Annotated in this window: 46 protein-coding genes and 1 pseudogene; 17 read left to right on the forward strand and 30 right to left on the reverse strand. The window is 66.4% G+C overall.

Translation table 11 applies throughout. From position 1 onward, the window contains the following. The first annotated feature begins 39 nt into the window (after positions 1-39). Genes HTA01S_RS10085 through HTA01S_RS10100 form a run of 4 tightly spaced genes read left to right on the forward strand, consistent with a single transcriptional unit; the run spans position 40 to position 2,805 of the window. Positions 40-1,026 carry a LysR family transcriptional regulator gene (locus tag HTA01S_RS10085; RefSeq protein ID WP_068170783.1) on the forward strand — a complete coding sequence of 329 codons (987 nt, stop codon included), beginning with the start codon at positions 40-42 and terminating at the stop codon, positions 1,024-1,026. Between the two features lie 11 nt (positions 1,027-1,037). After that, positions 1,038-1,430, forward strand: a complete 393-nt coding sequence (locus HTA01S_RS10090; RefSeq protein WP_068170254.1) for a universal stress protein — start codon at positions 1,038-1,040, stop codon at positions 1,428-1,430. 54 nt (positions 1,431-1,484) lie between these two features. Continuing rightward, a complete protein-coding gene (locus tag HTA01S_RS10095) occupies positions 1,485-2,369 on the forward strand; it encodes a metallophosphoesterase (protein ID WP_068170263.1) in 885 nt (294 codons plus the stop codon). A 13-nt stretch (positions 2,370-2,382) separates the two neighbouring features. Continuing rightward, the gene (locus HTA01S_RS10100) at positions 2,383-2,805 is read left to right on the forward strand and encodes a universal stress protein (RefSeq protein WP_068170266.1); all 423 of its coding nucleotides are present in this window, start codon (positions 2,383-2,385) and stop codon (positions 2,803-2,805) included. Positions 2,806-3,015: 210 nt separating this feature from the next. Here HTA01S_RS10100 and HTA01S_RS10105 read toward each other — a convergent pair whose 3' ends face one another. Both HTA01S_RS10105 and HTA01S_RS10110 read right to left on the reverse strand, forming a co-directional pair. After that, the gene (locus HTA01S_RS10105) at positions 3,016-3,654 is read right to left on the reverse strand and encodes a TetR/AcrR family transcriptional regulator (protein ID WP_068170268.1); all 639 of its coding nucleotides are present in this window, start codon (positions 3,652-3,654) and stop codon (positions 3,016-3,018) included. Positions 3,655-3,766: 112 nt separating this feature from the next. Beyond that, positions 3,767-4,687, reverse strand: coding sequence for a LysR family transcriptional regulator ArgP (locus HTA01S_RS10110; RefSeq protein WP_068170275.1), 921 nt, complete (start codon positions 4,685-4,687; stop codon positions 3,767-3,769). 137 nt (positions 4,688-4,824) lie between these two features. On the opposite strand from HTA01S_RS10110, the gene HTA01S_RS10115 reads away from it, so the two are divergent. Then, complete coding sequence (locus HTA01S_RS10115) at positions 4,825-6,174, forward strand: D-amino acid dehydrogenase (protein WP_068170278.1); 1,350 nt, start codon at positions 4,825-4,827, stop codon at positions 6,172-6,174. 84 nt (positions 6,175-6,258) lie between these two features. Here HTA01S_RS10115 and HTA01S_RS10120 read toward each other — a convergent pair whose 3' ends face one another. From HTA01S_RS10120 to HTA01S_RS10135, 4 genes are all read right to left on the reverse strand, one after another. Beyond that, positions 6,259-7,191: a M14 family zinc carboxypeptidase gene (locus HTA01S_RS10120; RefSeq protein WP_157572047.1), complete on the reverse strand. Its 933-nt coding sequence runs from the start codon at positions 7,189-7,191 to the stop codon at positions 6,259-6,261. 86 nt (positions 7,192-7,277) lie between these two features. Further along, on the reverse strand, positions 7,278-8,549 hold the full coding sequence (locus HTA01S_RS10125; protein WP_068170281.1) for an acyl-CoA dehydrogenase family protein: 1,272 nt from the start codon (positions 8,547-8,549) through the stop codon (positions 7,278-7,280). Between the two features lie 30 nt (positions 8,550-8,579). Further along, positions 8,580-9,398, reverse strand: a complete 819-nt coding sequence (locus tag HTA01S_RS10130; protein WP_068170790.1) for an alpha/beta fold hydrolase — start codon at positions 9,396-9,398, stop codon at positions 8,580-8,582. An 82-nt stretch (positions 9,399-9,480) separates the two neighbouring features. Further along, a complete protein-coding gene (locus HTA01S_RS10135; RefSeq protein ID WP_068170284.1) occupies positions 9,481-10,530 on the reverse strand; it encodes a M29 family metallopeptidase in 1,050 nt (349 codons plus the stop codon). Positions 10,531-10,726: 196 nt separating this feature from the next. Between HTA01S_RS10135 and HTA01S_RS25945 the strand changes: the two are divergent. After that, positions 10,727-11,245 (forward strand): annotated as a pseudogene (locus HTA01S_RS25945) (flavin reductase family protein); the annotation flags it as partial. Positions 11,246-11,877: 632 nt separating this feature from the next. Next, a complete protein-coding gene (locus HTA01S_RS10145; protein ID WP_068170289.1) occupies positions 11,878-12,861 on the forward strand; it encodes a DMT family transporter in 984 nt (327 codons plus the stop codon). Positions 12,862-13,184: 323 nt separating this feature from the next. Here HTA01S_RS10145 and HTA01S_RS10150 read toward each other — a convergent pair whose 3' ends face one another. Further along, positions 13,185-15,008, reverse strand: coding sequence for a hypothetical protein (locus HTA01S_RS10150; protein WP_157572048.1), 1,824 nt, complete (start codon positions 15,006-15,008; stop codon positions 13,185-13,187). 708 nt (positions 15,009-15,716) lie between these two features. Beyond that, a complete protein-coding gene (locus tag HTA01S_RS10155; protein WP_068170296.1) occupies positions 15,717-16,136 on the reverse strand; it encodes a nuclear transport factor 2 family protein in 420 nt (139 codons plus the stop codon). Positions 16,137-16,228: 92 nt separating this feature from the next. On the opposite strand from HTA01S_RS10155, the gene HTA01S_RS10160 reads away from it, so the two are divergent. Beyond that, a complete protein-coding gene (locus HTA01S_RS10160) occupies positions 16,229-17,158 on the forward strand; it encodes a LysR family transcriptional regulator (RefSeq protein ID WP_084236001.1) in 930 nt (309 codons plus the stop codon). A 255-nt stretch (positions 17,159-17,413) separates the two neighbouring features. Here HTA01S_RS10160 and HTA01S_RS10165 read toward each other — a convergent pair whose 3' ends face one another. From HTA01S_RS10165 to HTA01S_RS10225, 14 genes are all read right to left on the reverse strand, one after another. Continuing rightward, entirely contained in the window at positions 17,414-17,932 is a 519-nt protein-coding gene (locus tag HTA01S_RS10165; protein ID WP_068170299.1) for a DUF1993 domain-containing protein, read from the reverse strand. A 149-nt stretch (positions 17,933-18,081) separates the two neighbouring features. After that, a complete protein-coding gene (locus tag HTA01S_RS25955) occupies positions 18,082-18,498 on the reverse strand; it encodes a discoidin domain-containing protein (RefSeq protein ID WP_245638052.1) in 417 nt (138 codons plus the stop codon). Further along, positions 18,499-20,661 (reverse strand): alginate lyase family protein, encoded by a 2,163-nt coding sequence (locus tag HTA01S_RS10170; protein ID WP_245638053.1) that lies wholly within the window; start codon positions 20,659-20,661, stop codon positions 18,499-18,501. A 307-nt stretch (positions 20,662-20,968) separates the two neighbouring features. After that, a complete protein-coding gene (locus tag HTA01S_RS10175) occupies positions 20,969-23,398 on the reverse strand; it encodes a hypothetical protein (RefSeq protein WP_157572049.1) in 2,430 nt (809 codons plus the stop codon). 132 nt (positions 23,399-23,530) lie between these two features. Next, positions 23,531-24,559, reverse strand: coding sequence for a rhamnose ABC transporter substrate-binding protein (locus HTA01S_RS10180; protein WP_068170304.1), 1,029 nt, complete (start codon positions 24,557-24,559; stop codon positions 23,531-23,533). 584 nt (positions 24,560-25,143) lie between these two features. Further along, positions 25,144-25,818, reverse strand: coding sequence for a Crp/Fnr family transcriptional regulator (locus HTA01S_RS10185; RefSeq protein ID WP_169804764.1), 675 nt, complete (start codon positions 25,816-25,818; stop codon positions 25,144-25,146). Positions 25,819-25,911: 93 nt separating this feature from the next. After that, positions 25,912-27,372 (reverse strand): FGGY-family carbohydrate kinase, encoded by a 1,461-nt coding sequence (locus HTA01S_RS10190; RefSeq protein WP_068170318.1) that lies wholly within the window; start codon positions 27,370-27,372, stop codon positions 25,912-25,914. 2 nt (positions 27,373-27,374) lie between these two features. After that, positions 27,375-27,695, reverse strand: coding sequence for an L-rhamnose mutarotase (rhaM, locus tag HTA01S_RS10195; protein WP_068170321.1), 321 nt, complete (start codon positions 27,693-27,695; stop codon positions 27,375-27,377). 1 nt (position 27,696) lies between these two features. Then, entirely contained in the window at positions 27,697-28,686 is a 990-nt protein-coding gene (locus HTA01S_RS10200; RefSeq protein ID WP_068170323.1) for an ABC transporter permease, read from the reverse strand. Then, positions 28,683-29,678 (reverse strand): ABC transporter permease, encoded by a 996-nt coding sequence (locus tag HTA01S_RS10205; protein ID WP_068170325.1) that lies wholly within the window; start codon positions 29,676-29,678, stop codon positions 28,683-28,685. The genes HTA01S_RS10200 and HTA01S_RS10205 overlap by 4 nt, the downstream gene beginning before the upstream one ends. Next, complete coding sequence (locus HTA01S_RS10210; RefSeq protein WP_068170327.1) at positions 29,675-31,246, reverse strand: sugar ABC transporter ATP-binding protein; 1,572 nt, start codon at positions 31,244-31,246, stop codon at positions 29,675-29,677. The genes HTA01S_RS10205 and HTA01S_RS10210 overlap by 4 nt, the downstream gene beginning before the upstream one ends. 236 nt (positions 31,247-31,482) lie before the next feature. Further along, positions 31,483-32,475 (reverse strand): rhamnose ABC transporter substrate-binding protein, encoded by a 993-nt coding sequence (rhaS, locus tag HTA01S_RS10215; protein WP_068170334.1) that lies wholly within the window; start codon positions 32,473-32,475, stop codon positions 31,483-31,485. Positions 32,476-32,620: 145 nt separating this feature from the next. Beyond that, on the reverse strand, positions 32,621-33,907 hold the full coding sequence (gene rhaI, locus HTA01S_RS10220; protein WP_084236003.1) for an L-rhamnose catabolism isomerase: 1,287 nt from the start codon (positions 33,905-33,907) through the stop codon (positions 32,621-32,623). A 103-nt stretch (positions 33,908-34,010) separates the two neighbouring features. After that, on the reverse strand, positions 34,011-36,116 hold the full coding sequence (locus HTA01S_RS10225) for a bifunctional rhamnulose-1-phosphate aldolase/short-chain dehydrogenase (protein WP_068170336.1): 2,106 nt from the start codon (positions 36,114-36,116) through the stop codon (positions 34,011-34,013). Between the two features lie 159 nt (positions 36,117-36,275). On the opposite strand from HTA01S_RS10225, the gene HTA01S_RS10230 reads away from it, so the two are divergent. Then, positions 36,276-37,214 carry a LysR substrate-binding domain-containing protein gene (locus HTA01S_RS10230; protein WP_068170338.1) on the forward strand — a complete coding sequence of 313 codons (939 nt, stop codon included), beginning with the start codon at positions 36,276-36,278 and terminating at the stop codon, positions 37,212-37,214. Positions 37,215-37,224: 10 nt separating this feature from the next. Here the strand turns inward: HTA01S_RS10230 and HTA01S_RS10235 are convergent, their stop codons facing one another. Together HTA01S_RS10235 and HTA01S_RS10240 are read right to left on the reverse strand one after the other, a co-directional pair. Beyond that, entirely contained in the window at positions 37,225-38,391 is a 1,167-nt protein-coding gene (locus HTA01S_RS10235) for a hypothetical protein (RefSeq protein WP_068170340.1), read from the reverse strand. Positions 38,392-38,726: 335 nt separating this feature from the next. Further along, positions 38,727-39,731 (reverse strand): tripartite tricarboxylate transporter substrate binding protein, encoded by a 1,005-nt coding sequence (locus HTA01S_RS10240; protein WP_084236004.1) that lies wholly within the window; start codon positions 39,729-39,731, stop codon positions 38,727-38,729. Between the two features lie 272 nt (positions 39,732-40,003). Here HTA01S_RS10240 and HTA01S_RS10245 point away from each other — a divergent pair, with 272 nt between their 5' ends. Further along, positions 40,004-41,725, forward strand: a complete 1,722-nt coding sequence (locus HTA01S_RS10245) for a tannase/feruloyl esterase family alpha/beta hydrolase (protein WP_068170343.1) — start codon at positions 40,004-40,006, stop codon at positions 41,723-41,725. 126 nt (positions 41,726-41,851) lie between these two features. Here the strand turns inward: HTA01S_RS10245 and HTA01S_RS10250 are convergent, their stop codons facing one another. Next, positions 41,852-43,945, reverse strand: coding sequence for an acetoacetate--CoA ligase (locus HTA01S_RS10250; protein ID WP_068170346.1), 2,094 nt, complete (start codon positions 43,943-43,945; stop codon positions 41,852-41,854). 138 nt (positions 43,946-44,083) lie between these two features. Between HTA01S_RS10250 and HTA01S_RS10255 the strand changes: the two genes are divergently transcribed. From HTA01S_RS10255 to HTA01S_RS10285, 7 genes are all read left to right on the forward strand, one after another. Then, entirely contained in the window at positions 44,084-44,848 is a 765-nt protein-coding gene (locus HTA01S_RS10255) for a TetR/AcrR family transcriptional regulator (RefSeq protein WP_068170351.1), read from the forward strand. Then, positions 44,845-45,918 (forward strand): C4-dicarboxylate TRAP transporter substrate-binding protein, encoded by a 1,074-nt coding sequence (locus HTA01S_RS10260; protein ID WP_068170354.1) that lies wholly within the window; start codon positions 44,845-44,847, stop codon positions 45,916-45,918. The genes HTA01S_RS10255 and HTA01S_RS10260 overlap by 4 nt, the downstream gene beginning before the upstream one ends. A 19-nt stretch (positions 45,919-45,937) precedes the next feature. Beyond that, entirely contained in the window at positions 45,938-46,537 is a 600-nt protein-coding gene (locus HTA01S_RS10265) for a TRAP transporter small permease subunit (protein WP_068170357.1), read from the forward strand. A 61-nt stretch (positions 46,538-46,598) separates the two neighbouring features. Beyond that, on the forward strand, positions 46,599-47,912 hold the full coding sequence (locus HTA01S_RS10270) for a TRAP transporter large permease (RefSeq protein ID WP_068170359.1): 1,314 nt from the start codon (positions 46,599-46,601) through the stop codon (positions 47,910-47,912). Positions 47,913-47,952: 40 nt separating this feature from the next. Then, positions 47,953-48,747 (forward strand): cyclase family protein, encoded by a 795-nt coding sequence (locus tag HTA01S_RS10275; RefSeq protein WP_068170362.1) that lies wholly within the window; start codon positions 47,953-47,955, stop codon positions 48,745-48,747. Between the two features lie 31 nt (positions 48,748-48,778). Next, entirely contained in the window at positions 48,779-50,104 is a 1,326-nt protein-coding gene (fahA, locus tag HTA01S_RS10280; protein ID WP_068170368.1) for a fumarylacetoacetase, read from the forward strand. A 108-nt stretch (positions 50,105-50,212) separates the two neighbouring features. Further along, complete coding sequence (locus HTA01S_RS10285; RefSeq protein ID WP_068170384.1) at positions 50,213-51,499, forward strand: solute carrier family 23 protein; 1,287 nt, start codon at positions 50,213-50,215, stop codon at positions 51,497-51,499. 68 nt (positions 51,500-51,567) lie between these two features. On the opposite strand, the gene HTA01S_RS10290 is transcribed toward HTA01S_RS10285, so the two are convergent. The 5 genes from HTA01S_RS10290 to HTA01S_RS10310 form a co-directional block, all read right to left on the reverse strand. Then, complete coding sequence (locus HTA01S_RS10290; RefSeq protein ID WP_068170395.1) at positions 51,568-52,074, reverse strand: hypothetical protein; 507 nt, start codon at positions 52,072-52,074, stop codon at positions 51,568-51,570. A gap of 29 nt (positions 52,075-52,103) precedes the next feature. Then, a complete protein-coding gene (locus HTA01S_RS10295) occupies positions 52,104-52,586 on the reverse strand; it encodes a toxin-activating lysine-acyltransferase (protein WP_245638055.1) in 483 nt (160 codons plus the stop codon). Then, entirely contained in the window at positions 52,583-53,923 is a 1,341-nt protein-coding gene (locus HTA01S_RS10300) for a TolC family outer membrane protein (RefSeq protein WP_068170398.1), read from the reverse strand. Before HTA01S_RS10300 ends, HTA01S_RS10295 begins: the two co-directional genes overlap by 4 nt. A 101-nt stretch (positions 53,924-54,024) precedes the next feature. Next, positions 54,025-55,380, reverse strand: coding sequence for an HlyD family type I secretion periplasmic adaptor subunit (locus tag HTA01S_RS10305; RefSeq protein WP_245638056.1), 1,356 nt, complete (start codon positions 55,378-55,380; stop codon positions 54,025-54,027). Next, positions 55,373-57,610 (reverse strand): type I secretion system permease/ATPase, encoded by a 2,238-nt coding sequence (locus tag HTA01S_RS10310; RefSeq protein ID WP_084236007.1) that lies wholly within the window; start codon positions 57,608-57,610, stop codon positions 55,373-55,375. The genes HTA01S_RS10305 and HTA01S_RS10310 overlap by 8 nt, the downstream gene beginning before the upstream one ends. Positions 57,611-57,671 lie beyond the last annotated feature (61 nt).

A 57,671-nucleotide genomic window follows, 5' to 3' on the forward strand; every position in this document is an offset into this window, starting at 1 on the left:
GCCAATTTATTTTTGTGATGCATTACATTCACAATCATGATGAATGAGCCGAACTTCCGCACCCTGGATCTGAACCTGCTGCGCGTCTTCGACGAGGTGATGACCGAGCGCAACCTCACCCGGGCCGCCCACAACCTGGCCATGACGCAGCCGGCCGTGAGCAATGCGCTCAAGCGGCTGCGCGAGACGCTGGGCGACGAACTGGTGCGGCGCTCGGGCTACGGCGTGGAGCCCACGCCGCTGGCCACGGCCCTGTGGCCCACGGTGCGCGACGCCCTGCAACAGCTGCGCGAGGTACTCGCCCCGGGCACCTTCGACCCGGCCACCGCACACAACGCCTTCGTGCTGGCGATGGCCGACGCCACCGCCGCCAAGCTCGTGCCCGGGCTGGTCGACATCCTGGAGAACGAGGCCCCGGGGGTGAACCTGCGCATACTGCCCCTGACCACGCGCGACCCGCGCGACCTGCTGGAGTCCGGCTCGGCCGACCTGGCCATCGGCCATTTCCCCGGGGTGCTGGCCGAACTCGGCGCGCTGCACCTGCAGGAAAGCAGCCCGCGTTTTCTGCACCAGCGCCTGTACGACGGCGAGTACGTGGTCGTGATGCGCCGGGGCCACCCGCTGTCCCAGGGGCCGCTGAGCCTGGACGACTACTGCCAGGCGCGCCACCTGCTGGTGAGCTTCTCCGGCCGGCCGTTCGGTTTTGTGGACGAAGCCCTGGCCGGGCTGTCGCGCCAGCGGCGCGTGGTGCTCACGGTCAACCAGTTTTTCACCGCGGGCCGGGTCGTGGCCACCACCGACCTGCTGACCGTGTTGCCGCGCCATTTCGTGGGCGCCACCGGCATGGAACACGAACTCGCCCTGCGCGAGCTGCCGCTGCCGGTGCCGGCGGTGCACGTGGACGCGCTCTGGCACCGCCAGGCCTCGCACAGCAGCGCCCACCGCTGGCTGCGGCAGACCGTGGAGCGGGCGTCGATCCTGGGTTTCCGTGCCGATAATCCGGACGCAGGCACGAACACAGCCTGAAAGGCGCACCGATGTCCATGAGATTCCTGCTGGCGGTGGACGGCAGCAAGTACACCCGACGCATGCTCACCTACATCGCGTCCAACGAACTGCTGTTCCGGCCCAGCTACGAGTACGTGCTGTTCCATGCCCAGCCTGGCAACGACCGTCCCCTGGATGTGGACGCCCTCGACACCGTGCTGGACGAACCCGCGCATTTCCTGCGAACCCAGGGCTTCAGGCCGAGGCGGGTGTTGCGGCAGGGGTCCGTGGCGCAGGAACTGGTGCAGGCCGCCAACGAGATGCAGGCCAACATGATCGTGATGGGTTCCCGCGGTCTGTCCGCCCTGGAAACCGTGATGCTGGGCTCGGTCACGGTCGAGGTGCTGGCCAGCGCCCACGTGCCGGTGCTGGTGGTGCGCTGAGATCGCCCACACCCGCCGGGCCACTGCCGCGCCCGCCTGTCCGACAATGGGCGCATGAACATCCAGTTGCTGAGCGACCTGCACCTCGAAGCCAATCCGGACTTCGTTGCCACCCCGGCGCCCGGCGCCGACCTGCTGGTGCTTGCGGGCGATGTGGGTTCGTACCAGACACGTCGGGACGGCAGCGTGATGGCCGAACCCGACTGGGGGCTGCAGCGCTTTTCCCCGCTGCCCCAGTACGCGGGCTGGCCGGTGCCGGTGCTGTTCCTGCCCGGTAACCACGAATACGACGCGCTCGACGTGGACGACGCGCACCGCGAACTGCGGCGCACCTGCGAGCGGCTGGGCATGGTCTGGCTGGAGCGCGAGACCCTGGTGCTGGACGGTGTGCGGTTCGTCGGCACCACGCTCTGGAGCGACTACGACGCGCTGGGCCAAGAGCAGCGCGACAAAGCGTTTCGCGCCGCCAACTTCTACCTCGGCAAGATGGCCGGCCAGCGCCACGGCCAGCTGTTCGACGCTGCCGCCATGCGCGAACTCGGGCTGGAGTGCCAGCGCTGGCTGCGTGAGGCCCTGGCCCAGCCGTTTCAGGGGCCCACCGTGGCGGTGACGCACTTTGCGCCCACGCTGCACAGCGTGGACCCGCGCTACGGCCTGAGCCCCGGCACGGCGGGTTTCTGCAACGCGCTCGACGAGCTCCTGCCGCTGGCCGACCTCTGGCTGCACGGCCACCTGCACCACGCGCTGGACCTGCAGGTGGGGCGCTGCCGCATCGTGGCCAATCCCCTGGGCTATGCGCACAAGAACGAGCAGGACGGCTTCCAGCCTGCGGGCCTGATCCAGGTACCCCTGGCCGCCGAGTCGTCCGGCGCCGCTCAATCGGAAAGTACCTACGCTGGCCCGCCAGCCAAGACCCTACACTCGATCCAACCCAACTGACAAGGAGACCCCGATGAAAGTCCTGCTCGCGGTGGATGGCAGCCTCTACACCAAGAAGATGCTGGCCTACCTGACCACCCACGACGAGGTGTTCAGCGCCAAGAACGAGTTCACCCTGCTCACCGTGCAAGCGGCGCTGCCACCACGCGCGCGCGCCGCCGTGGGGGCCGAGATCGCCAACAGCTACTACGCGGACGAGGCCACCAAGGTCACGGCCCCGGTGGTCAAGTTCCTGCAGCGGCACGGCATCGAACCCAAGGTGGTGCACAAGGTGGGCTCGGCGGGCGAGCTGATCGCCAAGACCGCCACCGCCGGCAAGTTCGACATGGTGGTGATGGGCTCACACGGTCACAGCGCCCTGGGCAACCTCGTCATGGGCTCGGTCACCACCCAGGTGCTGGCCCATTGCCAGGTGCCGGTTCTGTTGGTCAGATAAGGAGCCCCCGCGCCGCTTCGCGTCACTCCCCAGGGGGCGATGCGAGTGGCCCGGCGTAGCCGGTTCCACCGCATCCTGGGTCAGGGCAGGCGCGCCGGAGGAGCATAGGAACAGGCGAGGGGGAGTTCACCCAGGGCACCGCGGAACCGGCTTTGCCGGGCCGCCAGTGCCGCCCCCCTTGGGGGGGTGACGCCGCAGGCGGCGCGGGGGTTACCTCTTCCTCAGTCCGTCGAAACAGGTGCTCAGCACCATCTCGATGATCTGCTCGTTGCTGTACAGCCCCGCGCCTTTGAGGAAACCCAGCACCGGGTCGCAGGCGCGGGCATACAGGGTGTAGAGCACCGCGATCGGGGGCAGGGCCGGGTTCAGGCTGCCATCGGCCTGGGCCGCGCTGATCCAGGCGCCCAGCCGTTCGCTCACCTCCATCAGCCCATCCACGTAGCCCTTGTGGGTCGTCAGGGTCGCGCGCAGACTGGAGTTTTCGCTCGGCAGGGACGGCATTTCGCCCGCCAGCTGCACCTCCATGGTCCAGCGCGCCGCGTCGCGCAACAGTTCCAGCGGCGCACGCGAACCATCGAGTCCCTCCAGAAAGGCACGGGCCCGCTCCATCACGCGCGCCATGGCCGCCGCAGCCAGATCTTCCTTGCTCGGGAAGTGTTTGTAGAGGCTGGCCTTGGCGATGCCGACCTCGACCGCCACCTCGTCCACCGTCATGGCGTCGAACCCCTTTTCGGCCAGCAACCGGTTCACGGCCGAGACGATGGCGTCTTCGCGCGCGATGTGCATCTGCTCGCGAAAACTGCGTTTGGGCGGGGTGCCGGGTCGGGGGGTGGGGACGGCGCTGGCCATGGGAGATCCTCTGGGTGGAGCGGGAATTCCGCCCCTGGGTCGACGATGAGGTCGATTATCTGACCAGCAAGTACCTTTGCAGCCGATCGGGTCTATTTTGAGACCTGATGAATCAGATCTTGCCGGTCCGCAGGCTGTGGGTGGCCGCCTGGCGCAGGGCGCTGCTCAGAGCGTCCAGCACGTCCGAGCTCAGGTTCCAGCAGTGCCAGTACAGCGCCACGCCCAGCCGGTGGCGCGGGGCCAGGTTGACCAGCTCACCGCTGGCGATGAGCTCGCGCACCTGCAGTTCGGGCACCACGCTCACGCCCCAGCCCGCGCGCACCGCACGCACCTGGCCTTCGCTGGACGGCACGAAGAGCTGCTTGAGCATGACGCGCGGCAGGCCGAAGGACTGGGTCACGAATTCGTGCTGCAGGTGGTCCTTGCGGTTGAAGGCCACGAACGGCACCTTGTGGAAGTTGTGCGCGTTCAGCCCCTTGGGGCAGTGGCTCGCGGCGTAGTCGGCGCGGGCCACCGCCACGTAGTCCATGGCGCCCAGCGGCTCCATCTTGCAGCCACGCAGCGCCTGGCCCAGCGAGGTGACGCAGCCCAGCACCTGGCCCTCGCGCAGCCACTCGTGGGTGAACTCCTGGTCGTCGGTGATGATTTCGATCGGCAGGCCGCCCTGGGCCAGGGCGTCCAGCGCGGGCAGCGCCCAGGTGGCGATGCTGTCGGCGTTGATGGCGACCGAGATGCGCTCTTCCTCGCGCCCGTTGCCGGTGGAGCTCGGTGCGAGTTCCTTGAGGTCTTTTTCCAGGTCGGCGCGCAGCAGCCGCATCATCTTGGCGTGCTTGAGCATGAGCTGCCCGGCCGAGGTGGGCTTCAGGGGCCGGCTGCGCACGATCAGCACCGTGCCCACCTGCGCCTCGAGCGCGCGCAGCCGCTGCGAGACCGCCGACTGGGTGATGGACAGGCGCTGCGCGGCGCGCTCGAACCCCCCTTCTTCAATGATGGCGGCCAGGCATTCCAGGGCGTCGGGATCAAAAGTGCTCATGCGCGCAAAGGTGTTGGAGAGCGACCCGCTTTCATTAGCGAATCTGATGACAAAAATTTTAGGTTAATTACGCTTCACTTGCGTCGGGGTTTTTCCCATACTCGCGCCCAGTTGTCCCATTTTTTCTGGAGCGGATCATGCAAGTCGTTGTATTGGGTGCAGGCATCATTGGTGTGAGCACCGCGTGGCATCTGCTGCAGCGGGGCCACGAAGTCACTCTGGTGGATCGCCAGGCCGATGCCGCGCTGGAAACCAGCTTTGGCAACGCAGCGCAGATTTCGGTGAGCTATTGCGAGCCCTGGGCCAACCGCGAGGCGCCCCTGAAGGCGCTGAAGTGGCTGTTCGACCCCGAAGGCCCGCTCAAATTCCGTCCGCAGCTGGACCCGGCGCAGTGGCTCTGGGGCATGCAATTCCTGGGCCAGTGCAACGACGCCGCCTTTGAACGCAACGTGGCGCAACTGGTGGCGCTGGGCAGCTACAGCCACGCCGCGCTGAAGGACGTGGTGGCCAGCACCGGCCTGCAATACAACCGCCTGACCAAGGGCATCGCCCACTACTACACCAGCCAGAAGTCGTTTGACGAAGCCGGCAGCGCCGCCGAACTGATGCGCCGCCACGGCGTGAACCGCAAGGTGGTGAGCAAAGACGAGCTGCTGCGCATCGAACCGGCCCTGTGCGGCTTTGCCGACCACATCGTCGGTGGCACCTACACCGAGAGCGACGAGTCCGGCGACTGCCTGGCCTTCACCCAGAAGCTCGCCCAGCTGTGCCGCGACAAGGGCATGCAGTCCCTGATGGGCCACGACATCCTGCGCATCCAGTCCCGCGGCGGCGAGGTGGACGCGGTGAGCGTGCGCGATCGCGCCACCGGCCAGACGCGCGAGCTCAAGGCCGACGCCTTCGTGGTGGCCGCCGGCTCCTACTCCACCGCGCTGCTGCAGCAGGTGGGTGTGCGCGTGCCGATCTACCCCGGCAAGGGCTACAGCGCCACGCTGAAACTGCTCAAGCCGGAAGCGGCGTCCCAGGTCAGCCTGCTCGACGACCAGCTCAAGATCGCCATCTCGCGCCTGGGCGACCAGTTGCGAGTGGCCGGCACCATCGAACTCGGCGGCTTCGACCTCTCGCTGGACACGCCGCTGGCGCGCACCCGCGCGCAGATGCTGGTCAAGCGCATCGAGCAGGTGTTCCCCGGCGTGGCCGACACCCGCACACCCGAAGAAGGTGGCGACCCGCAGTTCTGGTGCGGCCTGCGCCCGGCCACGCCAACCAACATCCCGCTGATCGGCCGCACCAAGGTGGGCAAGCTCTGGGTCAACGCCGGCCACGGCACGCTGGGCTGGACACACGGCGCCGGCTCGGGCAAGGCCATGGCCGAGCTCATCAGCGGCGAAGTGCCGGCCATGAACTTCGGCTTCTACGGCGTGGCGCCGCGCAGCGCCCCGATCCCCGCCGCCAGCGCCCCCGCAGGCCTGCCCAGCCAGGCCTGAGAGATCCGTTCCGGCCGGTGGCGCGGCCCAGTCAAAAGAGCCCGCATCGCGGGCTTTTCCTTTTGGCAAAAGACGCCCGATCTCTCAGCCGGTCTTTTTCGCTTTCACCGGCACCACCTTGCCGGCCGGTTCTCCTGGCACGATGCGCTCGCTCATCCAGCGCAGCAGGTCGAGCCACATCTGGCGGACTTCCGCGTCCAGCGGGGTGCGGAACGCGCTGGGCAGCTCGATGGTGACGACCGGCATGCCTTTGTGCACACCGCCGTAGTTACCCAGGCTGCCGGGGAAGATGCCGACCTGGTCCAGGTACAGCCGCCCCAGCTGGGGCGGGGGCACGCCCGGGCCATCGAAATCGAGCACGCCGTAGGGCGCGTGGATGCTGACGATCAGGTCGGGCTGGAAGCGCTCCATCTCGTCGTGCAGGAAGCGCGACTCGGGCTCCGACAAGGGGCTCGGACCGGGCCAGCGGCGCGGGTCCTTGCGGGTGCGCTTTTCCCAGTAGACCTTGGCGTCGCGCACCCAGTTCGGCGTGGGGAAGTTGCGGTTCAGATCGACGCCGCGCGCGTTCATGCGGGTCGCGGGCCGGACCATCAGGCCGTCGGGGTTGAGCGCCGGGATGAAGCGCCAGTGGGCGTTGGACGGCGTCTCCAGCGCGCGCTGGATCCAGTGCAGCGCCACCGAGGCGGACGAGAGCTCGTCGCCATGCATGGCCCCGATCACCAGCACGCGGATGCGCGCATCGGGCGCGACCACGTCGCGTGCGTACAGGGTGCGGCCCTTGAAGGAGCGCCCCACCGTGGGCTTGAGCTGGGCGGCCGCGCACAGCGGCGCCTTGACGTTGGGCAGTCGGGCCACGAATTCGGCGCAGGGCTCGCTGCCGGCGATGTCGGCCGGTGGGTGCCCGGGGCCGCTGCGCACGGTCGAGGCCATGGCGGCGGCCGGCAGCCACAGCAGGCTCAAGGCCAGGCCCAGGCAGGGCAGGCCGCGCAACGATCGGGGCTGAAGGGAAAAACGCATCCGGGCATTCTAGGGAGCGCCCCCGCCTGGCCGGGTGGTGCGGGGCAATGGCCCCGGGTCCATCCGCCCTTTTCACCCATCCTTGTTCACTCGTCCTTTTCGCCGGCTTCGTACAGCGTCTCGCGGCCCATGCGGTCCAGGATGAGTTCGGCCGTCCAGGGCAGCATGAGCGCGCCGCAGCGGCTGTCGCGGTACAGGCGCTCCAGCGGCAGGTGCTTGAGCATGCTCTGGCCGCCGCAGGTGCGGATCGCCAGGCGCGCGATGTCGTTGGCGCCTTCCATCACGCTGTAGTGCGCGGCGTACAACCGCAGTTTTTCGTCCTTGCTCGGGTTGGGTTTCGCCTCGGCGATGGCGCGCGCGAAGATGCTCTTCATGTTCTCCAGCTGGATGCGCATCTGCGCCACCGCGATCTGTTTGGTGGGGAACTGGCGGCGCTTGATGGGTGGCTCGCCCGGCACCTCGCCACGCAGGTACATCACGGTGAAGTCGTAGGCGGCGTTGGCCACGCCCAGGTAGGTGGGCGAGAGCGTGAAGAACATGGCGGGCCAGGTCTGCGCGCCCTTGAAGTAGATGCCGCGCGGCATGAGCTGCTCGGCGTCGCTCACGAACACGTCCTTGAACGCCAGGTTGCGGCTGACCGTGCCGCGCATGCCCAGCGGGTCCCAGTCGCCGCTGATGCTGAAGCCTTCGGCCGTGGCGGGCACGCTGATGTAGAGCGTGTCGCGCGCGTCGGGGTGCTGGTCGCCCTTGTCTTCGGTACAGAGCACGCCGTAGTAGTCGGCCGCGCCCGAGAGGCTGGCCCAGATCTTCCGCCCGTTGATGAGCCAGCCGCCTTCGACCTTCTTCGCCGTGGTGCCAAAGGGCGCGCGGCCGGCTGCGGCGGCCGTGCCTTCGCTGAAGGGCTGGGCGTAGAGCGCGCCGTCGTTGACGATGCGGCCGAAGTGCAACTCACGCCGCGCCGCGTGTTCGCGGCGCTCGGCGTCCGTCATGGGGATGCCATCGGCCAGCACGCCGGTCCACATGGTGCTGCAGATGTGCATGTTCCAGGTGAGCGCGGTGGCGCCGCAGAAGCGGCCGATCTCGGCCGCGACCATCATGTAGGTGGTGTAGTCCGCGCCCAGGCCGCCGTGCGAGGTGGGCACGCAGAGCTTGAGGAAACCGGCCCCGCGCAGGTCGTCGTAGTTGGCGAACGGGAAGCTGGCTTCCTGGTCCCATTGCTGCGCGCGCGCGGCGAATTTGTCGCGGCCCAGCGCGTGGGCTTTGGCCAGCAGTTCGCGCTGCAGCGGCGTGAAGGCCATGTCGCCCACGGCGGGGGTGAAGTCCAGGCCGGTGTTCGGGTTGACGGGGCGGGTGCTCATGCGTTTGTCTCCTCTTCGGGTGTGTCGTGTTCAGTGCAGGTCGGGGCGCAGCTTCGGCGGTCGCTCGCGCAGGAAGTCGAGCAGGATTCGGTCGAACTCGTCTGGCGCTTCGAGGTTCATCAGGTGGCCGACGCCGGCCATCTCGACGTAGCGCGCGTTCGGAATCGCTTGCGCCATCTGCTTCATCACCGACGGCGCGGCCACGCGGTCGAACTCGCCGCCCACCAGCAGCGTGGGCACGCCGATCTGCGCCAGCGCGGCCTGGCGGTCGAAGGTGACCAGGCAGTCCAGCGCGCGGCGGTAGGTGGCGGCCGGCACACGCGCCATGCACTGCTCGGCCAGTCGCACGCCCTCGGGCAAGGAGCCCGGCCCCACCATCTGCGGCACCAGCTTCGCGGCCATGTCGGCCATGCTCTGGCCGGCGTCCAGCGGCGCGGTGCGCTGCGCGATGAACTGCCGGGCCCAGACCTCGGCGTTGCGGCCATCGTTGCGTTTGCCGAAGGCGGCCGAGGTGCCGCAGAGGATGAGCTTGTTCACCTTGTCGGGCCGCCGCGCAATCACCTCTTGCGCCACCATGCCGCCCATGCTGTGGCCCAACAGAACCACGCTCTCGCACTGCAACGCATCGATCAGGTTCACGCAGCTCTGCGCCAGCCCCTTGAAGGTGTAAGGCTCGATGGGCGCGCTGTAGCCGTAGCCCGGCATGTCCCAGGCCACGGCGCGGTAGCCGACCTCGCCCAGGGTCTCGACCTGGGGCGCAAAGGCCAGGTGCCCGCCGCCGATGCCGTGCAGCATCAGCACGGTGGTCTCGCCGTCGCCCAGGGTGGTGAAGGTCGGCAACATCATGATGCCCCCACGCTCCACCGCTGACGCGGGTCGCTACCCCCCGAGGGGGCTGGCCTTGCTTGGGGCGGCCCTGCGCGGCGGCCGTTCACGCGACCACCTTTCCGGCGTCGACGACGACCGTCTCGTCCAGCATCACCGTGCAGCCGCGCATGGGCCAGTCAAAGTGGCCTCGCGTGTAGCGCCCGGCGGTTTCGTTGGCGCCCGTGCTGTAGAGGAAGTTGCCGGCGAAGGCGCGCAGTTCGGTACCGTTGAAATCGCGTTTGTCGTAGAGCGCCATGCTGTCCCAGCGCGCGGCGTCGCAGAGGCCATAGCCCACATGACTCACCGCATAAGCCTCTTGTTCGTTCCACGCGGCGAAGTACGAACGCAGCAGCTCGGCATCGACCCCGCCGCCTTCGATGTGCGTCACGTAGTCGTGCTCGATGGTCAGCGTGATGGCGCGTTCGATGTAGCGCTTGAAGGTCAGGTTCACGTCGCCCTCGGCCAGCACCAGCGTGCCGTTCACGCTGCCCGCCGCCGGGAAGGCCAGCACCAGGCCTCCGGGCCAGTGGGTCAGCGTGCCCGGGCGGGTGGTGCTGCCCCAGTTGCCGCCGGCCACCGCGCCCTGCAGCGAGATGGACAGATCGGTGCCGGCGGGCGAGGTCACGCGCATCGCCTTGGCGCCGCGCAGGTGCTTCACATGCGCCTTCACGCGCGCCTCGGTCGCGTCGTCGGGCAGCAGGCGCGCCAGCGCCTCGGGGTGCTCGTTGCTCACGTAGACGATGCGCGGCTGCGTGGTGCCATTGCCCTGCAGGATGGCGGGCAGCTCGGGCGCGTGCATCAGGCCTTCGACCGTACAGTCCACCACCAGGGTGCAGGCTTGCAGCGCCGCGATCACCGGGCCCAGTTGCTGGATGGCCGGTGTGGCGCCGGTGGAGCGCGTCACCGGCTCGCCGCGGGTGAACACCGAGGGCAGGGTGAGCGTGAAGGCATCGGCGCCGATGCGCGCCGCCGCCAGCCGCGCCAGCTCCAGCAGCACCGGGCGGCTCTGGGTTTCGCCGAGAATGGCCACCGTGTCACCCGGTTGCAGCGCACAACGCCGCAACACGGCCTCGAAGGCGTCGATCCAGGCGGGTTCGGTCCGCTCCTGAAGCATAAAAAGTCTCCTGTCCCCCCGCGCCGCCTGCGGTGTCACCCCCCGGGGGGCGATGCCTGTGGCCCGGCAGAGCCGGTTCCACGGCATCCTTGACGAAGGCACGCGCGCTGAAAAAGTGGTTTGATCAACCCTGCTCTTTTGATGGTGAGCAGGGGGTAGCGCCCATTATTCATGAATTTTCATATAAATTCCACGTATGTCCCCTGCCCGCTCCGCCGGCCACCAGGCACGGCCTCCCGACTTCTCCCCGCGCGACTTCCGCTCGGCGCTGGGCATGTTCGCCACGGGCGTGACCATCGTGACCGCGCGCACCGCGTCCGGTGAACTCGCGGGGCTGACCGCCAGCTCGTTCAATTCGGTCTCGCTGGACCCGCCGCTGGTGCTCTGGAGCCTGGGGCGTGCGGCCGGCTCGATGGCGGTGTTTGCGAACGGCCGGCACTACGCCATCAACGTGCTCGCGGCCGACCAGCAGGCGCTGGCCGAGCGCTTCGCCGCGCGCGACGTGGACCGCTGGCAGGGCGTGGACTTCGTGGAAGGCGTCAGCGGCGCACCGGTGCTCACGGGCTGCGTCGCCACCTTCGAGTGCTTCAACCGCAGCCAGTACACCGAAGGCGACCACGTGATCTTCGTCGGCGAGGTCGAGCGCTGCACGCGCCGCGCCTCCGCCTCCCCCCTGCTCTACCACGGCGGGCGCTTCTACACCGAACACCCGCTGCAGGCCGACCCCAGCGCGCCCCAGCCCACCGACGGGCGCTTCGTCGGCAGCTACCTGGGCTACCTGCTCGGGCAGGCCAACCACGCCGTGTACCGCGACTTTGAAAACGCGATCACGGCCCAGGGCCTGACACACATCGCCTGGCGCGTGCTCGCCGTGCTGCACGACGCGGCGCTCTCACCCGGCGAGCCGGCCGGCGTCGCCATCGGCCAGCTGGCCCACGACGTGCTCGCCAAACAGCCCACCGTGACCAAGCTGGTGCAGCGCATGGCCGAAGAAGGCCTGGTCGCGCTGCACGCCGACGCCGCGGATCAGCGGCGCACGCTGGTGGTCGCCACCGACACCGGACGGCGCATCGCCGCCGCCCTGATCGCCCAGGCGCGCCAACAGGAAACCACCCTGCTCGCGCGCTGGTCGCCCGGCGAAGCCGAAGCGTTCAAGCGGTACCTTCAAAAGCTCGTGAACGAGCCCCCACACTCCGCCGCTGCGCGGGTCGTTGCCCCGGCACGGGGAAGGGACCCGGTGCCTCCCGGGTCCGGGGGCTGATCCGGCTTGGGGCGGCCCGGCGCCGGATCGCCAGTGATTCCCGGGCGCGACAGAGCGCGCCCCGACCCCGCGATACCCTCGACACAATGACCCCCGTCCAACGCAAAGACCACCTCGACACCCTCGCCATCACCCTGCTCGTGGCCTGTTGCGCCTTCTGGGGTTTTCAGCAGATCCTGATCAAGTTCGCCTCGCGCGAGATCCCTCCGCTGTGGCAGGCCTCGGTGCGCATGGCGGGCGCCACCGCCCTGCTCTGGCTCTGGTGCCAGCTGCGCGGCGTGAAGCTGTTCCAGCGCGACGGCTCGCTCAAGGGCGGGCTGCTGGTGGGCCTGCTGTTCGCGGGCGAGTTCTGCTTCATCTACCTCGGCCTCACGCACACCAGCGCCTCGCGCCTCACGGTGTTCCTCTACACCAGCCCGTTCTGGGTGGCCCTGCTGCTGCCGCGGTTTGTGCAGGCCGAAAAGCTGCGCCGCATCCAGTGGATCGGCTTGACGCTGGCATTCACCGCTGTGGCTGTGGCCTTCAGCGAAGCCTTCCTGCACGCTTCGGCGCCGGCACTGTCGGGCCCCCTCGCTCCGCCGCTGCGCGGGTCGCTGCCCCCCGGGGGGGCCAGCCCGGCTTGGGGCGGCCCGGCGCCGGGCCAATGGATCGGCGACGCCATGGGCCTGGCCGCCGGCATGCTCTGGGGCCTGACCACGCTGGCGATCCGCACCACCCGGGTGGCCACGGTGGCGGCTGAAAAATCACTGTTCTACCAACTGGGCGTGACGGCCGTGGTGGCCCCGCTGCTCTCGCTCGCGCTGGGCGAGACCTGGGGCTTCGGTTACTCGGCCATGGCCTGGGGCTCGGTCTTCCTGCAGACCGCCGTGGGCGCCTTCGCCAGCTACCTGACCTGGATGTGGATGCTGCGCCACTACCCGGCCACGCAGATGTCCACCTTCACCTTCCTCACACCCGTGTTCGCGTTGGTGTTCGGCGTGGTGCTGCTGGGCGAGCCGTTGACGCTGCAGCTGGTGCTCGCGCTGCTGGGTGTGGCGGCGGGGATTGTGCTGGTGAGCCGCAGGGGGTGACCGTCCAACCGGTGCTGCAGCACACAGCGGAGCCACGAGTCGCGGATCACCTGCTCATGCCCCGGCGTGGCCTGCGCCCCCGCGCCGTCGGCGGCCAGCTGCATCACGGTGGCGATGTGCTGGTGCGGGGTGGTGGGCATGGCGCGACGCCGGGTGAAAGGCTGGCGGGCGGGCCTTGCACCTTCGGTGGAGCACGGGGTGGTGTCAATGGAGGTTCTACCCGGGGAGGGACCGGTGTCGGCCATTTGTTGACGTTCACGGGGGTGCGCTTGTGGGCGTCCTGCGGCTCGATGCCTCGAAGCTGCAAGTGAACTCCACAAGAGCTACCTCAACTCGTCGAGCGCTGGGTCAGCGTCCTCAGTGGGGAAACTGGAGTTGACGGAATTCCGCCGGGTATGGCGGTCGTACATTGGACATTTGAGACTCCTTGAGCACAAAGAATGATGTGTCCACGGAATCGGGTCACCTCCAAACGGAGCGGGGTTTGCCAAGTAGGCCTTGAACAGGCGGGCGAACTGACCGCCGTCGGTCGTGATGGTTGCCGACGTGCTACCGCCTGCGCTGAACACGATGGCGAACGTACCGATCGCTGTGTACTGGGTCGGATGCGTCAGCATGTACTGCACTTGGTTGTCCCGGTAGTGTCCCGGCGTGCCGCCGGGAGTGGCCGAGGGCACCCCCATCGGCGTTTGCCAGAACAGGATGGGCAGATTGCCGAGGATGCTGCGCACGGTGCTCCACTGCGCGAGGCTCTCGTTGAAGTTGGGTGACGTGGTATTGGTCTCGTCCCAGTAGAAGGGTCCGCTGCCACGGCCAGCACACTCGTCCACCGGCGTTGGCATTTCGAAACAGCCGGCATCACGGTCGCTCGTCTGCGCCACGATGAAGTCGGCCTTGTCCGCGCCGACCTTCGCCATGAAATTGCCCACGCTGGTGGCAGTGCCTCCCCAGAAGGACGGCGGGAAGCCCAGCTTCGCCTTGGGCGCATACATGCGGCCGAGGGTCAGCAGGCACCCCGCGATGCCTACGGCCGTATCCGGCTGGCTGGCGCACTCCGCGACCATGCTGACGCGCGCCGGCACCTTTGTCGGATCGCCGCCTGACTTGCCCTGCAGGAAGCCCCAGAAGTCAGGCTCGAGATTGACCAGGGTGGGCTGGCCGGTCGCTCCGATCTTCTGGTACATCAGCTTGGCTTGCGACCAGTAGCTCGTCATGAACGCCACGTCGTTGACCTCGATCATGTCGGCTTCGCCAGGTTGGGCCATCTGATACAGCGTGAACATCGGCACAGCCCCGATCGCCTTGTTGTTGGCCGAGACGTAAGTCACATAGGCACCGTCCGGACTGTTCCAGTAGGGCCATGAGCCCGGGCCGACGCCAACGAGGTAGGTGTCGATGATGTCCGGATGAATCTGCTGGCTAATCATGTCCGAGATCGCATTGCCGGCGCCGAGGCCGCCGAGAAGCCGGCCGGGCATGCCGAGGGCTGTAGTGATCGACGGAGCTTGAAGGACGTAGTAGGCGATGCCCTTATGGTTGTACTGTGGCAAGTTGTCGATGACGTTGTCGGGCTCGGTCGACCTGTTGGAATAGAAGTGAAAGCCCTTTGAGGCCAGGAAGAACCGGTACAGCGGTGTAAAACCGGCACCCGCCTGAGTGCTTGCGTAGTAGGCAATGCCCTCATAGGTGAACTGAGGCAGCGTGGCGGTCACATGGGCGCGCTCGGTCTCGCTGATGGTGTAGAAATGCACACCAGTCTGTGTGTTGTAGAAGCGATGGACTGGGCTTAGGCCAGCGCCAGACGTGGTGCTGGCATAGAAGGCTGGGCCTTCGTAGTTCATGATGGACGACAGCGTGTTGATGACGTTGTCGCGTTCGGCCACGCTGGTGGTGAAGAAATGAGCGCCGGTGCGGGTGTTGTAGAAGCGGTAGGCGACTGTGGGCGTGGCCGCCTTGGTCTGGCTCTGTGCTTTGGATGATGCAGCACCGCTGAGCAGCGGGCCATCAAATGGATCAGGCAGCACACCGGTTTTGGCAATCTGAGCCAACTCCAATGCATTCAGGCGTCCGCCTTCTTTCTGCAGTTCAATGGGATCGGCGCTGGGTGGCTCTTGGCGGCTTGGCGTGACCGAAGACAGCGGTACCACTGCATTGGTGGTATCTGGGCTCGAAAGAGGCGACTGTGCTTGGTCCGATCTCTCTTGCCCTCCGCCACAGGCTCCTAGCAACAATGCAAAGCAGCACGAAGCCGCCAATATGAGCCTACGGGGAAATATCATTTGGAGTCGTGCAGAAAGGGCCAAACCACAGGCAAGGCTCAGCCAAGGCTAAAGGGAATGCCCCTACGTCTAAAGCAATGCAGAAAATATGCATTGATCTTTTGGTGTTACAGGGAAGCAAATTTTGTGCCAAAAGTCACGCTATCAGTCTCAACCCTGACTACGCGAAATATAGTGCTGGAGGCCAAAGAATGTCATTTAAAGATTGTCAGATGACAATCTTTGACACTTGGGCAGCACACCTCCGAATACGGCGCATTTTGCTGGAGCTGAGACCTGGACCTAGTGCTGGTGCTGGAGCCGACGCGAACGTCGGGTCGGTGTTTGTCGATGACGACCCGCCACGCCTGCACTCCGTGGATCGCCCCTAAATTGCAACAAGCTTTGTTACGCCTGCTACCTCTCGTTGCCAACCAGCGCTCCAGCGGTTGCGCGCCAGCGGTGACTTGAGGGAACGGTCGTTCGGTCCGGCTCGATTGCGGGCGTCGGCTGTCAGCTGTCGCAGGGACATCAGCATCGTCAACGCTTCTTTTTCTGCCAGCGAATCCATGGACCCGATGCCGTCCGCTGACCCGCTCAAGCGTTGAGCACCGGGTTTGGCGCGTATTTGTCACCCACCCTCTCGCGCAGCGGATGCGTGTCGTAAACGATGTGCATGCTGTTGATGCGGTCGCTGCCCGGCCGGAAGCCGAACACGTCTACGCAGGTGAAGTCGACCACCCTCCCGTCATTGAGCGTCCAGTCGTAGCGGAAATAGGCTGCGACACGCACGGTGTCTTCCGCAGGCTGCACGGACGCAAACAAATCGATCAGCGTGATCACGCTCTGCCTAGAGGCCTGCGCAAGCTTGGGAAAGAAGTCTCGCGCCTTCATCGTGCCGAGAAACGGGGAGTGCACAACGCCGTCGTCCTCGAAAGTGGAAATCAGCCCCGCCGTATCGCTCCCATGAAGGTGCCGTAGGTAGGTCCGCACCATGTCCAGTTGAAGTTGACTCATATCTTGGTTCCTTGTCAGTTCGCAGGCCAGATCGTTCCAGACACCGTGCCCGCCGACAAGACAGCGTGGCTGGAAATACATTAAAGTTGTTTATGAATTTGCGCTACCTGCAATACCTCAGGCTGGTGATCGAGCACGGCAGCTTCGCTTCAGCGGCGCGGGCTGGTGGTGTGTCGCAGCCAGCGATCAGCCACGGCATGACACAGCTCCAGCGACGGTTCGACACTCCGCTGTTCGTTCGGTCGGGGCGCAAGCTACTGCCCACCGAGGCAGCATTGCATGCGGCGTTGAAGAGCTTGGATCTCGCTGAGCGGATGGACGCACTCACTGCGACAGGCGCCAACCCGGCCAATCGCGACACGTTGCTCGTCGGGGTAACGCCTTCAGCCGCCTTGGTCTGCGGCCCGGCCTTGCACGTCAGTTGGTGCCAAGGCCACCCTCGCCGCCGCCTGGACATGTCGAGCACTGATGAAGGACGCATGCTTGCCAGCTTGCAAGGCGGCGAACTTGACCTGGTGATCTCACCGCAGCCGCGTGGCCACCATGCCACCGGATTGGACTGTCAGCCGCTTTACCAGCTCACGCCGCTGGTTTACGCCCGCCGCGCCCACCCGTTAGTCAAGGCGCAATCACTGGTGGAACTTCAAGCAACGTCTTGGGCCATCGTCGGGCCCAGCGTGAGCGGGCCTGTGGACATGCTGCATGAAGCCTTTGCCGTCCGTGGAATGAAACCACCACCTGTAGCCGCATCGTGTCCCGACTACGCCAGCCTTCTCCATTTGATGACCCACAGCGACTTGCTAGGAGTGCTCCCTCACCCAGCTCTGCTGGGCAGCGCGCCGAAGGGCCAAGTCGTGCCCCTGCGCCTGCGCGAGGCCCTTCCGCGCTACGAGATGCATCTGTTCACGCCGATACGGTCGCGCCGCGACCTGGGGCCTGTCTTCGCCGGATTGCAGCGACAGGCCGCCTTGATCTCCGAGGCGCCAGGACTTGCGCAGAAATCAACCGAACGACAGGTTTAGGCCGATCCAACAGGGCCGACGAAGTTATGCAGTGGGTCGACAAGTGCCAACGGCTGAAAATCCACCGTCAAGGCCCCGTCGGACAGTAGGAGGTGGTTCATTCACCTGTTGCAAGCAAAAAAAAGCAACCCAACAGGTGAATTCTTTTAAATCAACAAGGTATTCACTGCTCGGATCGCTCACTGCGACCAGTGGCGACAGCGGCGCCGGGCCATGCCCTTGGGGTCGCGCCAAGCGCTGCAGAGGCGTTCTATCTCAAGCGCCCTGCGGCCCGGCCAGGTAGTCCACCTTGCCCAGGTCCACGCCGTTGTGGCGCAGCAGCGCGTAGGCCGTGACGACGTGGAAAAACATGTTGGGCAGGGCGTAGTGCTTCAGGTAGGCCTCGCCCTGCATGCTGCGGGTCTTGTCGCGGCCCACGGGGAACACGATCTCGGCCTCTTCGCGGCCGTCGATGGCGGTGGCGGGCACGGTGGCCAGCCAGTCCAGGGTTTTGCCGATGCGCGCCTTGAGTTCGGCGAAGGTGGTTTCGTTGTCTTCGAACTTCGGCGCCTCGATGCCGGCCAAGCGCGCGGTGCCGTTTTTGGCCGCGTCGCAGGCGATGCGGATCTGCGCGGTGAAGGGCAGCATGTCGGGCGCCAAGCGGGCGGCGCACAGCACGTTGACGTCGAACTTGCGCGCCGTGGCGCTGGCCTCGGCCTTCTCCAGGCAGTGCAGCAGATTGCTCAGCGCGGTCTGGAAAACGGGCAGGCTGGCGGACGAGAAGGTGATGGCCATGGGGGTTCCTGAAAGGGATGGGGGGATGAGCTCGGGAGCGCATGCTACGCGCCCCCGCAATGCCTTGCAGGTGGCCGGGCACTATAGATCCGGCCCTGTGAAGTCTTCAGCCGCATAGCGAAAGTCCTGACGCCAATCGGGTATTGGGTTCACTGTGGCCTGGAAACGAGCAGCTCGAATTCGCCAAGATCCGTGAAGACGACGTCGCCGTTGTTGGCTGTGACGTTGAGTCGGTAGTAACGATAGAAGCTGGGATTCGCGATCGCGTAAGTCCTCAGCTCGAAGCGTCGGGCAAAGGCCTGGTTGCTTTGCGTGTCGAGCGTTGCCCAGGTGGCGCCGTCGTTGGAGCCCTGGAATTGCCAGTCCTTTGGATCGCGGGGGACCTGGCCGTTGGCGCTGCGGATGGCATAGCGCTGGACGCGCTCCGTGTGGCCGAGGTCATACCGCAGCCAGCCGGTCGTGCCCTTGTAGAACCATCCCGTCCCCGTGTTGTGGTCGAAGGCCCTCATGGCGCCGCTCGTGTTCCCGCTGTCGCTTGCTTCGCCACCGGTCGCGACGTTCACCATCTAACGCGGTGTGGCGCTGTCCACGGGAGAACTACCGCTCGTTCCAGCGGCGTTGGTCGCCGTGACGGTGTAGTAGTAGGTGGTGCCATTGGTCACGGACTTGTCCGTGTAGCTACTGCCCTTGACGCCCGATGCGATCGTCTCGGAGGGCCCACCGCTGAAGGTGGAGCGGTGAACGGTGTAGCTGGTGGCACCGAAGGACGCCTGCCAGCGCAGCGGCACGGCGCCATCGCCCGGCGAGGCCAGCAGCATGGCGGGCGGCTCGGGAATGACGCTCGGCGCACCACCGTCGCCACCGGTGATCTGGACATTGCTGAAGACGCTGTTGTTTAGCTGGCTTGAGACCGACGAGACCACCAATCCGACATAGATGGTGTCCGGAACCGGGGCGTTGATGCGGCCGACATTGGTGGCGGCCCAATTGGTGCCATCGGGAGAAACGTAGCCGGTGATGATGTTCCCGATGCGTTCTAGCTTCACCCAGTTAATGGGCCCGGAGCTCCCATTGGTTAATGCCTTGTTCGCGTAGTTCGCGCCGCCATACACCGCCAGTTTCGTCATGTTCTGTAAGACTTGACCTTGGTAATTTATCGCCATCCAGGCGCGCGGAGCGCCTGGATCCAGGCTTGTGCGCATCATCACGCCCGCCACTGCGGACGGGTGGGTGTTCTGGAGCGACTCGACTTTCGCGATGATGGCGCTGTTGCCGGTGAGGGCCTTGTGGGAGAAGTGGGAACTGTCGCGTTCGCCCCAGATATCCCAGCCTGCCCCAGCCACGTTCCATTTGCCGGCGGCGTATGTGGCCGTGCCGGCCGGGCTCGCGCCCCCGATGTCAGCATTGCTGAACCCCGAGGTGATCGAGGTGGTCGAAGGAATGGGTAGCGGCGGCGGTGGCGTCGCCTTCGAGGTGTCGGACTCCTTGAGGAACATGAAACTGGTGCCGTCCACGGACGTCCCAAGGCGCCTCTGAGCGATGAAGGGTGCCTGGAGACCTTTGCGCAGGACGTAGGCGCCATAGAGCTGAGTGAGCGCCACGCTCCCGCGATTGGCGCCGTCCCAGCCGCGATTGGTGACGTCAGTGGTGTAGTAGCGATCGGTGGTGCCGAAAGGAAGGGCTGTCGTGGGAACGAGCTCGTTCACCCGCGCGAAATACTCACCCGCGGCCAGCAGGCGGTTGTCAAAGTCGGAATAGATGTCGATGCCTTGGGTCCAGAGCGCCTCAGCCAGCATGGTCAGTGACCTCAGCTGCCCATAGGCGTGCCCCTGGTCGCGGAGGTAGTCGCCGAGCATGCCGATGTCGTTGGTGTTTCGCAGTCCGATATGGGCCAGCGTGCGCGCCTGGTAGACGACCCGGTCCAATGTCTCGATGTCGTCGTTGTAGATCGCCATCAGTCCCAGCGCGACGAGGGACAGTCCGCCCTTGTTGGCGGCCCCGAACATGCTTTCGCCATAGGGGTTCGCTGCCGGCATCAGAACGTCTTTGAAATACTTCTTCACCGTCGCCGTGTCGGCCTCCGTCCAGCCCGGGTAGGTGCTGCGCAGGATTTCCGCACCGCCCACGAACGCGGCAGCGTAGTCGCCCAGATCCAGCATGGACTCGCGACCTGAGAACTCAACGTGGGTAGTGGCCCACCTAAGCAGCAGCCACTTTGCAGTCTTCGCGTATCGCTCGTCCTGAGTGAAATACCACATCAGTGATTGGTCCGAGATCGCGGCCATGTCGCTGCGCCAAGCATTGAGATTCTCGTCGGGGGCGCGGCTCACCTTCGCGAACGGGCCACCACGCCCTGCGTAGGTGAGCCTGGCGTTGGGACGGTTGGCCAGATTATTGAACCCAGACTTCCATGGCTCCCTGCCCTGATCTACGTTCGCCTTGAGCGTCTGGAGATCCGAGAGGGTGACTCCCGCGCCTGGATGTTTGATAGCGCGGACAACAGGGTCTACCGGGACAGTGGGCTCCGTAGGGGGGTCTACCGGGACAGTGGGCTCCGTAGGGGGGTCTACCGGGACAGCGGGCGCCGCAGGGGGGCCTCCGGCGACAACGGGAGCCTCGGGAGCATCTCCCGTCTCGGCATCTTCATCTCCAGGTTGTCCACCGCAACCCTGTAGCACGACCGCACTCAACACGAGTAACGCAGCAGCAAAATCGGTTCTGTCAAACATGGGCCACCAGCGTTCCTCGAAGCGTTAATTTCATTGATAAGCCCGCGATCCGCTTTGAATGCTTTTCGGCTCGCGAGGCAGGCGAATTCTATTGATCCGGCCCTGTGAAGCATCGGGTATCAGCCGTTCGCCCTGCGCCTGTCAAAGGGTTTGCCAGAGTGTGGGTGAGGGCTTCGACAAGCTCAGCCCGAACGGACCTTACGGTAATAGCTGAACCCGAGCAGGAACCCGAGCCGGCTCGGGTTCCTGAGGAGGCCGCGCATTTCTCACGGCCGTGAACGGACCATGTTCTGCCCACTGTGACGGGTTAGAGCACCTTGAACACAATGCTGCCATTGCGTTCTGACGCGGACACTCTCTGGCCTGGCTGGACGGTGGTGGTGGCCGACACAAACGTTCCGCCCGAGCCCAGGATGGTGACCTTGGTACTGACTGCGGTGCTTCCCGGATTGGTCAGCACGCAGGTATTGGACAGGCCACCCGTGACCGTCTGTGCAGTGCCCGCGCCTACCACGCTGGCATAAGCGCGCAGCGTGTGCACCACCGACTTCTGCAGATCCTGTGTCAGCGTGGCGACGCCTTTGCTGCCGGTGACCTGCGATACCACTGGCAAAACCGGTGCGCCCTCGTTGGTGGTCAGCTCGATGGAGGTGTCCCCGGAGCCATCAAAGTTGCTGGCCACCAGGAAGCGGTAGTTGCGCTCGTCCTGCACGATGGAGGCGGACCATCCAAACTCCACCGGGGGACGCAACAGATTCGCGCTCAGCTGAGCGGTCTGTGCTGCCGTCTGGTTGACCGCAGCCACCACCACCTTGTCGGAAATGATTTCATCGGCCGCGGCAGCCTTGGAACCTGTGAAGTACGAACCATACATGCGCGAACTCGTGGCGCCGGCCTGTATGCCCTTGGATCCAAAGTTGAAGCCTTTGCCGCCTTTGACCACCACGCCCAGCTTGCCATCCACATTCATCCAGTCGCCGCTGTACGAGGTGAACTGCGTGGGCATGCTCGTGGTACCCGAAGCGGAATACACCGAGCGCGCCGCGCCCGACATGGCGTCGCGCTCAAAGTCAAACGCCCCGCCATATTCCTGAACAATGGTGACGGCCTCATTGGCCACGACCCTGTCCATGTAGACCACCAGGTTGTTGTCTGGCAAAGAGGTGAAGGACAGGTAGCGGGTCAGCTTGCCGGCGTTCTCCGACAGCACCCCACCCGTGGTGAACCAGGTGGCCGCGGTCTGATTGGTGTGTGTGATGTAGGACGCATTGGTGGGCACTCCGTTGAGGTTGTAGTACCCCACGAACGACTTTTGGTAAGGCACCAGCACATAGGGTTCGTCCATATAGCTGGAGGGGTTGGGGCCGATGTAGCCCATGAACTTGCTCTGCCACGAGAAAGACGAATACTTCTGCGCGTTGCGGTGCAGCAGTACTTTGGTGTAGCTGAAGTCTGTCACGCCGCTTTGTGCGGTGACAAAGCTGCTGGGCGTGCTTGGCGTGGTGGAGCCAGGGCCAAAAAACTCGTGGTACAGAAACGCATCGGCCAGCCGCTGTGCCGCCACGGACTCCCGACGTGGGCCAATATCGATCAGGTTGCCAAAGTAGCTGCCGTTCGTTTGCAGGTTGGCCCGCGCGCGCATGTACTCCAGCGTGCGGCTCTCCAGCATGGTGGCGTCGGGGTCCTTGAAGTAGGCAGCCAGGAAGCTGTAGGCAGGCAAATGCTCGTAGTCATGCACCATCCAGTCCACGCCATTGGGGTACATCCATTCGCCCTCCGGAAGGGCGATTTTCTTGAGCACCTTGTTCCACACGTTGAGGATGTTGTGCTCAACCGCGGCGGGCGGGGTCAGGTTGCCCATCTTGTAGAAGACGGCGGAGGTTCCCAGCTCGTTGATGGGGACCATCTGGTAGATGGGGTGGAAGATGTCGTGGTTTTCCGCCGTCAGGTCGGGGTGAAGGTTGGCACCGCGCACCCAGGTGCTAACAGCCTTGCCGTCGACCACCGTCGCATCGGATTTGTCAGCCAGCGTGGAGTAGGTGTTCATCATGTAGCTCTTCGCCATGTCGTCCCACTTGGCCGCATTGGCATGGTTGGGCTGCATGCTGCGGGCCAGCGACAGGATGTTGGTGTCCCAGCCGTTTTCTTCTGCCTTGGTGTCACTCCACTCCTTGTAGGGGGGCAGGGTTGCGGCCTTGAAGTCGGCTTCGCCGCTGACCAGCAGGTTCAGCTTGTGTTGCGTGTCGAGGTCCAGTTGTGCCCACACCATCCAGCCGCCCACGGCCGCATACGAAGACCACATGCTGGACTCCCACACCTTGCCCCATCTGGCCCCCGATGTCGTGTTGTAGCTCCCCGACGACTTGTGGGTGTTCACGAGGTACTTCAGGTTGGCGACGAGATGGGCCTCCACCGTTGCGCGGGGAATGCCGTTGAAGGAAGCGTCGGTCGTGCGCGTCAGCAGCAGTGCATACAGGTAGGCGTAGTTCGCGGTGGTGCGGATGCCGTCTTCTGTGGCAGCACCCGAATGAAAGTAGCCTGCACCGGGAATACTGGCGGAGTAGTCGTGATAGATGCTCTCTGCATATTTCACGTGCTTCTTCAGCAGCTCCAGGGTGATCGATTTGATTTCAGACTCTTGCAAAGTCTGCGCAGAGATGCTCCCGGTGGGGTATGCATTTGCGGAAATTCCAGCGCAGGCGAGTGCGGCGGCCAGTACCAATGTCATTGCTTTCATATGTCTCCTAGGGTCCATTTAAATTAGCGTGGGGGGGGGAATCGTTGTACTTACTTGTGTGTTCGAAAAAGACACCGTGGGGGCTTGGGTTCGTCTGAAGGATCGGTACGCGTCTCATCCTGGACGCGGCACTTAAAAATGAAATCGATCAATGTTGCTGACGTCAAAGGTCGTTGGCACACCCAGAATGACCTCGCCTTTTGATCCGACGATGTAATCGCCCAGGCGGCCCGCAGAAAAGCTATCGCCTTTCGTGCCGCTGATCTGCCCCTTTGTAAGACTGGCCGCTGCATAGGCCGCCAGGTAGCCCAAATCCACCGGGTTCCATAGCTGGAAGGCCCGCACCGTGCCGTCTTTCACAAACGGGCGCATCTGGTTGGGCGTACCCAGTCCGGTAACGTGGACCTTGCCCTTGAATGGTGATGAGGCCACGTACTCTGCGCTGGCCAGAATGCCCACGGTTGTGGGGGAAATGATGCCGCGCAGGTTGGGGTTTTGTAGCAGCGCTATGCACTGTTCGCGTGACTTCACGGCATCGTCGTTGCCATAGAGCACCTTGGTCATCTTCATGTTCTTGTAGGCGGGGCGACGCAGCTCCTGCAGCATCCAGTAAATCCAGGCGTTCTGGTTGCTGGCCGTGACCGTGGCGGAAAGAATGGCGAATTCGCCTTGCCAATCCATCAGCTTGGCCATCAGCTGCATTTGCGCGCGGCCCACGCCTTCCTGGCTGGCCTGGTTGATGAACAAATCGCGCGCGTCAGTGGCCAGATCCGCGTCCACCGCCACGATCTTGGTGCCCACGGCAATGAGCTCCCGCACTTTGGGCAGCAGCGCCACCGCCTCGTTGGCAGCCAAGATGACGGCGTTCAAGCGCTCCGCAATCAACTGATCGATGAATGGCACTTGGGCCAGTGCTTGGGCGGTGGTGGGTCCCAGCATGCGCGCCTGTGCCCCCATTTCGCGTGCCGCTTCCATCACGCCCTGACCCAGCATTGCGTGGTAGGGGTTGTTCACCTGCTTGGGCAGGTAGGCCATCTTCAATGCACCGGATGGCCCAGCCGCAGCAGCCGCTCGATGGGTGCCCAAGACGTGGCAGAGGGCGGTCAGTAAAGTGGCTCGCCGAACCAAAGAGGGCCTAGGGCTGGCTTTTGTGTTTGTCATGGGGCACTCGCTCCAGGTTGGCATGTCCTGTGCGTTAGCCCGCTGGACGATGACGGTCACTGTAGGGAGTGATCAACATCAGATCAATGCATGGCTTTTTATGCAATTCATCAAAATCTGTGATGGATTGTTCGGCGTAGCTGCCGTGTGGCCCCAGTCCACCGAACTTGAGCCGCTCGCTTGTATGACTGCGAAGGATGAGGCTTTATCTGAGCGGGTTTTTGGATCAGGATCAGGTTGTCCGCCAGCACCTTGGTGGCCACGCTCCGCCTCCTGTTTTTTGCATCCGGCATGGCGAACCAGTTCTCAGGGGGTAAGTACTTAGCCGCTGTCAAATCGAGCTGCAGGGCCGGACTCCAAAAAAACAGGGTAATCCTGCATCTGTGAATGCAGCCAAGCACCCAATCGTTGCAGCCCGCTGGCGCGTTTCTGTTTTTCCTGTGGGTCTTTGATGGCGGCCGGCGGTATTTCCCGGGTCGCATGGGTCACCGAAAAAGACCCTTCAGAGGGTTGCCCTCCTTCCCTCTGAGCGGGTGAGGCGCCACCGCCATGCGCCAAGCTCAAGCCGCCAAGGTTTCAGCCTCTCAGAACACGGTCTCCGGCTCGCCTTGCACGCGTTTGAAGCGCCGCACCACGCAGCCTATCTGGGGCATCTCAATGGGTATGTGCACCGGAAGAGGTTCCTTCTGGGGCAATTCCACCGCGCCATAGCTGCGCGAAATGAGCCCCATCTCTTCCAGGGACTTCAGCGCCTTGTTGGCGCTCTGCCGACTGATGCCCATCATCTGTGCAATCACTTCCTGAGGCACCTTGACCCGCTTGGCGGGAACCACCCGAGACCCATAGCCTGTGGCGACCCGTTCCAGACGCTTGAGGATGCGCTGCTCCAGCGACAGGAACGAGATTTCCTGGAGCGAGTCCAGCGCCCCTCTGAGCTTCTGACACGCCAGGATGCCGATGTGTCGCCAGTACTGCGGATGCTGGTTGAGCCAGGGTTCGAGGGCATCACCCGGGACAAAAAGCACCTCGGTGATTCCATTGGCATAAGCGCCCATGGCGCGCGGGCCACTGTCAAGGGTCGAGATCTCGCCCATCCACTGGCAGGGCTCGACCTGGGCAAGGACGTGGACCTTGCCCTCTTCATTCACGTTGCTCACCAGCAGTGAGCCACCCACGACGCAACACAGGCCGCTGCCTTTTTCGTCGGGCTCGAAGAGCGCCTGTCCATGGCGCAGCTGGATCAACCGCGACAGTTTCACCAGGGCCACCTGCAGCTCGGGCGGGCAGGACACGTACCACCTGTCGGCACTCAGACGGAGGCGCAGAGAGGATTCCATGTTGGGCCCAGCCGCTCACACCAGCGCTTCGTCCGCCACAGTGGACCACTGGCGAAAGCGCTGCAGCAGGCTGTGCGACACCTGGGCCGTGGGGGGCGGGACGCTGGCATAGGCGTCGCGGCCGTGCGAGGGCATGGCCCAGCGGGTACTCAGCCAGGCACCGCGCGCCGTGCCTTCGACCTCGTCCTGGCTGCGCACCACCGCCAGCGGCGCGAGCAAGGCGCTGAGCGCGGCCGCGTAGGCCGGGTTGTCGGCCAGCGGCCCTTCGAGGATCACCACGGACAGCGCGTCGCTGCGCTGCGGGTTGCCACGCAGCGCCAGGGGCAGCAGGTCGAACAGGATGCGGGTGGTCATCATGGCGCAGTACATCGCGGCCAGGGCCGGCCGCAGGTGCAGGGGCACCACCTGGGGAGCGCTGCCCATGGGCTGGTCGCCGCGCACGATCTCGCCGGCCTGGCCGAAGTTGGCCGCGGGCCCGGCATCGTGGCCGGGCAACACCAGCCAGCCGGCCTCCAGCACCTCGTGCAGGGCGCTCTCGGTGGCCAGCGCGGGGTCGGCGCCGTGGCAGAGGTGGGCGAACTCGCGCCCGCCCATGAAGCGGGCGGTCGGCACAGGCCGGCCTTCGATGGACTGGTTGAACAGCTGTTCGCGCGCCGGGTCGAGCGCCTGCTCGCGGCCCGTCACGCCGGGCGTCATGACCACGCACCAGGTGCCGGTGGACACCACGCTGGCCCCTGGCAGGGCATGCAGGTGGCGCGCCAGGCAGGCGTTGCTGTCGTGCAGGCCGGCGTACACCACGCAGCCGGCGGGAAGGCCCAGGCGTTCGGCCAGGGCGGGTTGCACCGGGCCGATGGCCTCGTATGCCAGGCGCAGGGGGGGAAAGCGCTCGACCAGGCCCTCGCGCACGGCCCACGGCGCGAAGCGGTTGCGCGCCGGTTGCCAGAGGTGGGTATGGCAGCCCAGCGAGCTCACTTCGTAGGCGGCCACGCCCGTGAACCACCAGGCCCAGTACTGCGGGTAGGGCAGCCAGGCTTCGATGCCTTGCCAGGCCTCGGGCTGGGTCTGCTGGAGCCAGAAGAGTTGCAGCCCGGCGTTGAGCCCCAGGGGCAGCAGGGGTGTGCCGGTGGTCTCGAAACCGTCGATGCGGCTGGCGTAGTCCGCGCGCAGCTCGCCGTAGCCGTCCCATTCGTAGTCGATGGCGGGCAGGGCCAGGCCGCTGCCGTTCACGGCGCAGAAGGCCGCGCCGTGGGTGGTGATGCCGATGCGCCCGATGCGCGCGTGCTCGGGCAACGTTGGCACGCTCTCCTGCACCCAGGCCTGCAAGGCGTCCAAGCCCAGTGCGAGGTAGTGCGGGGTCTGCACCGAGTGGTTGGCGCGCACACGGCGTGCGATCACGTCGCCCTCGGCGTTGAACAGCACCAGCTTGGCGTTGCTCTTGCCGACGTCGAGCACCAGGGTATGGGCGTTGCTGTCCATGATCAATCGAGGTGGAACAGACACGGCAGGTCCTCGGCCACGGGGGAGCCGTCGGGGTGGCAACGCATGATGTCGCTCATGTGCTGCCACCAGCGCTGCATCACCGGGTGCTGCGGCAGGCTGGCCATGGTGTGGCCGGCGCGGCGGCGCAGCACGGCGAACAGCACCAGGTGTTCTTCGTCCAGGTAGATGCTGTAGTCCTCGATGCCCGCGTCCTTGAGCAAGGTCACCAGCTCGGGCCAGATGGCGTCGTGGCGGCGGTGGTACTCGGCCACGCAGCCGGGGTTGAGGAACATGCGGAAGGCGTGTTTTTCGGTGGGCATGTCAGGCACTCCGTGAGGCCGGAGCCTTCTGGAAACGCGCCGCCAGGCGGCGCAGATATTGGGGCAGCACCATGGCCACGATCAGCAGGCCGCCCACCACCATGGACACCACGATGCCGGTGACGTTGAGCATGCCCATGGCAAAGGTGAAGCTGCCCAGCAGCACGGCCGCCAGCAGGGTGCCGACCACGCTGCCGCGCCCGCCCTGGATGGACACGCCGCCCAGGATCACGATGGTCACGGCGTCCAGCTCCCAGCCCATGGCCAGGTTGGGCCGCGTGCTGCCGATGCGCCCGGTCAGCAGCACCGCGGCCAGCGCGGCCATGACGCCGGCGAAGATGAACAGGCCCAGGCGGTAGCGGTCCACCGCGATGCCGGAGAAGCGCGCGGTCACCGGATTGGCGCCGATGGCGTAGATGCGCCGCCCGTGCACGGTGGCGTGCAGGAACAGCCCCACCAGCAGCGCCGCCACCAACATCACCGCGAACTCGATCGGCACGATGAACCCGGGCATGCCCATCAGGTCGCCAAGGTAGCCGTTGCCCCAGGTGACCAGTGTTTCGGGGTAGCCGGTGATGGCCTGGTCGCCCAGCACCACCTGCGCCAGCCCGCGGTACAGCGAGAGCGTGCCGATGGTGACGACGATGGAGGGCAGCTTCCAGCGCGTGACCAGCCAGCCGTTGAGCGCGCCGCAGGCCGCGCCGGTGGCCAGGGCCGCCAACACCATGGTGCCAACGCCCGCGCCGGCCTGCATGGCGAAGCCCATGGCCATCGAGGCCAGCGCCATGATGGCGGCGATGGACAGGTCGATCTCGCCGCCGATCACCAGCAGGGCCATGGCCAGCGCGATCAGCGCCTTCTCGGAAAAGTTGTAGGTGGTGTCGGCCAGCGCATAAGGCGTGAAGAAGCCTTCGATGCCCAGCCCGAAGCCGAGGTACACCAGCACGATCAGCGCGATGAGGATGCGCTCCCAGGTGTCCAGCGCCTTCATGGTTTGGCTCCTTGCGGGGTTTCAAGAATCTGGCGCCCGTGCGTGCGGTCGGCCCGCGCGTTGAGCACCACTGAGATCAGGATCACCGCGCCGGCAATGGCCTGCTGCCAGAACGGCGAGACCTGGATCACCGGCAGCGCGCCGTTGATGACCCCGATGAACAGCACGCCGAGCAGCGCGCCGGCGATGGTGCCCACGCCGCCGCCGATGCTCACGCCGCCGATCACGCAGGCGGCGATCACGGTGAGCTCGTAGCCCGAGGCCAGCTCGGTGAAGGCGATGGAATAGCGCCCCACCCACAGCAGCCCGGCGAGACCGGCCAGCAGGCCCGAGAAGGTGTAGGCCATGACCAGGCGCTGGCGCACCGGGATGCCGGCGTACAGCGCCGCGTGCGGATTGCCGCCGTAGGCGTAGAGCTCGCGCCCTTCGCGGCGCCAGCGCAGCAGGTAGGCGCTGGCCAGCAGCACGCCCAGCGCCACCCAGATCAGCGCGGGCAGGCCCAGCCAGTCTTCGCGCGGCAGGCCCTTGATGAGCGGGTGGATCTCGTGGTCGGAGATCCAGGCCCCGCCGCTGACGACGAAGGTGGCGCCGCGGTAGGCCGAGAGCGTGCCCAGCGTGACCACGATGGGCGGCAGCGAGAACCGCATGATCAACCAGCCGTTGACCGCGCCCAGCAGCGCGCCCACCACGCAGGCCATGAGCAGCAGCGCGGGCAGCGGCATGCCCGGCCAGGCGCGCGCGGCCAGCGCGCAGAGCATGCCGGTGAGCGCGAGGTTGGACGCCACCGAGAGGTCCACACCGCGCGTGAGCAGCACCAGCATCTGGCCCATGACCAGGATCACGAGGATGGCCGAATCGTTGCCGATGTCCAGCACGTTGCGCCAGCTCAGGAACACCGGCGCGCGCCAGCCCACGGCCAGCACGATGAGCACGATGATGGCCGCGAGCAGCCACTCGCGGCGGCGTGTGTGAAAGTGGGAAGACAGGCTCATGCGGCCATCTCCAGAACGTGTTGGTGGAGCGCCTCGGACTCGATGCCCGAGGCCGCGGCCACGATGGTTTCGGCGTCGGCCTGGCCCTGTTCGTAGGTGGCTACCATGCGGCCCCGGCGCATGACCACGGTGCGGTGCGCAAGGTGCATCACCTCGGGCAGTTCGCTGGAGACCAAGATCACCGCCAGGCCCTGCGCCACCATCTCGGCGATCAGCTGGTACACGGCCTGCTTGGCGCCCACGTCGATGCCCTTGGTGGGCTCGTCCAGGATCACGATGCGCGGGTTCAGCCCCAGCCACTTGGCGATCACCACCTTCTGCTGGTTGCCGCCCGACAGCCCCGACAGCGGCGTGTCCTGGCTCTCGGTCTTGATGCGCAGGCGCGCGATCATGGACTCGGCCAGCGCGGACTCGCGCGCCCTGGACAACCAGGGACCGCGCGCGAGCGACGCGGCGTTCGTGACCGGGCCGGCCAGGCCGGCGAGCGTGATGTTGTGGCGCACCGAAAAGTCCAGGATGCCGCCCTGGCGCTGGCGCTCTTCGGGCACGTAGGCCAGACCGGCCGCGATGGCATCGGCCGGCTCGCGCACATTCAACGCTTTTCCAGCGACGCGGATCTGGCCGCGCGCCTGCGGGTTCAGGCCCATCAGCGCGAGCATGGCTTCGCTGCGGCCCGCGCCGACCAGGCCGTAGAAGCCGAGGATTTCGCCAGCGCGCAGAGAAAAGCTCAGGTCGTCGAATTCGGTGGGGTGACTCAGACCCGATACCTCCAGCACCACGTCGCCCGCGCGGCGCGGGATGTGGGGGTAGATCTTTTCAATTTCCCGGCCCGCCATGAGCTTGACCAGCTCGCCCTCGTGGGCCTCGGCGATGCGGCCGTGGCCCACCGAGGCACCGTCGCGCAGCACCACGTAGCGGTCGGCAACGGCGAAGATTTCGTCGAACTTGTGGGTGATGAAGAGCACGGCCACGCCCTGCGCCTTCAGGCCCCGCACCAGGCCGTAGAAGTCGCGGATCTCGGCCTGCGAGAGCGCGGCGGTGGGTTCGTCGAGGATGACCACGCGCGCTTTTTGCGACAGCGCGCGGGCGATCTCGATCAGGTGGCGCTGGGCCAGGCTCAATTGTTTGACCGGCGTGGTGGCGGCAAAGCCGGCGCCCACCTGGTCAAGCACGGTCTGGGCTTCGGTATTCATGCGCGCCCAGTCGATGAAGGACAGCGGCCCCAGCCGGCGCAGTGGCTGGCGGCCGATGAAGATGTTCTCGGCTGCGCTCAGCTCCTCGAACATCACGGTTTCCTGGTGCACGGCCACGATGCCGGCGGCCTGCGCGTCCTGCGCGCGGGCAAAGCGCACCGGCTGGCCGCCCAGCTCGATGCGGCCTTCGTCGGGCTGGTGCACACCCGTGAGCGTCTTGACCAGCGTGGACTTGCCGGCACCGTTTTCACCGATGAGCGCCAGCACTTCGCCCGGCACCAGGTCCAGGTCCACGCCCTTCAAGGCGTGGGTCGGTCCGAAGCGTTTGTGGATGCCGCGCAGCGAGAGCCACGCGGAGGGGGAATCAGGGTTCATGGTGGCGCTGTGGAGACAAGAGGCTCGGCAAGAGTACGGCAGCTTCCCCCGCAGCGCCGTTACCGGCCATCAGGAGTCGAAGCTTGGGTTTTCCATGGCACCGGAGCGCCGCCCACACCGCATGAAGCGGTGCAGACCCAGGGCACCGAGGAACCGGCTTTGCCGGGCCTCTGGTGCCGTCCCCCTCCCGCCGAAGGCGAGAGAGGGGGAAGACGCGAAGCGGCGCAGGGGGTGCCTCAAAAAATCTTCGAAAACTTCTCGACGTTGGTCGCGTCGTAGGTGAAGGGCTCGGCCATCGCGGCTTCGCCGTTTTCATCCAGCGTGGCCTTGCCCACGCGGCCCAGCGAAATCACCTCGCCCTTGGTGCCCTTGACCGTGCCCTTCATGAAGGCGTGCACAGCGTGGATGGACGAGTAGCCCAGGTCGATCGGGTTCCAGATCGCGAAGGACTTCACCGCACCGCTCTGCACGTGGCCAGCCATCTCGGAGGGCAGGCCCAGGCCGGTCACGAAGATCTGGCCGACCTTCTTCTCGTCCTGCACGGCCTTGGCGGCCGCGGCGATGCCAACCGTGGTCGGCGCGACGATGGCCTTCAGGTTGGGGTAGCTCTTGAACAGGCCCTGTGCTTCGCGGTAGCTCTTGTCGGTCTGGTCGTCACCGTAGACCACGTTGACCAGCTTCAGACCCGCGTACTCGGGCTTGGCCAGCACCTTCTTCATCTCACCGATCCAGATGTTCTGGTTGGTGGCCTGCGCGGTGGCCGAGAGCACGGCGATCTCGCCCGTCTTGCCCACCACCTGCTCGCTCATCTTCACCAGCTTCTCGCCGATGAGCGCGCTGTTCGAGGGGTTCAGCTGCATCAGGCGGCCTTCTTTTTTCACGCCCGAGTCGAACGAGATGACCTTGATGCCGCGGGCCATGGCTTTCTTGAGCGAGGGCACCAGCGCGTCTGGATCGTTGGCGGAAATCACGATGGCCTTGACGTTCTGTGCGATCAGCGAGTTGACGATCTCGATCTGCCCTTCTGCGGTCGCCTTGGCCGGGCCGGTGTAGATGATCTCCACGTCCTTGAGCTCCTTGGCGGCTTCGAGCGCGCCCTGGTGGGCGGCGTCAAAGAAGCCGTTGCCCAGGCTCTTGACCACGAGGGCGATCTTGTCGGCGGCGAAGGCCGGCTGGGCCAGGGCCAGCGCCAGGGCGGCAGCGGTCAGTGCGAAACGGGATTTTTTCATGTATGTCTCCAAAGGATGTCGTCGCGGTTGAAAAAGGCCGACCTGTCGGGGTCGTTGTCCTGCCGTCGGTGCTCAGAAACGCCAGCGGTCAAGATGGGTTGGCCGGCCGGGGCGGCTCGCACGCCGCCCCGGCCGGTGAAGGGGTTCACACGATGCCGCCGCCACCGCCCACGGCGGCCGGGCGCTCGCCGGCCACACGCTGGCGGTAGCCGCTGGCGCGGTAGGCGGCCACCGGGTCGATGGCGCCGCCCGCGTCCAGCCGAACGCGCTGCAGCAGCGGGGTCACGTCGGTCTGGAAGGCCTGCTTGAGCAGGTGCGTGGCGGTGAGCGCGTCGTTGGCTTCCTGCGCGGCGTCGAGCGCGGCGCGGTCCACCAGCAGGGCCTGCGCGTAGCTGCGCTGCACCTGGACGGCGCTGGTCATCAGGCTCTCGATGGGGTCGGTCACGTTGTGGCTCTGGTCCAGCATGTAGGCCGGGTCGAAGGGCACGCCCTCGTGCGCCGCGGCCACCAGCTCGTTGAACACCAGGAACAGGCGGTAGGGCGAGACGCTACCGGCGTCCAGATCGTCGTCGCCGTATTTGCTGTCGTTGAAGTGAAAGCCCGCGAGCTTGCCGGCGGCAATGAGCCGCGCGACGATGAGTTCGATGTTCACGTTGGGCGCGTGGTGGCCCAGGTCCACCAGGCACTGCGCCTTGGGGCCCAGGGTCTGCGCGGCCAGGAAGCTCGATCCCCAGTCCTGGATCACGGTGGCGTAGAAGGCCGGCTCGCAGATCTTGTGCTCCAGCATCATGCGCCAGTCGCCCGGCAGCGCGGCGTAGATCTGCTGCGCGCTTTCCAGGTAGCGGTCGAAGGCGCGGCGGAAGTGCTGCTGGCCGGGGAAGTTGCTGCCATCACCGACCCACACCGTGAGCGCCTTGCTGCCCAGCGCCTGGCCGATGTCGATGCACTCCAGGTTGTGCGCCACGGCCTGGGCGCGGGTGGCCGCGTCGGTGTGGCTCAGGCTGCCGTACTTGTAGCTGTGGGCCTGGCCCGGCTGGTCGCTGAAGGTGTTGGAGTTCATGGCGTCGAACGCCAGGCCGGCGCTGGCCGCGGCCTGGCGCAGCTCGCCCCAGTCGCTGCACTTGTCCCAGGGGATGTGCAGGCTCACCGTGGGGGTGGCGCGTGCCAGTTGCTGGATCACGCCGCAGTCCTGCAGCTTGTCGAACACGTGTCGCGGCTCGCCCTGGCCGGGAAAGCGCGCGAAGCGTGTACCGCCGGTGCCCACGCCCCAGCTGGGGATGGCCACGCCGAAGGCCGCGACCTGCTGACGCACGGTCTCGATGTCGATGTCGCGGCGCGCGAGTTGCTCGCCCAGGTGCTCGTAGTCGTGGTGCGCGTGGCGCGCCAGCGAGTAGTTGTGCGAGGCGAGAAAGCTGCTGTCGATGGTCTTCATGTTGTCTCCTTGTTGAGCGAGTGCCTGAGCACCCCTCTCGTCCGTGGACGCCGCGAAACCGGCTTCGCCGGGCCGCTGGCGTCGCCCCCTGGGGGGCGGGGGTTTACCTTGTAAAGGCGGCGAGGTTGCCGGCGTCCACGTTGAGAATGTTGCCGGTGCTCTTGGCGCTGAGGTCTTCGCAGGCGAAGAAGTAGGTGGCCTCGGCGATGTCTTCCGGGAACACGCTGCGCTTGAGCATGGAGCGGTCGCGGTAGAAGGCTTCGAGGTCGCCCTCGTCCACCTTGTTGGCCGCGGCGCGCTCTTCGCTCCACTTGCCGGTCCAGATCTTGGAGCCGCGGATGACCGCGTCGGGGTTGACCACGTTGGATCGGATGCCCAGCGGCGCGCCTTCGAGCGCGAAGCTGCGGGACAGCTGGATCTCCGCGGCCTTGGCCGCGCAGTAGGCCGTGGCCTGGTTGCTCGCGACCATGCCGTTCTTGCTGGCGATCATGACGATGGAGCCGCCCGTGCCCTGCGCCTTCATCAGCTTGAAGGCTTCGCGGGCCACCAGGAAATAGCCCGTGGCCAGGATGCTCTGGTTGCGGTTCCACAGCGCCAGCGTGGTTTCGTCGATGGGTGCGGCCGAGGCGATGCCGGCGTTGCTGACCAGGATGTCCACCCCGCCGAACGCCAGCGCGGCGCGGCCGTAGGCGGCGATCACCGACGCCTCGTCGGTCACGTCGCAGCGCACACCGCGCACGTGGTCCTTGCCGTGGGCCTTGGCCAGGTCGGCGGTGACGCTGGCGAGCGCGTCCTCGTCGATGTCGGCCAGCACCACGCAGGCGCCCTCGGCCAGCATGCGCCGGGCAATCGCCTGGCCGATGCCACCGGCGCCGCCGGTGACCAGGGCGACCTTGCCCACCAGCGGCTTGGGCTTGGGCATGCGCTGCAGCTTGGCTTCTTCGAGCAGCCAGTATTCGATGTCAAAGGCTTCCTGTTCGGGCAGACCCACATACTGGTCCACCGCGTTGGCCTCGCGCATCACGTTGATGGCGTTCACATAGAACTCGCCGGCGATGCGGGCGGTGGCCTTGTCCTTGGCGATCGTCACCATGCCGATGCGCGGCAGCAGGATCACCACCGGGTTGGGGTCGCGCAGCGCCGGGCTGTTGGCGCGCTTGCAGCGCTCGTAATAAGCGGCGTAGTCGGCGCGGTAGGCGGTCAGCAGGTCGTCCAGCGCGGTCTTGAGCGCGGGGCCTTCGAGGGTGTAGACCGCCTCGGGCACGATCAGCGGACGGATCTTGGTGCGCAGGAAGTGGTCGGGGCAGGAGGTGCCGAGCGCGGCCAGCGGTTCGAGCTCGGCCGAGTTGACGAACTGCATCACCTCGGGCGAGGTGTTTACGTGCAGCAGCTTGGGGCTGCCCTGGGCGGCCAGGCCGCGCAGCACCGGCAGCACGCGCGCCAGCGTGGCCTCACTCGCCGCGCCGTCGAGCGTGTCGAAGCGTGTGCCGCCGAACACCTGCACCTGGCGGCGCTCGCGCTCCCGGGACAACCAGGCCTGTGCGCGCTCAATCAGGTCCACCGTGTTTTCGTAGCAGGCGCGGGACGATTCGCCCCAGCTGAACAGGCCGTGGCCGCCGAGCACGATGCCGCGCAGGCCGGGGTGCGCGGCGTTGTAGGCGGCCAGGCGCTGGCCCAGTTCGTAGCCCGGACGCAGCCAGGGCATCCAGCCCACGGTGCCCTCGTACACCTGGCGGGTGATCGCCTCGCCGTTGGCCATGGCCGCGATCGCGATCACGGCGTCCGGGTGCATGTGGTCCACGTGTGCATAGGGCAGCGAGGAGTGCAGCGGGGTGTCGATGGAGGCCGCGCGGGCGTTGAGGTTGAAGGTGCAGTGCGGCAGGTAGCCCACCATCTCGTCTTCGTGCTCCAGGCCGCGGTACAGGCCCTTGAGCGCGCGCAGCTTGTCCATGTAGAGCGTGGAGAAGCCGTCGAGCTTCATGGAGCCCACGTCGCCGCCCGAGCCCTTGACCCAGAGCACTTCGGCGTCGGCGCCGCTCAGGGGGTCGCGCTGCCAGATCTTGGCCGAGGTGTTGCCCCCGCCGTAGTTGGTGATGCGCAGGTCCGAACCGAGCAGGTTGGAGCGGTACAGAAGCAGATGGGGCTGGTCCATGCCGGCGGTCGCGGCGTCGTCCCACTGGGGAAAGTCGGGGGGGGTGGCTGTGTTCATGGAACGGGATGCTAGGCCGGTCCCTCGACCGCGGCTATTGATGGAAATTTATCAAATCGATAACGAAGCCTTATATTCCAGCCCATGCCCCGCCGGCCACGGGTGGCGGGCGCGCTGCGGCGCTGTTTTTGTCCGGGAATGTCCTGAGGAGAAATCGAGATGATGGAGTTGAAGGTCCGGCATTTGCGGGTATTCGAGGCGGTGGCCAGCTGCGGCAGCTTCTCGCGCGCGGCCGAACAGCTGGCGCTGACGCAGCCCGCCGTCTCGATGGTGGTGCGCCAGCTGGAACAGGAGCTGGGTACGGCCCTGTTCGACCCGACCGACCGCAAACGCCTGAGCGACGCCGGGCAGGAGCTGCTGGGGCACGCGCGCATCATCCTGGCGCAGGTGCGCGCGGCCGAAGAGGCGATGGCCTTCTACACCGAGAGCGGCAGCACCGAGGCCTCGCGTGGCCTGCGCGGGCTGCTGCACCTGGGCGTGGTGCAGACCGCCAACTACTTCGCGCCGCGCCTGCTCAGCGAGTTCCATCGGCGCCACCCCGACGTGCACCTCAGGCTCACGGTGGCCAAGCGCTCGGAGATCCTGGCCATGCTGGCCGAGCGCCGGCTGGACATCGCCATCACCGGCTACCCGCCGTCCGAGGCCGACGTGGAGGCGCACAGCTTCGCCCGCCACCCGCACTGCCTGGTGGCCTCGGTGAACCACCCGCTGGCCCGGCGCCACGGCCTGGACTGGGCCGACCTGCGCCGCGAGGACTTCATCTTTCGCGAGCAGGGCTCATCGACCCGCGTGTTCCTGGAACAGCTGTTGCAGTCGCAATCGCTCCAGGTGCGACAAAGCCTGGAGCTCTCGGGCAACGAGACGGTGAAACACGCGGTGATGGAAGGCCTGGGCATCAGCTTCCTCTCGGCCCACGTGTTCCAGGTGGAGCTCGAAGCCGGCCGCATCGCCGTGCTGGACCTGGCCGACATGCCCAAGTACATCGACTGGTGCTTCATCCACCGGCGCGACGTCACGCTCAATGGCGTCAACCAGGCGTTCAAGGACTTCGTGTTCGCGGAAGGGACGCGGATTGCGGCGTGTCTGGTGCGGGGGTGATCACGGCCCCCTAAGAGCCGCTGGCCACCGCGATCTCGTAGGGGGACGCGTCGATCCGTTCCAGTAGAACCAGGGTCGTGCGTTGCAGCTCAAGCAAACGATCCGGGCGCAACTGACCTTCGACGATGGCCTCCACCAGGAAGCCGTCACTTTCCTTGAAACGCACCTTCAGCCCATCGATCATGGTGCTGAATGTGCCGTACTCAGCCTCTTCAATCACCGGGGACATTTCTCCAGGCAGGCGATACAGCGCATCCAACGCAGCAAAGTCCGGCGGTTCACTGTGGCGCCAAACGTGCTCAAGCCCAAGAAGTGCATGGTCACGGCGCACATGTTCGCAGTGCCACCGGGCATGTCGCGTATCCCCAAGCCGATTGCGTTTTCGGTCCACCCGCCACATGACCCAGTGTTGCCAGTGATGTTGGGTCAATCGTGTCCAACGGCCATTGCGTGTATCCAGCGCCCAGGTGTCGACGTTTTCTTGGGTTGCCCGTTGTTCACCGCGCCAACGCTCACCTCCGCTGATGACAAGCGTGTGACCATCGGACGCGAGCGAAGCCTGATGTTCGTAGATCCACCCGGGTGACTCGCCGAGGGTTTCGACCGCCTCCATCTGCATGGAGTCGAGCGAGAGCTTGAAAACCGGTGTCACGCCCAAAGTACGACTCTCCGCATAGCCCAATCGCCCGACGATGTAGATGGCGCTTCCGATCCGGGTCGCGCTGTGAAAGTCGGTCGGGGGAAAGTCCTCCTTGGGGTAGCCGTGGATGGCAATGGAGCCGGCAGCATCCACGACGGTCACATCGTTGTAAATGCAGAAATCGGGGTCGTAGTGGTCCTCGTGCTCGCCACCGATGTAGAGCACCCGGCCATCCTCCAGGGTGGTTTCGCTCATCCCATAACGCTGAAAACACCACATCGGTCCGGCGGTGAACGGCGATGGTCCACCAAAGACGTTGTTGGCACTGTAGCCATCCCAACGGGTACGCACCAGCCAATGCCACAGCGGGTTGTCGAGTCGGGTCGGATTCGCGGTGCCGATCCGTGGCGATCTCCAGGCCAGAAACTCGGCTTCGCTGATCTTGGGTGCGGGCTCTTCCTTGCGGAGGCGATCTACTTCCTCCTCAGCTTGTTCACGCGCCCATTCGTCTTCGTCGTTCAGGGAATCTGCAGGCATAGGGGGCTCGGGATCGGGTACTGGCTGTCGCACAAGCTTGAGCACTATACCGAGTGACTTCATCGCCAGACAATCCCCATGCTTTCGCGCCCGACCACCCTTTCGCCACACGCCCATCTGCCGCACGACCGGGGCAGGACCTCACGCCCCGTCAATCCCCCTGCCTCCTTCAACCAGGTTATCGCCGACGTGTGACCAGACAAGTACCGGCGCCTCGATAAGACGCAAGCACTGCTGCAGACCCTGACCACATTGCCCGCCTCCCGCGCAATGGTGCTGTCGTGGTCATGGGCATCGTGCGGTCTGTGCGGTGCGCCGTCTGAAGCACCGCCCGGTCAACCCTTCTTCGCCAGCCCCAGCCGCTCGATGGTGGCCTTCTCGGCCTTGAAGGTGCGCTCGCCGTAGGCCTGGTAATCGGCGCTGTTCATGTAGATCACGGGCTGGAAGAATTTGTCCAGCGTTTCCTGCACCTTGGCGTCGTCCAGCGTCTTTTTGAACGCGTCGTGCAGCACCTTCACCACCGCCGGGTCCATGCCCTTGGGACCGCCGATGCCGAAGGGCGATTCGCTGATCGTGTCCCAGCCGCTTTCCTTCACCGTGGGCACGTCGGGGAAGGCCTTGTTGCGCTGGCTGCCCAGCGTGGCGAGCAGGCGCAGCTTGCCGCTTTGCACATGCGGCGCGAACTCGGTGGTGCCGCTCATCATGCGGATGTGGCCGCCCAGGATGGCCTGCATGATCTCGGCCGAACCCTTGAACGGAACCGGGTTGAGCCGGATGCCGGCTTTCTCGCTGAACTCCTCGATCGCCAGGTGCGGCGTGGTGCCCGTGCCCGTGTGGCCGTATTCGAGCTGGCCCGGGTTGGCCTTGGCGTAGGCCACCATGTCCTTGAGCGTCTTGAACGGCGCGTCGGCCGTGCAGGCAATGCCGAAGGTGTAGCCGGTGAGGCAGACGATGTGGGTGAGATCGGCCACCGGGTCGAACGGCATTTTCTGCATGTGCGGCAGGCGGTAGATGCCCAGCGGTAACTGCGTGAGCGTGTAGCCGTCGGGCGCCGCGCCCACCATGGCGGCGGCGCCCAGCGTGCCGCCCACACCGGGTTTGTTCTCGATGATCACGGGCACGCCCAGGGTCTTGCTGGCGCTGTCCGCGAAGGCACGCATGACGCCGTCGCTGCTGCCCCCGGCGGGCCAGGGCGCGATCAGCTTGATGGGGCGCGAGGGGTACTTCTCTTGCGCGAACGCCGCGCCGCTGAACAGGCCGGGCGCGGCCACCAGGGCGGTGCCGCCGGTGGCGAGGCTCAAGACCTGGCGCCGGCTGATGGAACGTTGGGTGGATGGCATCGGTTTCTCCTGGGTGGGTGGTCACACAAGCCTCATGGCGAACAGCCCCAGACACTAGCCGCTGCGGCGGCCGCGGGGAAGCGGGAGAGTCCGGGGACCGGGCCGTTTCCCGTCACCCCGGCGACTGAGCCCCACCTGTCCACCCGCTCCGGAGCGCCATCCGAACCTTCCGGTGTCGGTGGGTCCTCCCCAACCTGGCCATTGACTTGGTTATGTGAAGTAACTATTCTGCGAAACGCTTCGACCCACACACAAGAACCCAGGAGACCTGCATGCACACACGCCCCCAACCGGGAGGCCCAAGGGCCTCGGCCGCGCTCATCGCGCTGACGGCCGCCACGCTCGCGGCCTGTTCGTCCGCACCCAGTCAGCCCCCCGGCGCCGCGCTGGCGCCGGCCCGGCCGGCGAGCATGGCCGGTTGTGATGCCCTGGCGGGCCAGCTCGCCGGGCTGGCCCACACCCGCATCCAGAGCGTCACAGCGGTGGCCGCGGGCGAGCTCAAGGCCGGCACGCAGGACGTGGCCGCACACTGCGTGGTGCTGGGCGCCATGCACGAGCGCATGGGCGCCGACGGCAAGACGCCCTACGCCATAGGCTTCGAGATGCGCCTGCCGCTGCGCTGGAACGGCCGTTTCCTGTACCAGGGCAATGGCGGCATCGACGGCGCGGTGCTGCCCGCGCTGGGCGCCTTCGGCGGCGGCCCGATCGCCTCCGCCCTGCACCAGGGTTTCGCCGTGATCAGCTCCGACGCCGGCCACGACAACCAGCTCACGCGCGGCCCCGGCTTCGGCTTGGACCCGCAGGCGCGGCTCGACTACGGCTACCAAGCTGTGGGCAAGCTCACGCCCATGGCCAAGGAGGTGGTGCGCCGGGCCTACGGCAAGGCGCCCGACCGCTCCTACATCGCCGGCTGTTCCAACGGCGGGCGCCATGTGCTGGTGGCCGCCGCGCGTTACCCCGAGATGTTCGACGGCTACCTGGCCGGCGCGCCCGGCTACAACCTGCCCAAGGCGGCCGTGGCCAACATCTGGGGCGCGCAGCAGTACAAGAAGGTGGCCACCGACCCCAAGGACCTGGGCAGCGCCTTCACCCAGCCCGAACGCCAGACCGTGGTGAAAGCCGTGCTGGACAAATGCGACGCGCTCGACGGCGCCCGCGACGGCATGGTGCAACACCCGAGCGCCTGCCAGACCGCGTTCAACCTGGCGCGCGACGTGCCCACCTGCAGCGGCGAGCGCAATGGCAGCTGCCTGAGCAGCGCGCAGAAGGCGGCGATCGCGCCCATCTTCAGCGGCGCCACCACCCGCGACGGAAAGCCCTTCTACGCCAGCTTCCCCTACGACAGCGGCCTGGCCAGCCCCGGCGTGGCCAACTGGGAGTTCAGCGCGCCGATCCAGCGCGACTCGGGCGCCGTGGGCCTCATCTTCGGCGTGCCGCCGCAGAACCCGGCCGGCTTCAACGGCGAGGCCTTCGTGCTCAACGGCGACGTGGACGCGATGCTCGCTTCGGTGCAGGCCACGGCCGGGCCGTTCACCGAGTCGGCCATGGGCTTCATGACCCCGCCCAACGCCACCGACCTGGGCCGCGTGAAGGCCAGGGGCGGCAAGCTGCTGGTCTACCACGGCATGAGCGACGCGATCTTTTCGCCGCACGACACGCAGGCCTGGTACGAGGGCCTGGGCCAGCGCACGGGCGGCGATCCCTCGGGCTTCGCGCGCTTCTTCCGTGTGCCGGGCATGGACCACTGCCGCGCCGGCCCGTCCACCGACCAGTTCGACGCGCTCGGCCCGCTGGTGAAGTGGGTGGAGCAAGGCATCGCGCCCGACCAGATCATCGCCACCGCGCGTGGCCCGGGCAACGCCGGCGAGGTCAACCCCGATGTGCCCGCCAGCTGGGCGCCCAACCGCTCACGGCCACTGTGCGCCTACCCCAAGGTCGCCACCTACAAGGGCTCGGGCAGCCTCGAAGAGGCCAGCAGCTTCGCCTGCCGCTGAACCGCTGGGACCGCATTCACATCGGAAATACCGGCTCAGCCCAGGGCACCGCCGGGCCGGCTTTGCCGGACGGCCAGTGCTGCCCCCTTGAGGGGGTCGCGCGAAGCGCGGCGGGGGTGTTCCATTTCAGCCCGCCTGGCGGGCTGCGGCAAAAGCCACGTACCAATCCAGGCAGCCCGGGTTGACCATGGCTTCCTTGTTGATCACCTTGTCCAGCGGCTGGCCCAGCAGCAGCTTCTTGATGGGCAGCTCCTGCTTCTTGCCCGAGAGGGTGCGCGGGATCTCGGCCACCTGGAACACGGCGTTGGGCAGGAAGCGCGGTGAGAGCGCGGTGCGGATGGCGCCGTTGATCTTGGCCGTCATCGCATCGTCCAGCGTGAGCCCTGGGCGCAGCACCACGAAGAGCGGCATGTAGCTCTCGCGGCCGAGGTATTCGAGGTCCACCACCATGGAGTCCAGCACCTCGGGCAGGGCCTCGACCGCGCTGTACAGCTCGCTCGTGCCCATGCGCAGGCCGTGGCGATTGATGGTGGCGTCGGAGCGGCCGTAGATCACGCAGGAACCGTCGGGGTGGATGCGCAGCCAGTCGCCGTGGCGCCAGACGGCGCCGGCCGTCGCATCGAGATCACCGCCGCCGGGCTTGCGGCCGTGACCGGGCGGGTAGCTGTCGAAGTAGCTGCCGAGCAGGCGCTGGTTGTCTTTGTCGCCCACGAAGTACAGCGGCATCGACGGGATGGGTTGCGCGCAGACCAGTTCGCCCACCTCGTCGATCACGGGCTGGCCCTGCTCATTCCAGGCCTCGACCGCGCAGCCCAGCAGTCGGCACTGCATGCGGCCGGGCGTTTGAGGCAGTTCGCGGTGGCCGCCGATGAAGGCGCCGGCGAAGTCGGTGCCGCCGGAGATGTTGCACCACCAGATGTCTTTCTGGGCTTCGGTTTTCGCGATGGCGGCGAACTGGCTCGTGCCCCAACGCTGAGCATCCTCGGACAGCGGCGACCCCGTCGTCCCCAGCGCCCGCACCCGCGACAGATCACCACACGCCGACAGGTCCACCCCCGCCTTCAGGCAGTTCGCGAAAAACGCCGCGCCGGCGCCGAAGAAGGTCACGCCGAGGTCGGACGCGAAGCGCCAGAGGGTGGTCCAGTCGGGCTTGTCTTTCGAGCCGCCCGGGTTGCCGTCGTAGAGCACGCAGGTGGTGCCGTTGAGCAGGCCGCTGGCCTGGGCGTTCCACATCACCCAGCCGGTGGAGCTGTACCAGTGGTAGCGCTCGCCCCAGCTGTTGGGCGCGTAGCTGCAGCCCACGTCGTTGTGCAGGGTCTTGAGCGCCAGCGCGACGACCATGGTGCCGCCGTGGCCGTGCACGATGGGCTTGGGCAGGCCGGTGGTGCCGCTGCTGTAGACGATCCACAGCGGGTGGTCGAAGGGCAGCCACAGCGGTTCGAAAGCGTCGGTGGCGGCGTCATTGCGCGCCGTCGCCTCGGCGAATCCGACGCAGGGTGACGCGTCGGCCAGGGCCTTCGCTGCGGCGGCCGGGTCGTCGGCCAGGTTGGCGTGCAGGATCACATGGCGCAGCGTGGGCAGGGCCGCGCGCAGCTCGGCCACCACGCCCAGGCGGTCGAAGTCCTTGCCACCGTAGCTCACGCCGTCGCAGGCGATCAGCGCCACGGGTTCGATCTGCTTGAAGCGGTCGAGCACGGCATTCGTGCCCATGTCGGGCGCGCACACGCTCCACACACCGCCGATGCTGACCACCGCGAGGAAGGCGACCATGGTCTCGGGGATGTTGGGCAGGTAGGCCGCCACGCGGTCGCCGGGCATCACGCCCTGGGCCCGCAGGTGCAGCGCGAGCGAGGCCACCTGGCGCCGCAGCTCGGGCCACGACAGTTCCACATGACGGCCCTTTTCGTTGCGGCCCTCGATGGCCGAGAAGCCCGCGGCATGGGCCGGCTGGACGTGGCGGAACACCTGCTGCGCGTAATTCACCTGCGCGCCCGGGAACCAGCGCGCACCGGGCATCACGTTGCGCTCCAGCACGGCCGTGTGCGGCGTGGGTGACTGCAGGTCGAAGTGGTCCCAGATGCTCTGCCAGAAGGCGTCGAGCTCGGTGGTGGACCAGCGCCAGAGCGCGTCGTAGTCGTCGAACCGCAGGCCGCGGTGTTCGGCCAGCCAGTCCTGGTAGAGGCGAATCTGGGGGATGTGCGGGGGCGGTGTCGTGGCCATGTTGTTGTCTCCTGCGCCGCAGGGTAGCAGCGACCCGGCGGTCGCGCCTATCGCGCAGTTGTCACTGGCACGGCCCCGCCCCCGCGCAAGGGTTTGTACGGATGTACAAGTTTTTTGCACAAACGTTCAATACCGGCCATGGTCACCCGCCCCGCCTCCCCTTCGTCCCGTGCCCGGCTGGCCTCGGCCCGCGGCACGCCGCGGCCCGACCGGCAGATGGCCATCCTGCTGGCGGCCGAGAAGCTGTTCGCCCAGCACGGCTACCACGGCGTGTCGATCCGGCAGATCGCCGAGGAAGCGCAGGTGCCGCTGGCTCTGGTGGGCTACTACTACGGCCCCAAGAGCGAGCTGTTCCACGCCATCTTCGAGCACTGGCAGGGCACCATCCAGGAACGCCTGGCGCTGCTACAGCAGGTGCTGGCCGGGCCGCCGACCGAGGCCTTCCTGCGCCAGGTGGTGGAGGCCTTCGTGCGGCCGGTGCTGGTGCAGCGCGCCAGCACCGAGGGTGAGTACTACGCCCAGCTGGTGGGCCGCGAGCTGGCCCGCCAGACGCCGGAAACCCACCGGGTGCTGACCGAGTTCTTCGACCCGTTGGCCCACAGCTTCATCGACGCCATACACGCCGCTCGCCCGGGCCACGACCGCGCGCGGGCCGCCTGGGCCTACCAGTTCGCGCTGGGCGCGCTGCTGCACCACATCACCGACCACCGGGCGCCCACGCTCTCGCGCGGGCGCAACCAGGTCTGCGCGCCCGAGGCCGCGGCGCTGCTGGTCGACTTCATCACCGCCGGCATCGCCGCCGTGATGCCCCTTCCCTCGTCACTTTCCCCGTCCCCCACCGCGTCCCCTTCCCCGCGCCGCAGAGCGCCCTCGCCTTCCACCACCTCACGGAGACAAGCATGAAACGTCGGATTTTCCAGGCCACTGTGCTGGCATCGGCCCTCACCCTCGGTGGCCTGCACAGCGCCCACGCGCAGCAGACCATCAAGCTCACCGCCGCGGGCGGCCACCCGCCGGTGTTCCTGTGGGTCAAGCTGCTGGACGAGTTCTACATCCCCGAGGTGGACAAGCGCCTGGCCGCGGCCGGCGGCAAACACAAGGTGGAATGGACCAAGGCCTGGGGCGGCACGCTGATCAAGATCGGCGCCGAGTCCAAGGGCATCTCCGACGGCGTGGCCGACTTCGGCTTCGTGGGTACGCTGTTCGAGGCGGCCAAGTTCCCGATGCAGAACGTGAGCTACGTCGCGCCTTTCGGCACCGACAACCTGGGCGCGGTCGGTTCCATCGTGGCCGACATGCAGAAGAAGATCCCGGCCATGGGCGACACCTGGACCAAGAATGGCCTGGTCTACCTGGGTGGCACGGCGCTGGACACCTACCACCTGTGGACCAACTTCCCGGTCAAGTCCATCGACGACCTCAAGGGCAAGAAGATCAGTGCGCCCGGCCCTTCGGCCAATTGGGTGAAGAACACCGGCGCGGTCGCCGTGGCCGGCTCGCTGCCGACCTACTACGAGGACATCAAGTCCGGCGTGTCCAACGGCGCCATCACCTTCAGCACTGGCGCCTGGGGCGCCAAGCTGCACGAGGTGGCGCCCTATGTGACCAAGGTGAACTTCGGCTCCATGTACGCTGGCGCCGTGGTGATGAACAAGCGCCGTTTCGACAGCCTGCCGCCCGAGGTGCAGCAGGTGTTTCGCGAGGTGGGGCTGGAGTACGACAAGCGCTTCGCCGAGGCGCAGCGCTCCACCGCCGACGCGCTGCTGCAGAAGATGGCCGCGGCCGGCGCCACCGTCAGCGAGCTGCCGGCCGCCGAGCGCCAGCGCTGGGCCGACACCATTCCCAACGTGGCACAGACCTGGGCCACCGACCTGCAGGGCAAGGGCGCCCCGGGCACCGAGATCCTCAAGGCCTACATGGAAGGCCTGAAGAAGAGCGGCGCCCAGCTGCCGCGCGACTGGTCGGTCAAGTAAGCCCCCGCCCGGAGTCCCCATGAACCTTTCCACGCCGGGCACCGGCGGGGCGGCGTCCCGCGTGGACGCGGCCCCCCAGGACGCCTACAACCTGCCGCTGCCCTTCGGTCTGCACCGCCTGACCCAGGCGCTCAACGCCCTGGGCACGCTGATGATCATCGGCCTGATGCTGCTGATCAACGCCGACATCGTCGGGCGCACCGGCTTTGACGCGCCGGTGCGCGGTGTGACCGAGCTGGTGTCGCTGTCCATCGTGGGCATCGTCTTCCTGCAGCTGGCCGACACCCTGCGCTGCGGCCGCTTCACGCGCGCCGACATGCTGCTGGACGGTCTCAAGCGCGACCGGCCGGTGCTGGCCGCGCGCCTGCAGGCGCTCTACCACCTGCTGGGCGCACTGCTGATGGCGGTGATCCTCTGGGCCGCCTGGCCCTCGCTGACCGAGTCCATCGCTTCGCGCGAGTACGTGGGTGCGCTGGGCGACTTCACGGCGCCGGTCTGGCCGGTGCGACTGATGATGCTGGTGGGCCTGAGCGTGACGGCGCTGACCTTCGTGCTGCTGGCGGTGATCGACCTGCAGCGGGGTCAGCGCCTGGCTGCCAAACGGGAGCACAAGCGATGAGCACCGCCCGGCCGTTCCGAAGGCGCTCAGCCCCGCAGTGCGCAGCACGGAGGGAAATTCTATGAGCGCCACCACCGTTGCCGTGCTCTCGCTGGTGCTGATGCTGCTGCTGATCTGGGGCGGCCTGCACGTGGCCGTGGTGCTGGGTCTGGTCTCTTTCGTCGGCGTCTGGATCATCCGCGACGACATCGGCGTGGCCGCCAACCTGCTGGCACAGGCCTCGAGCGACGCCATCGCCAGCCACATCTTCGGCGTGGTGCCGCTGTTCGTGCTGACCGGCTTCCTGGTGGCCCGGGCGGACATCGGCAAGGACGCTTTCGAGGTCGCCAATCAGCTGTTCCGCCGCCTGCGCGGGGGCCTGGGCGTGGCCACCGTCGCGTCCAACGCAGTGTTCGCCGCCATCACCGGCATCTCGATTGCCTCGGCCGCGGTGTTCACCCGCGTGGCGGTACCGCAGATGATGCGCTTCGGTTATCAGCCGAAGTTCGCGGTGGGTGTGGTGGCCGGCTCGTCGGTGCTGGGCATGCTGATCCCGCCCAGCCTGCTGATGATCCTCTACGGCTTCCTGGCCAACCAGTCGGTGGGCGACTTGTTCACCGCCGGCATCGTGCCCGGCCTGCTGCTGGCCTCGGCCTTCGCCATCGGCATCGTGCTCGCGGCCTATTTCAAGCCATCCATGGTCTACGCGGGCGGCGAGATGCCGGTGCCCGACGGGGAGGACATGAGCCCGCTGACCATGGCGCTCAAGCTGGTGCCCATCGTGCTGATGATCGGTGGCGTGCTGGGCGGCCTGTACGGCGGCCTGTTCACCGCCACCGAGGCCGGCGCGGTGGGTGCGGCGCTGGCGCTGCTGATCGCGGTGCTGCGCCGCAAGCTCACGGCACGCAGCTTCTGGGAGGTGCTGACCGAGACCGGGCATGTGACGGTGGCGGTGAGCTTCCTGATCATCTGCGCCAGCATCTACACCCGCATGCTGGCCATGTCGGGCATGCCGCAGTTCCTGATGGAGCTGATCAGCCACGCCGGCTTCGGGCCCTTCGCCTTCCTGCTGGTCTACGTGTTCATCATCATCCTGCTGGGCACGGTGATCGACTCGTCGTCCATCCTGCTGATCGTGTTGCCGCTGATGCTGCCGATCGCCGAGCAGTTCGGCATGAACCTGATCTGGTTCGGCGTGGTCACCGTGGTGGCGGTGGAGATCGGCCTGCTCACACCGCCCTTCGGCCTCTCGGCCTACGTGGTCAAGAGCTCGCTGAACGACCCGCGCATCACGCTGGGCGACATCTTCCGCGGCACCGGCCCTTTCACGCTCATCATGGTGGCCGTGTTGCTGCTGCTGATGGCGTTTCCCGCGCTGAGCCTGGTGCTGCTGTAGCTGCCGACTTTTCTTCTTCATTTCTTTCAGGGAGACCCCCATGCCCCGCCGATTCGTCGACCTCTCGATCTTTCTGGAAAACGATGTGCTGAGCGACCCGCCGGCCTTCGCGCCGAAGATTCAGTACTTCACCCACGAGCACACCTTCGAGCAGATCGAACCCTTTTTTCCGGGTTTGAAAAAGGAAGACCTGCCCGATGGCGAAGGCTGGGCGGTGGAGCTGGTGCAGCTCTCTACCCACAACGGCACCCACCTGGACGCGCCTTACCACTTCCACTCCACCATGGACAAGGCGCTGGGCGAGAAGAAGCCCGCCATTGCCATCCACGAGGTGCCGCTGGAGTGGTGTTTCCAGCCCGGCGTGAAACTGGACTTCCGCCACTTCGCCGACGGCTACGTGGTCACGGCCGACGACGTCGAAGCCGAGCTGAAACGCATCGGCCACACCATCCAGCCGCTGGAGATCGTGGTGGTCAACACCCGCGCCGGTTCGCGCTACGGCCACAACGACTACGTGTCCGCCGGCTGCGGCATGGGCTACGAGGCCACCATGTATCTGCTGGAGCGCGGCGTGCGCCTGACCGGCACCGACGCCTGGAGCTGGGACGCGCCCTTCGTGCACACCGCGAAGAAATACGGCGAAACCAAAGACGCCAGCCTGATCTGGGAAGGCCACAAGGCCGGCCGCGACATCGGCTACTGCCACCTTGAGAAGCTGCACAACCTGGAAGCCCTGCCGCCCACGGGTTTCACCATCAGCTGCTTCCCACACAAGATCCGCGGTGCCTCGGCCGGGTGGACCCGCGCGGTCGCGATCTTCGACGAGAAGCTGTGACCCGCCGTGAACAACTGACAGGATTCACCCCATGGAACTCAACCACACCCACGACGCCAGCGTGAAGAGCTGGCTCGCCTCAGCCAACGAAACCGGCACCGACTTCCCCGTCCAGAACCTGCCCTTCGGCGTGTTCCGCCGCGCCGGCTCGGACGAAGCCTTTCGCGGCGGCGTGGCCATCGGCGACCAGATCGTTGATCTCGCCGCCGCTGCCCGGGCCGGGGTGTTCGAGGGCCTGCCCCAGCTCGCCGCGCAGGCCTGCTCGGACACGGCGCTCAACGGGTTCCTGGCCATGGGGCCGGTGGCCTGGCGCGCGCTGCGCCACGCGCTGTTCGCCGCCCTGCGCCACGATGCCGAGGCCCGCGTGGTGGGCTTGCTGCAGGGCTGCCTGCTGCCGCAGGCCGAGGCGGAACACAGCGTGCCCACCCGCATCGCCAACTACACCGACTTCTACACCTCCATCCACCACGCCCGCAACGTGGGCCGCGTGATCCGGCCCGACGACCCGCTGACGCCCAATTTCCAGTGGCTGCCCATCGCGTACCACGGCCGCGCGTCGAGCGTGGTGGTCAGCGGCACACCGTTTCGCCGCCCCATGGGACAGGCCCTGCCTCCGGGCGCCCAGGCCCCCGTCTACGGCCCCTGCGCGCGGCTCGACTTCGAGCTGGAGCTGGGCTTCTACATCGGCCCGGGCAATGCCCTGGGGCAGCCGATTCCGCTGGACAAGGCGGAAGACCACATCTTCGGCGTGAGCCTGCTCAACGACTGGTCGGCGCGCGACCACCAGTTCTGGGAGATGGCACCGCTCGGGCCTTTCCTGGGCAAGAACTTCTGCACCAGCGTCTCGCCCTGGATCGTGACGATGGAGGCGCTCGCGCCCTACCGCGTGCCCTTCGCCCACCCCGCCGACGAGCCCCAGCCCCTGCCCTACCTGGACGGCGCGGCCAACCGCGCGCACGGCGGCGTGGACGTGCAGCTCGAAGTGCGGCTGGAGACCGCGCAGCACCGCGCGCAGGGCGTGGCCCCCGACCGGCTCACGGCCACCAGCTTCCGCCACCAGTACTGGACCCTGGGCCAGATGGTGACGCAGCACACCGTGGGCGGCTGCAACCTGATGACCGGCGACCTGCTGGGCACGGGCACCATCTCCGGCCCGACCCCGCCCGAGGCCGGTGCGATCGTTGAGCTCAGCCGGGGCGGCACGGTCGCGATTGATCTGCCGGGCACCGGCGAGCAGCGCCGCTTCCTGGAAGACGGCGACAACGTGATCCTGCGCGGCTGGTGCGAGAAGCCGGGTGCCGCGCGCATCGGCTTTGGCGAGTGCCGGGGCGAGATACTGCCCGCCCTCGCCGCCTGAATCACGCCCGCGCCGCGCCTGCTGCATCGCAGCGTGCGCGGCCCCGGGCCACCCGGCAGAATCGCGGCCACCCGACACCCGGTTTCACCACCACAACAAGGAGTTTTCATGGGTTTGTTCCACTGGACGGAAAAATCATCGGCCACGCTCGCGGACGGCGGCGTCATCGGCCCCGACGAGCGCCTGCCCTGGCCGCAGACGGCCGTGATGGGCGTGCAGCACCTGATCGCCATGTTCGGCGCCACCGTGCTCGCCCCCATCCTGATGGGCTTCGACCCCAACGTCGCCATCCTCATGAGCGGCATCGGCACGCTGATCTTCTTCGTCATGACCGGCGGCAAGGTGCCGAGCTACCTCGGCTCCAGCTTCGCCTTCATCGGCGTGGTGATCGCGGCCAGCGGCTACGCCGGACCGGGGCCCAACGCCAACATCGGCGTGGCGCTCGGCGGCATCGTCGCCTGCGGCATCGTCTACACGCTGATCGGCGCGCTGGTGCAGGCCATCGGCACGGGCTGGATCGAACGCCTGATGCCGCCGGTGGTCACCGGCTCGGTGGTGGCGGTGATCGGCCTGAACCTGGCCGGCATCCCGATCAAGAACATGGCGCCCACGGGCTTCGACGCCTGGATGCAGGGCGTGACCTTCGTCTGTGTGGCGCTGGTGGCCGTGTTCAGCAGCGGCATGCTGCAGCGCCTGCTGATCCTCATGGGCCTGATCATCGCCAGCGTCATCTACGCCGTGCTCACCAACGGCCTCGGTCTGGGCAAACCGCTGGACCTGAGCGGCATCGCCAGCGCCGCCTGGTTCGGCCTGCCCAATTTCAGCGCGCCGGTGTTCAGCGGCAACGCCATGCTGCTGATCGCGCCCGTGGCCATCATCCTGGTGGCGGAGAACCTGGGCCACATCAAGGCCGTGACGGCGATGACCGGCAAGAACCTGGACCGCTACATGGGCCGCGCCTTCATGGGCGACGGCGTGGCCACCATCGTGGCCGGCAGCGCGGGCGGCACCGGCGTGACCACCTACGCCGAAAACATCGGCGTCATGGCCGCGACCAAGATCTACTCCACCGCCATCTTTTTCGTGGCCGGCTGCATGGCGATCCTGCTCGGCTTCAGTCCCAAGTTCGGCGCGCTGATCCAGGCCATTCCGCTGGCCGTGATGGGCGGCGTGTCCATCGTGGTGTTTGGCCTGATTGCCGTGGCCGGCGCCAAGATCTGGGTCGACAACCAGGTCGACTTCTCGAACAACAAGAACCTGCTCGTGGCCGCCATCACCCTGGTGCTCGGCACCGGCGACTACACGCTGCGCTTCGGCGAATTCGCGCTCGGCGGCATCGGCACCGCCACCTTCGGCGCGATCGGGCTCTACGCCCTGCTCAACCGCAAGGGCTGAACGCTGCGGGGCTTCGCCCCAAGACCCCCGGCCACTAGCGGCTCGGGGGCCTTCCGGCCTCATTCCCCTTATCGTGTGAACGCGCGGGACAAGTCCACGTCCGCCGGGTATCCATCCGCCTGCAGCGCCGCCCGGTTGCCCAGGTAAAGCCGGCCGTCCTTGAGCAACAGCAGCTCCGTGTAGGACGACAACGCGCCCGGATTGTTGGCGTCGCTCAACTGCACCATCACCATGGCGGCCGTGCCCGACGCAGTTTCACGCGTGCCCGCCAGGGGCGCGGTCAGGTTGAACCATGTCACCTTCTTCGGCGAACCTGAACAGCTGGTGTTGCCATACACGTTGACGGCTTTGCTCCCGCTCAGTTCGGACGCGGTACTGGCATTGCTTCTGAATTCCAGCACCTGGGTCTCCGATTGGCTCCCGGTCTTGACGCACGAACCCGTCCACAGGCCGGTGTACTGGCGCAGGTCGGTGGAAGCATCATCACCGCCGCCTCCGCCACCACAGCCGGCCAGGAATGGCAGGGCGGCGACCAGTGCTGCGCCCAGAAGGTGTTTGCTGGAAATGGATCTCATGTTTTCTCCTTTTAAAAAATGCTTCGTATTCAGACCGCTGGCCAGGTCACGACCTTGGTGGGCTCGGTGGTCGTGGGCGCCAGCTGCTGCATGGCCTTGCCCGCAAACACCTGGTGGCGCAGGTCTTCCATGATCTTGGGAATGCCCCCGAACGGCGCGACCACATCCACCAGCCAGATGTCCTCGCCGCTGTTCCAGTCGTTGAACGACAACTGGTGCGGTGGATGTCGGTACCGCTGGCCCAGCGCGGGCGACAGACGGGCCCACGACACGTACGCCAGCGGCGAGTCGTCGCGCATGTACAGCTTGGCCTGGTCCAGCATCAAGGCCGGAATCACGCGCCATTCCAGCTCGCTGATCAGCGTGTGCCGGGTGTGCGTCTGCTGCATCATCAGCCAGGTCACCGGCCCCAGCAGGGGCAGCTTCTGGAACATCTTTCCAGCCTGCTCCTTGGCAAACGCAATGACCTTCTCCGCCTCTTGCGGGCTCATGGTGGGTGGAATGTCTTTCATGGGGTGTTTCTCCTGGGTTCCATGTCCATGGGGGATTCGTCGAGCGTCTGAAGCACATCGGCGCCGACCGGCTGGCCGTCCTTGTCCAGCCAGGCATTGACCTGCTGCACGCTGTCGTCATTGAGTTCGCCCGCCGCGGCCTTGAGCTTGACCCACTGCATCACCGTGTCGGCCCGGGCCTTGGCGAGATCGCGCTGCGCGCTGAAGTACTGATTTTCAGCATTGAGCACATCGATGTTGATGCGGGTGCCAATGCGATACCCCACCTTGCTCGCGTCCAGCGCCTTTTTGCTCGACAACAGGCCCGAGGCCAGCGCCTTGAGCTGTGCGTGGCCGCTGCGAATACCGGCGTAGGCCTGTCGCACCGCCGTGGTGGCTTGCCGCTGCGCGGCGTCCAGCTCGGCGTCGGCCTTGGCCATCTGGTAGGCGCCCTCACGCACCCGGTAGTAGGACTGGCCGCCCTCGAACAAAGGCCAGTTCAGCGTCAGCGCGGCCTGGGTGGAACGGGTGCGATAAGCCACGTCGGTGGGAGAGGTCATGCTACCGCTGCTGCGATCCGTGCCCTTCTTGAACGTGAGGTCCAGCGTTGGCAGAAACCCCGCCATGCTGCGGGCATGGTCTGCCTGGGCCACAGCCACCGCTGCCTGGGCCACCTGTGCATCGGGTTGGCTCGCGCGAGCGCGTTCCAGCCAGAGGGCCATGGGATCGAGCTGCGCGCCCGGCAAGGGGGCGTCATCGGCAATGCCGTGCAGACGCTCGGGCTGAAAACCCAACATGCGCTCCAGTTCGGCCAGCCGTGTCGCCAGATCGTTGCGCGCACCGATGGACTGGGCCAATGTCAGGTCGTATTTCGCCTGCGCCTCGTACACATCGGTGACGGTGGTGGCACCCACCTCGAAGTTGCGCTGCGCCAGCCCCTGCTGCGCCTGCACCGCGTTGAGCTGCACCGCCGAGACGCGCAGGCTTTCGCTGGCCACCCAGGCATCCAGATAGGCCTGCACCACGCGCAGGATCAGCGCCTGCTGCGCACTCTGGAACTGGGCTTCAGCCTGGGCCTCGACGGCATTGGCCTGACGCAAAGCCATCCACTGCTCGGGCCGCACAATGCCCTGCGTGAGCTGCAGCGTCCGGCTGCGCGACTCCACGTCCTTGTCCACGGGGTCTTCTTCCGCGAAGAACAAGGGCCCCTTCTGCTCCTGGCGGCTGGCCGAATAGCTCAGTTGTGGCAACAAGGCCCCACGCGCCTGGGGCGCACGTTGCCGAGCCGCGTCCAGTGCGTGGCGCGCAGCCCGGAAGGTGGCGTCGTTGTCACGGGCGGCCGCATACAGGGTGGACAAGTCCTGAGCCCAGGCAGATCCACACCCGATGACAACCAGGGCCAGGGCCTTGAACGCCCGAGCCGGCGAAACGGAGCGTCGAAAACGTTTGTTCCAATGCATCACCGCTCCCTCAGGCTTTCTTCCTTGTAGCGCAGCATGGGCGCCAGGAAATACTCCAGCATGCGGCGCTCGCCGATGCGGATGTCCGAGGTCACGCTCATGCCCGCGGTGATCTGCCCCCGCTCGCCGTGAACCACGTTGGGCGTTTCGCTGCGCGAGAGTTTGATGCGAACCGGATACACAGGCCCCAGGTGCTGGTCCACCACCGCATCGGTCCCTACCCATTGCACCTCTCCCTCGATATAGCCATAGCGCGTGAAATCGAAGGTCTCGATCTTGTTGATCACCCGCTGCCCCACCCGCACATGGCCGATGTCGCGGTTGAGCACCTTGGCCTCCACTTCGAGCGCGTCGTTCTTGGGCACGATGGCCATGAGCACCTGGGCCTGCGTCACCACGCCGCCCTCGGTGAACACGGCCAGTTGCTGCACCACACCGTCGATGGGCGAGCGCAGCATCTGCAGATCCGCGCGTTGCGTGGCCTTGACCAGCTCCTGCTCGGTGGCATCGCGCTTCTTGGTCGCCTCCACCAGTTCGCTCGTGACACGGCTCTTGAACTCGGCCTGAGCGAGAGCCTTCTGCTGCACCGCCGCCTGGATGCCGGCCACCGATTCCGCCAGGCGTTGCGTCTGCACGGCCACCTCTTTTTCCTGGTTGGCCAGCTCAAGCTGGGTCTCGATCAAGGCCAGCTCGGCAATGTGCCCGCTCTGCGCCAGCTCCTGCCGCATCTGGTGGCGCTTCTTCACCAGGGCCAGACTGCCTCCTAACTGGTTGAGGTTCATGGAGACCGCATCGCGGTCGGCCTGGCGCTTCTGGATGTCGGCGTCCAGTGCGGACAAGCGCGCCCGCATTTCCAGTTGCCGGTTCTCAAACAAAGCCATCTGGTTGTCCAGGACCTGGTCCGGAATGTCCTCGTCCACCTCGCTCCAGTCCCGGCCTTCGAGCAGGGCCTGCAACCGCTGCACCTCGGCCCGTGCCTCGGCGAATTCACGCGTCAGGCGCTCGGTATCGGCCAGACTGTTGGTCGGGTCGAGTTCCACCAGCACGTCGCCAGCACGCACCTGCTGGCCGTCACGCACCTTGATGGCCCGCACCACCCCAGCCTCCATGGGTTGCACCACCTTGCTGCGCCCGGGTGTCATCACACTGCCCTGGCTGCTGACCACCACGTCCATGTGGGCAAAGTAGGCAAAGGCCAGCGCGGCCAGCGCCATGACGCAAAGACTCAGGGTCACCATGCGGGCCAGCAGGCGCGGAGGGCGCTGCTGCATGGCGATCGAAGCCGGCGTGAACGCTCCCCACTGTTGGTGAAGATCGGTGGGCACGGCGTTTGGGTTCGTGGATGCGTCAGACACGGGCCATCTCCTCGGCTGCGGCTTTCTTCAAGGTCGTCTCCAGAATCTGGTGGGCTTGGTAGAGGTCGTGGTAGCGGCCCTTGGCGGCCATCAGGCTGGCATGGCTGCCGGATTCCACCAGGCGCCCGCCCTCAAACACCAGGATGCGGTTGGCCATGCGCAGCGTCGGCAGCCGGTGCGCCACGATGAACACGGTGCGCCCCACGGTGATCTCGGCCATGTTGTCGTGGATCACCCGCTCGCTTTCGTAGTCGAGCGCGGCGGTGGCCTCATCGAGCAACAACAGGCGCGGGTTGGTCACCAACGCGCGGGCGATGGCCAAGCGGGAACGCTGCCCACCGCTCAGGCGGCTACCGCGCTCGCCGATCAACGTGTCGTACCCCTCGGGCAGCTCCAGGATGAACTCATGCGCTCCGGCCAATTTGGCCGCGTTCATGATGGCCTCCATCGACAGGTGCTGATCGGCCAGCGCGATGTTCTCGCGCACGCTGCGGTTGAACAACACGCTGTCCTGCGACACCACCCCCATCTGGCGGCGCAGCCAGCTCGCGTCCAGCAGATTGAGGTCCATGCCGTCCACCAGGATGCGGCCTTGCTGGGGCGTGTACAAGCGCTGCAACAAGCGCAGCAGCGTGGTCTTGCCGGCCCCTGAAACGCCCACGATGCCGATCACCTCGCCCGGCTGCACTTGGAACGACACATCGCTGAGCACCTCGCGCCCGTTGGGCTGGTAACGGAACCCCACGTGGTCGAACTTCACCGCCCCTTGCACCGCCGGAGGCACCGCACGCTGCGCCTGGAAGCCCGGCTCCGCCGGCGCGTCCATGATTTCGCCCAGCCGCTTGACGGAGACCTTCATCTGGGTGAACTCCTGCCACAGCGAGGCCAGCTTCAGGATGGGCGCATTGACCCGACCGCTGAGCATGTTGAAGGCGATCAGACCGCCCACCGTCAGGTCCCCGTCGATCACCGCCCGGGCGCCAAACCACAGCAACAGCACCGTGAGGACTTTGCTGGCGAAGCCGATGAACTGGTTGGTGGCATTGCCGATATGACCGGCCTGGAACGAGCTCTCCACAAACTCACCCAAGCGGCGTTCCCACTGGCGCTGCCACTGCGGTTCAACCGCCTGGCCCTTGAGCGTTTCCATGCTGGTGACCGTCTCCACCAGAAAGGCCTGGTTCTCGGCCCCCAGGGCAAACTTGTCTTCCAGGTTCTTGCGCAGGATGGGCGTGACGATCCACGACGCCGCAAAAAACACCGGCAGGGCCGCCAGCACGATGCCCGTGAGCATCGGGCTGTAATAGAACATCACCGCCAGGTAGACCACCGCGAACAGCAAGTCCAGCCAGCTGGTGAGGGCCTGGCCGGTCAGAAAGGCCCGCGCGTTGTCGAGCTCGCGCACCCGGGCCACCGTGTCGCCCGCGCGCCGGCTCTCGAAATAGCTCATGGGCAGGCGCATCAGGTGGCGAAACAGCTTGCTGCCCAACTCCACGTCCAGCCGGCTGGTGGTGTGGCTGAACAGGTAGTGCCGCATGGCGCTGAGCGCCACCTCGAACACCGCCAGCGCCACCAGCGCCAGCGCCAGCACATCCAGCGTCGACAGGCTGCGGTGCGTGAGCACCTTGTCGATCACCACCTGGAACACCAGCGGCGTCATCAACGCGAACACCTGCACGAACAGCGAGGCCATCAGCACCTCGACCAGCAGCGCGCGGTATTTCTGCATGGCCTGCAAGAACCAGCGCACGCCGAACTTCTCCTGCGCGTCTGGGGCGCCCGCCTCACCCGCCTGCCGACGACGCGCCTCGATCCACTGCCCCGACCACATGTTTTCAAACTCGGCGCGGGCCAGCTTCTGCGGCTGGGTCTGCCCCTGTCGCTGCAGCACCAGCCCTTGTTCGGTAAACCCCCCGGCAATCGCCATGGCGCCGTCCTTGAGATGCACCACCACCGGCTGGGTCTTCTGCCGCAGCCCGGCAAAGCCGGTGCGCACCACCTTGGCGTCGAAACCGAGTTCCTGCAGCGCCAGGTTGAACTGCGGCAGCTCGAAGGGCGCCGCCTGATCCAGCCAGCGGTGCTGAAGCTGCCCGGCATCGACCGGCAGATCCTGCAGCTGGCAGTACAGGCGCAGCAGCTCAATGGCCTGGCCCGAAGCCGTGCCAGGTGTGGCGCCCGGTTCAGGCAATGGGGCGCCTTGCGGCACGGGTGCCGTTTCTTCTTCTTGCATGGGGAATTCCCTCTTTCTTGAAATATCAAAACTGGGCGCAGTCCTGTGCGGGCCCGACCCG

The organism is Hydrogenophaga taeniospiralis CCUG 15921 (assembly GCF_001592305.1).
GTDB lineage: Bacteria > Pseudomonadota > Gammaproteobacteria > Burkholderiales > Burkholderiaceae_C > Hydrogenophaga > Hydrogenophaga taeniospiralis.

Bases quoted from the DNA above. Each gene is read 5' to 3' on its own strand.
- HTA01S_RS10260 (WP_068170354.1), top strand. From the start codon at position 44,845: ATGAAACGTCGGATTTTCCAGGCCACTGTGCTGGCATCGGCCCTCACC.
- HTA01S_RS10145 (WP_068170289.1), top strand. From the start codon at position 11,878: ATGACCCCCGTCCAACGCAAAGACCACCTCGACACCCTCGCCATCACC.
- fahA (WP_068170368.1), top strand. From the start codon at position 48,779: ATGGAACTCAACCACACCCACGACGCCAGCGTGAAGAGCTGGCTCGCC.
- HTA01S_RS10285 (WP_068170384.1), top strand. From the start codon at position 50,213: ATGGGTTTGTTCCACTGGACGGAAAAATCATCGGCCACGCTCGCGGAC.
- HTA01S_RS10190 (WP_068170318.1), bottom strand. From the start codon at position 27,372: ATGGACAGCAACGCCCATACCCTGGTGCTCGACGTCGGCAAGAGCAAC.
- HTA01S_RS10290 (WP_068170395.1), bottom strand. From the start codon at position 52,074: ATGAGATCCATTTCCAGCAAACACCTTCTGGGCGCAGCACTGGTCGCC.
- HTA01S_RS10225 (WP_068170336.1), bottom strand. From the start codon at position 36,116: ATGAACACAGCCACCCCCCCCGACTTTCCCCAGTGGGACGACGCCGCG.
- HTA01S_RS10230 (WP_068170338.1), top strand. From the start codon at position 36,276: ATGATGGAGTTGAAGGTCCGGCATTTGCGGGTATTCGAGGCGGTGGCC.
- HTA01S_RS10175 (WP_157572049.1), bottom strand. From the start codon at position 23,398: ATGAAAGCAATGACATTGGTACTGGCCGCCGCACTCGCCTGCGCTGGA.
- HTA01S_RS10085 (WP_068170783.1), top strand. From the start codon at position 40: ATGAATGAGCCGAACTTCCGCACCCTGGATCTGAACCTGCTGCGCGTC.
- HTA01S_RS10240 (WP_084236004.1), bottom strand. From the start codon at position 39,731: ATGCCATCCACCCAACGTTCCATCAGCCGGCGCCAGGTCTTGAGCCTC.
- HTA01S_RS10125 (WP_068170281.1), bottom strand. From the start codon at position 8,549: ATGAGCACCCGCCCCGTCAACCCGAACACCGGCCTGGACTTCACCCCC.
- rhaM (WP_068170321.1), bottom strand. From the start codon at position 27,695: ATGCCCACCGAAAAACACGCCTTCCGCATGTTCCTCAACCCCGGCTGC.
- HTA01S_RS10180 (WP_068170304.1), bottom strand. From the start codon at position 24,559: ATGACAAACACAAAAGCCAGCCCTAGGCCCTCTTTGGTTCGGCGAGCC.
- rhaI (WP_084236003.1), bottom strand. From the start codon at position 33,907: ATGAAGACCATCGACAGCAGCTTTCTCGCCTCGCACAACTACTCGCTG.
- HTA01S_RS10135 (WP_068170284.1), bottom strand. From the start codon at position 10,530: ATGCTTCAGGAGCGGACCGAACCCGCCTGGATCGACGCCTTCGAGGCC.
- HTA01S_RS10095 (WP_068170263.1), top strand. From the start codon at position 1,485: ATGAACATCCAGTTGCTGAGCGACCTGCACCTCGAAGCCAATCCGGAC.
- HTA01S_RS10160 (WP_084236001.1), top strand. From the start codon at position 16,229: ATGAATTTGCGCTACCTGCAATACCTCAGGCTGGTGATCGAGCACGGC.
- rhaS (WP_068170334.1), bottom strand. From the start codon at position 32,475: ATGAAAAAATCCCGTTTCGCACTGACCGCTGCCGCCCTGGCGCTGGCC.
- HTA01S_RS10255 (WP_068170351.1), top strand. From the start codon at position 44,084: ATGGTCACCCGCCCCGCCTCCCCTTCGTCCCGTGCCCGGCTGGCCTCG.
- HTA01S_RS10210 (WP_068170327.1), bottom strand. From the start codon at position 31,246: ATGAACCCTGATTCCCCCTCCGCGTGGCTCTCGCTGCGCGGCATCCAC.
- HTA01S_RS10310 (WP_084236007.1), bottom strand. From the start codon at position 57,610: ATGCAAGAAGAAGAAACGGCACCCGTGCCGCAAGGCGCCCCATTGCCT.
- HTA01S_RS10205 (WP_068170325.1), bottom strand. From the start codon at position 29,678: ATGAGCCTGTCTTCCCACTTTCACACACGCCGCCGCGAGTGGCTGCTC.
- HTA01S_RS25955 (WP_245638052.1), bottom strand. From the start codon at position 18,498: ATGGTGAACGTCGCGACCGGTGGCGAAGCAAGCGACAGCGGGAACACG.
- HTA01S_RS10155 (WP_068170296.1), bottom strand. From the start codon at position 16,136: ATGAGTCAACTTCAACTGGACATGGTGCGGACCTACCTACGGCACCTT.
- HTA01S_RS10090 (WP_068170254.1), top strand. From the start codon at position 1,038: ATGTCCATGAGATTCCTGCTGGCGGTGGACGGCAGCAAGTACACCCGA.
- HTA01S_RS10115 (WP_068170278.1), top strand. From the start codon at position 4,825: ATGCAAGTCGTTGTATTGGGTGCAGGCATCATTGGTGTGAGCACCGCG.
- HTA01S_RS10110 (WP_068170275.1), bottom strand. From the start codon at position 4,687: ATGAGCACTTTTGATCCCGACGCCCTGGAATGCCTGGCCGCCATCATT.
- HTA01S_RS10165 (WP_068170299.1), bottom strand. From the start codon at position 17,932: ATGGCCATCACCTTCTCGTCCGCCAGCCTGCCCGTTTTCCAGACCGCG.
- HTA01S_RS10200 (WP_068170323.1), bottom strand. From the start codon at position 28,686: ATGAAGGCGCTGGACACCTGGGAGCGCATCCTCATCGCGCTGATCGTG.
- HTA01S_RS10105 (WP_068170268.1), bottom strand. From the start codon at position 3,654: ATGGCCAGCGCCGTCCCCACCCCCCGACCCGGCACCCCGCCCAAACGC.
- HTA01S_RS10170 (WP_245638053.1), bottom strand. From the start codon at position 20,661: ATGTTTGACAGAACCGATTTTGCTGCTGCGTTACTCGTGTTGAGTGCG.
- HTA01S_RS10265 (WP_068170357.1), top strand. From the start codon at position 45,938: ATGAACCTTTCCACGCCGGGCACCGGCGGGGCGGCGTCCCGCGTGGAC.
- HTA01S_RS10295 (WP_245638055.1), bottom strand. From the start codon at position 52,586: ATGAAAGACATTCCACCCACCATGAGCCCGCAAGAGGCGGAGAAGGTC.
- HTA01S_RS10245 (WP_068170343.1), top strand. From the start codon at position 40,004: ATGCACACACGCCCCCAACCGGGAGGCCCAAGGGCCTCGGCCGCGCTC.
- HTA01S_RS10100 (WP_068170266.1), top strand. From the start codon at position 2,383: ATGAAAGTCCTGCTCGCGGTGGATGGCAGCCTCTACACCAAGAAGATG.
- HTA01S_RS10270 (WP_068170359.1), top strand. From the start codon at position 46,599: ATGAGCGCCACCACCGTTGCCGTGCTCTCGCTGGTGCTGATGCTGCTG.
- HTA01S_RS10120 (WP_157572047.1), bottom strand. From the start codon at position 7,191: ATGCGTTTTTCCCTTCAGCCCCGATCGTTGCGCGGCCTGCCCTGCCTG.
- HTA01S_RS10235 (WP_068170340.1), bottom strand. From the start codon at position 38,391: ATGCCTGCAGATTCCCTGAACGACGAAGACGAATGGGCGCGTGAACAA.
- HTA01S_RS10275 (WP_068170362.1), top strand. From the start codon at position 47,953: ATGCCCCGCCGATTCGTCGACCTCTCGATCTTTCTGGAAAACGATGTG.
- HTA01S_RS10250 (WP_068170346.1), bottom strand. From the start codon at position 43,945: ATGGCCACGACACCGCCCCCGCACATCCCCCAGATTCGCCTCTACCAG.